The organism is Bradyrhizobium septentrionale (genome assembly GCF_011516645.4).
Classification (GTDB): Bacteria; Pseudomonadota; Alphaproteobacteria; order Rhizobiales; family Xanthobacteraceae; genus Bradyrhizobium; species Bradyrhizobium septentrionale.
In genome coordinates this window covers 686,979-744,649 of sequence record NZ_CP088285.1, presented here as the reverse complement: position 1 = coordinate 744,649, position 57,671 = coordinate 686,979, and the positions used below count along the sequence as shown (strand labels likewise).

At 60.1% G+C, this 57,671-nt stretch carries 37 protein-coding genes and 15 pseudogenes (1 of these 52 only partly in view); 35 read left to right on the top strand and 17 right to left on the bottom strand.

Features of this window, described 5'->3' with window-relative positions; all coding sequences use genetic code 11:
• On the bottom strand, positions 1 to 369 hold the start of the coding sequence (locus HAP48_RS05470) for a transporter substrate-binding domain-containing protein (RefSeq protein ID WP_224496920.1). It extends 426 nt beyond the left edge of the window; the window shows 369 of its 795 coding nt (coding positions 1-369); the start codon lies at positions 367 to 369; its stop codon lies beyond the left edge, outside the window.
• A 348-nt stretch (positions 370 to 717) separates the two neighbouring features.
• Between HAP48_RS05470 and HAP48_RS05465 the strand changes: the two are divergent.
• Positions 718 to 1,122: pseudogene (locus HAP48_RS05465) on the top strand (LysR family transcriptional regulator); the annotation flags it as partial.
• A 47-nt stretch (positions 1,123 to 1,169) separates the two neighbouring features.
• Here HAP48_RS05465 and HAP48_RS05460 read toward each other — a convergent pair.
• Entirely contained in the window at positions 1,170 to 2,504 is a 1,335-nt protein-coding gene (locus tag HAP48_RS05460) for an IS1182 family transposase (protein WP_166202952.1), read from the bottom strand.
• Positions 2,505 to 2,510: 6 nt separating this feature from the next.
• On the opposite strand from HAP48_RS05460, the gene HAP48_RS05455 reads away from it, so the two are divergent.
• Positions 2,511 to 3,116: a LysR substrate-binding domain-containing protein gene (locus HAP48_RS05455; RefSeq protein WP_224496919.1), complete on the top strand. Its 606-nt coding sequence runs from the start codon at positions 2,511 to 2,513 to the stop codon at positions 3,114 to 3,116.
• A gap of 165 nt (positions 3,117 to 3,281) precedes the next feature.
• Complete coding sequence (locus tag HAP48_RS05450) at positions 3,282 to 3,404, top strand: transposase (protein WP_051346802.1); 123 nt, start codon at positions 3,282 to 3,284, stop codon at positions 3,402 to 3,404.
• 596 nt (positions 3,405 to 4,000) lie between these two features.
• On the opposite strand, the pseudogene HAP48_RS05440 reads toward HAP48_RS05450, so the two are convergent.
• A pseudogene (locus HAP48_RS05440) lies at positions 4,001 to 4,387 on the bottom strand (transposase); the annotation flags it as partial.
• A 124-nt stretch (positions 4,388 to 4,511) separates the two neighbouring features.
• Positions 4,512 to 6,014, bottom strand: a complete 1,503-nt coding sequence (locus HAP48_RS05435; protein WP_224496918.1) for a putative bifunctional diguanylate cyclase/phosphodiesterase — start codon at positions 6,012 to 6,014, stop codon at positions 4,512 to 4,514.
• Between the two features lie 34 nt (positions 6,015 to 6,048).
• Between HAP48_RS05435 and HAP48_RS05430 the strand changes: the two genes are divergently transcribed.
• A complete protein-coding gene (locus tag HAP48_RS05430) occupies positions 6,049 to 6,312 on the top strand; it encodes a hypothetical protein (protein WP_166202924.1) in 264 nt (87 codons plus the stop codon).
• 94 nt (positions 6,313 to 6,406) lie between these two features.
• Here the strand turns inward: HAP48_RS05430 and HAP48_RS49925 are convergent, their stop codons facing one another.
• Entirely contained in the window at positions 6,407 to 7,801 is a 1,395-nt protein-coding gene (locus HAP48_RS49925; protein WP_165129144.1) for a GGDEF domain-containing protein, read from the bottom strand.
• Between the two features lie 1,025 nt (positions 7,802 to 8,826).
• On the opposite strand from HAP48_RS49925, the gene HAP48_RS05420 reads away from it, so the two are divergent.
• From HAP48_RS05420 to HAP48_RS05410, 3 genes and pseudogenes are all read left to right on the top strand, one after another.
• Positions 8,827 to 10,083, top strand: coding sequence for an IS256 family transposase (locus tag HAP48_RS05420; protein ID WP_166214503.1), 1,257 nt, complete (start codon positions 8,827 to 8,829; stop codon positions 10,081 to 10,083).
• 238 nt (positions 10,084 to 10,321) lie between these two features.
• A pseudogene (locus HAP48_RS05415) lies at positions 10,322 to 11,097 on the top strand (IS5 family transposase).
• Positions 11,098 to 11,235: 138 nt separating this feature from the next.
• A pseudogene (locus HAP48_RS05410) lies at positions 11,236 to 12,581 on the top strand (IS1380 family transposase).
• A 198-nt stretch (positions 12,582 to 12,779) separates the two neighbouring features.
• Here the strand turns inward: HAP48_RS05410 and HAP48_RS05405 are convergent.
• Positions 12,780 to 12,977, bottom strand: coding sequence for a hypothetical protein (locus tag HAP48_RS05405; RefSeq protein WP_166214504.1), 198 nt, complete (start codon positions 12,975 to 12,977; stop codon positions 12,780 to 12,782).
• 327 nt (positions 12,978 to 13,304) lie between these two features.
• Here HAP48_RS05405 and HAP48_RS05400 point away from each other — a divergent pair, with 327 nt between their 5' ends.
• From HAP48_RS05400 to HAP48_RS05360, 8 genes are all read left to right on the top strand, one after another.
• On the top strand, positions 13,305 to 13,742 hold the full coding sequence (locus HAP48_RS05400; protein ID WP_166214505.1) for a hypothetical protein: 438 nt from the start codon (positions 13,305 to 13,307) through the stop codon (positions 13,740 to 13,742).
• A 215-nt stretch (positions 13,743 to 13,957) separates the two neighbouring features.
• Positions 13,958 to 14,968: a hypothetical protein gene (locus tag HAP48_RS05395; RefSeq protein WP_029084990.1), complete on the top strand. Its 1,011-nt coding sequence runs from the start codon at positions 13,958 to 13,960 to the stop codon at positions 14,966 to 14,968.
• A 39-nt stretch (positions 14,969 to 15,007) separates the two neighbouring features.
• On the top strand, positions 15,008 to 15,310 hold the full coding sequence (locus HAP48_RS05390) for a hypothetical protein (RefSeq protein ID WP_166214506.1): 303 nt from the start codon (positions 15,008 to 15,010) through the stop codon (positions 15,308 to 15,310).
• A 181-nt stretch (positions 15,311 to 15,491) separates the two neighbouring features.
• Positions 15,492 to 15,914 carry a site-specific integrase gene (locus HAP48_RS05385; RefSeq protein ID WP_029084988.1) on the top strand — a complete coding sequence of 141 codons (423 nt, stop codon included), beginning with the start codon at positions 15,492 to 15,494 and terminating at the stop codon, positions 15,912 to 15,914.
• Positions 15,915 to 16,276: 362 nt separating this feature from the next.
• The gene (locus HAP48_RS05375) at positions 16,277 to 16,462 is read left to right on the top strand and encodes a hypothetical protein (protein WP_029084986.1); all 186 of its coding nucleotides are present in this window, start codon (positions 16,277 to 16,279) and stop codon (positions 16,460 to 16,462) included.
• Between the two features lie 187 nt (positions 16,463 to 16,649).
• Positions 16,650 to 16,928, top strand: coding sequence for a hypothetical protein (locus HAP48_RS05370; protein ID WP_029084985.1), 279 nt, complete (start codon positions 16,650 to 16,652; stop codon positions 16,926 to 16,928).
• 151 nt (positions 16,929 to 17,079) lie between these two features.
• Positions 17,080 to 18,234: a DUF927 domain-containing protein gene (locus tag HAP48_RS05365; protein WP_166202926.1), complete on the top strand. Its 1,155-nt coding sequence runs from the start codon at positions 17,080 to 17,082 to the stop codon at positions 18,232 to 18,234.
• A 95-nt stretch (positions 18,235 to 18,329) separates the two neighbouring features.
• On the top strand, positions 18,330 to 18,836 hold the full coding sequence (locus tag HAP48_RS05360) for a hypothetical protein (protein ID WP_224496917.1): 507 nt from the start codon (positions 18,330 to 18,332) through the stop codon (positions 18,834 to 18,836).
• Between the two features lie 827 nt (positions 18,837 to 19,663).
• On the opposite strand, the pseudogene HAP48_RS05355 reads toward HAP48_RS05360, so the two are convergent.
• A pseudogene (locus HAP48_RS05355) lies at positions 19,664 to 20,206 on the bottom strand (IS66 family transposase); the annotation flags it as partial.
• Between the two features lie 682 nt (positions 20,207 to 20,888).
• On the opposite strand from HAP48_RS05355, the gene ltrA reads away from it, so the two are divergent.
• The gene (ltrA, locus tag HAP48_RS05350; protein ID WP_224496549.1) at positions 20,889 to 22,133 is read left to right on the top strand and encodes a group II intron reverse transcriptase/maturase; all 1,245 of its coding nucleotides are present in this window, start codon (positions 20,889 to 20,891) and stop codon (positions 22,131 to 22,133) included.
• Between the two features lie 88 nt (positions 22,134 to 22,221).
• On the opposite strand, the pseudogene tnpC (HAP48_RS05345) reads toward ltrA, so the two are convergent.
• From tnpC (HAP48_RS05345) to HAP48_RS49920, 3 genes and pseudogenes are all read right to left on the bottom strand, one after another.
• Positions 22,222 to 23,270: pseudogene (tnpC, locus tag HAP48_RS05345) on the bottom strand (IS66 family transposase); the annotation flags it as partial.
• Positions 23,271 to 23,343: 73 nt separating this feature from the next.
• Positions 23,344 to 23,688 carry an IS66 family insertion sequence element accessory protein TnpB gene (gene tnpB, locus HAP48_RS05340; protein WP_165125830.1) on the bottom strand — a complete coding sequence of 115 codons (345 nt, stop codon included), beginning with the start codon at positions 23,686 to 23,688 and terminating at the stop codon, positions 23,344 to 23,346.
• Positions 23,685 to 24,032 (bottom strand): transposase, encoded by a 348-nt coding sequence (locus HAP48_RS49920; RefSeq protein WP_029085231.1) that lies wholly within the window; start codon positions 24,030 to 24,032, stop codon positions 23,685 to 23,687. Before HAP48_RS49920 ends, tnpB (HAP48_RS05340) begins: the two co-directional genes overlap by 4 nt.
• A gap of 304 nt (positions 24,033 to 24,336) precedes the next feature.
• Between HAP48_RS49920 and HAP48_RS05330 the strand changes: the two genes are divergently transcribed.
• Entirely contained in the window at positions 24,337 to 24,564 is a 228-nt protein-coding gene (locus tag HAP48_RS05330; protein ID WP_029084570.1) for a hypothetical protein, read from the top strand.
• A 444-nt stretch (positions 24,565 to 25,008) separates the two neighbouring features.
• Here the strand turns inward: HAP48_RS05330 and HAP48_RS05325 are convergent, their stop codons facing one another.
• The gene (locus HAP48_RS05325) at positions 25,009 to 25,155 is read right to left on the bottom strand and encodes a hypothetical protein (protein WP_165123002.1); all 147 of its coding nucleotides are present in this window, start codon (positions 25,153 to 25,155) and stop codon (positions 25,009 to 25,011) included.
• An 860-nt stretch (positions 25,156 to 26,015) separates the two neighbouring features.
• On the opposite strand from HAP48_RS05325, the pseudogene HAP48_RS05320 reads away from it, so the two are divergent.
• Positions 26,016 to 27,113 (top strand): annotated as a pseudogene (locus HAP48_RS05320) (IS256 family transposase); the annotation flags it as partial.
• Between the two features lie 273 nt (positions 27,114 to 27,386).
• Here HAP48_RS05320 and HAP48_RS05315 read toward each other — a convergent pair.
• Positions 27,387 to 28,604, bottom strand: a complete 1,218-nt coding sequence (locus tag HAP48_RS05315) for an IS110 family RNA-guided transposase (protein ID WP_224497085.1) — start codon at positions 28,602 to 28,604, stop codon at positions 27,387 to 27,389.
• A gap of 267 nt (positions 28,605 to 28,871) precedes the next feature.
• On the opposite strand from HAP48_RS05315, the pseudogene HAP48_RS05310 reads away from it, so the two are divergent.
• Positions 28,872 to 29,114: pseudogene (locus tag HAP48_RS05310) on the top strand (IS256 family transposase); the annotation flags it as partial.
• 652 nt (positions 29,115 to 29,766) lie between these two features.
• Here HAP48_RS05310 and HAP48_RS05305 read toward each other — a convergent pair.
• The 3 genes and pseudogenes from HAP48_RS05305 to HAP48_RS05295 all read right to left on the bottom strand — a co-directional run bounded on the left by HAP48_RS05305 (position 29,767) and on the right by HAP48_RS05295 (position 31,570).
• A complete protein-coding gene (locus tag HAP48_RS05305) occupies positions 29,767 to 30,093 on the bottom strand; it encodes a hypothetical protein (protein WP_156928992.1) in 327 nt (108 codons plus the stop codon).
• A complete protein-coding gene (locus HAP48_RS05300; protein ID WP_165125850.1) occupies positions 30,090 to 30,371 on the bottom strand; it encodes a helix-turn-helix domain-containing protein in 282 nt (93 codons plus the stop codon). Before HAP48_RS05300 ends, HAP48_RS05305 begins: the two co-directional genes overlap by 4 nt.
• Positions 30,372 to 30,463: 92 nt before the next feature.
• Positions 30,464 to 31,570, bottom strand: a pseudogene (locus HAP48_RS05295) (IS630 family transposase).
• A 467-nt stretch (positions 31,571 to 32,037) separates the two neighbouring features.
• On the opposite strand from HAP48_RS05295, the gene HAP48_RS05290 reads away from it, so the two are divergent.
• The 13 genes and pseudogenes from HAP48_RS05290 to glmS all read left to right on the top strand — a co-directional run.
• Positions 32,038 to 36,696, top strand: a complete 4,659-nt coding sequence (locus HAP48_RS05290; RefSeq protein WP_166214507.1) for a hypothetical protein — start codon at positions 32,038 to 32,040, stop codon at positions 36,694 to 36,696.
• Between the two features lie 101 nt (positions 36,697 to 36,797).
• Positions 36,798 to 37,907, top strand: coding sequence for an ABC transporter transmembrane domain-containing protein (locus tag HAP48_RS05285; RefSeq protein WP_224496916.1), 1,110 nt, complete (start codon positions 36,798 to 36,800; stop codon positions 37,905 to 37,907).
• A gap of 39 nt (positions 37,908 to 37,946) precedes the next feature.
• On the top strand, positions 37,947 to 38,522 hold the full coding sequence (locus HAP48_RS05280; protein ID WP_338028995.1) for an ATP-binding cassette domain-containing protein: 576 nt from the start codon (positions 37,947 to 37,949) through the stop codon (positions 38,520 to 38,522).
• Between the two features lie 25 nt (positions 38,523 to 38,547).
• Positions 38,548 to 39,903 carry an HlyD family type I secretion periplasmic adaptor subunit gene (locus HAP48_RS05275; RefSeq protein ID WP_166214508.1) on the top strand — a complete coding sequence of 452 codons (1,356 nt, stop codon included), beginning with the start codon at positions 38,548 to 38,550 and terminating at the stop codon, positions 39,901 to 39,903.
• A gap of 739 nt (positions 39,904 to 40,642) precedes the next feature.
• Entirely contained in the window at positions 40,643 to 41,626 is a 984-nt protein-coding gene (locus HAP48_RS05270) for a glycoside hydrolase family 191 protein (protein ID WP_166214509.1), read from the top strand.
• Positions 41,623 to 42,609, top strand: coding sequence for a tetratricopeptide repeat protein (locus HAP48_RS05265; RefSeq protein ID WP_029084575.1), 987 nt, complete (start codon positions 41,623 to 41,625; stop codon positions 42,607 to 42,609). Before HAP48_RS05270 ends, HAP48_RS05265 begins: the two co-directional genes overlap by 4 nt.
• 297 nt (positions 42,610 to 42,906) lie before the next feature.
• Positions 42,907 to 43,092 carry a hypothetical protein gene (locus HAP48_RS05260; RefSeq protein WP_210292793.1) on the top strand — a complete coding sequence of 62 codons (186 nt, stop codon included), beginning with the start codon at positions 42,907 to 42,909 and terminating at the stop codon, positions 43,090 to 43,092.
• 83 nt (positions 43,093 to 43,175) lie between these two features.
• Positions 43,176 to 44,666: pseudogene (gene istA, locus HAP48_RS05255) on the top strand (IS21 family transposase); the annotation flags it as partial.
• 8 nt (positions 44,667 to 44,674) lie between these two features.
• Positions 44,675 to 45,397 (top strand): annotated as a pseudogene (gene istB, locus HAP48_RS05250) (IS21-like element helper ATPase IstB); the annotation flags it as partial.
• Positions 45,398 to 45,846: 449 nt separating this feature from the next.
• The gene (locus HAP48_RS05245) at positions 45,847 to 47,256 is read left to right on the top strand and encodes an integrase catalytic domain-containing protein (RefSeq protein ID WP_166209478.1); all 1,410 of its coding nucleotides are present in this window, start codon (positions 45,847 to 45,849) and stop codon (positions 47,254 to 47,256) included.
• A gap of 110 nt (positions 47,257 to 47,366) precedes the next feature.
• Positions 47,367 to 47,771: pseudogene (locus tag HAP48_RS05240) on the top strand (transposase); the annotation flags it as partial.
• 902 nt (positions 47,772 to 48,673) lie between these two features.
• The gene (locus HAP48_RS05230) at positions 48,674 to 49,438 is read left to right on the top strand and encodes a Crp/Fnr family transcriptional regulator (RefSeq protein ID WP_051346837.1); all 765 of its coding nucleotides are present in this window, start codon (positions 48,674 to 48,676) and stop codon (positions 49,436 to 49,438) included.
• A gap of 78 nt (positions 49,439 to 49,516) precedes the next feature.
• Positions 49,517 to 50,656: pseudogene (glmS, locus tag HAP48_RS05225) on the top strand (glutamine--fructose-6-phosphate transaminase (isomerizing)); the annotation flags it as partial.
• A 55-nt stretch (positions 50,657 to 50,711) separates the two neighbouring features.
• Here the strand turns inward: glmS and HAP48_RS05220 are convergent.
• A pseudogene (locus HAP48_RS05220) lies at positions 50,712 to 51,281 on the bottom strand (transposase); the annotation flags it as partial.
• A gap of 126 nt (positions 51,282 to 51,407) precedes the next feature.
• On the opposite strand from HAP48_RS05220, the gene HAP48_RS49915 reads away from it, so the two are divergent.
• The 3 genes and pseudogenes from HAP48_RS49915 to tnpC (HAP48_RS05205) all read left to right on the top strand — a co-directional run bounded on the left by HAP48_RS49915 (position 51,408) and on the right by tnpC (HAP48_RS05205) (position 53,761).
• Entirely contained in the window at positions 51,408 to 51,755 is a 348-nt protein-coding gene (locus HAP48_RS49915) for a transposase (protein ID WP_275949198.1), read from the top strand.
• Positions 51,752 to 52,096, top strand: coding sequence for an IS66 family insertion sequence element accessory protein TnpB (gene tnpB, locus HAP48_RS05210; protein ID WP_029085230.1), 345 nt, complete (start codon positions 51,752 to 51,754; stop codon positions 52,094 to 52,096). The genes HAP48_RS49915 and tnpB (HAP48_RS05210) overlap by 4 nt, the downstream gene beginning before the upstream one ends.
• A 73-nt stretch (positions 52,097 to 52,169) precedes the next feature.
• Positions 52,170 to 53,761, top strand: a pseudogene (gene tnpC, locus HAP48_RS05205) (IS66 family transposase).
• Positions 53,762 to 56,922: 3,161 nt separating this feature from the next.
• On the opposite strand, the gene HAP48_RS05200 reads toward tnpC (HAP48_RS05205), so the two are convergent.
• Positions 56,923 to 57,096, bottom strand: a complete 174-nt coding sequence (locus HAP48_RS05200) for a DUF3892 domain-containing protein (RefSeq protein ID WP_175619680.1) — start codon at positions 57,094 to 57,096, stop codon at positions 56,923 to 56,925.
• Positions 57,097 to 57,671 lie beyond the last annotated feature (575 nt).

Below are 57,671 nucleotides of genomic sequence, written 5' to 3'. Positions count from 1 at the left end.
ACTGATCGGCAGGAAATCGATACCGATGGCTGACTCGCGCACCGGCTTGACCGTGGTGTGTGCGAAGACGACGTCGACCTGGCCGGTCTGTAGAGCGTTGAACCGACTCTTGTCGGTCACGACTACGAAGTTGACCTTCGCGGCGTCGCCGAGCACAGCGGCCGCCATCGCCCGACAAAAATCCACGTCGAGGCCTTCCATCTTGCCAGTCTTCGTATTGAGGTAGCCGAAGCCCGGCGCGGTGTTGTCCGTACCGCAGTTCAGGATGCCGCGTTGCTTGACTGTGTCCAGCACGGCGGCCGAAGCAGCGCTCACCCAAAGGCTTGCAGCCGCGGTTAGCCCAGCGGCAAGAAGTTTCCCGTATTTCATGACGCAATTCCCCTGCTATTCGTTAGGTCATCGATCGAACCCGGCAACGAAATCGCGCCCTATCTCCTGCCGGATGGGTTTGTTCCCGCATGGAACCATGCGAAAATTTTCTTCCACGAAAGTTGCGAATTCGAGATCGCCGTGGTTCCTCGAGCTCGGTCCGCTACCGTCGCCTCACGGAAGCTTCAGCCTGATAGCCAAATTCCGTCGTGATCAAGGGGAAAGGGGCGCCCCTCTCACAATGAGCAGGCTAGGCGCAACTATGAATACAGGTCTACTTAATTAACATTGACATATACGTTAGAGAAATTGCATGATTAAGGACTGAGCAAAACCCGAGTTCACCGCATGGACTTTGCCCGCCTGCGCACACTTCGCGAGCTGTCACTGCGAAAAACAATGGCATCGGTGGCCGACGCCTTGTTTATCTCGCCCTCCGCTGTCTCTCAGCAGATTGCTTTGCTCGAGGACGAAGTTGGGATTGAGCTTGTCGAGCGCCGCGGGCGAGGCGTCCGCCTGACTCCCGCAGGCGAGCGCCTCACCGAACATGCAGGAAGGGTGATCGGCATCCTGGAGGAAGCCAAGACCGACCTGGCGGAACTCAAGCGCACCGTTGCGGGAGAGCTGCGCGTTTCGGCTTTTCCATCGGTGGCAGCGTCATTGATTCCTCGGACGATGCGGGCCATGGCCAATCGCTTTCCAGACCTTGCGACGACCTTCGACGAACTTGAGCCAATGGACGGCCTAGGAGCCCGTCCAGATATGTTTTCGTGACGGGCATTTGTTGTAGAGTAGCAGGCTCAGGCTGCGTTTGCGAGGTTGAACAGCTTGAGGAGGTTATGGACGGTGCAGATCATTGTCCACTCGGCGCGCACTTTCTCGATGCCCCGCAACAGGAACTGGCGGAAGCCTCTTGCCTGTTTGATCTGCCCGAACACCGGCTCCACCACTTGCTTTCGCAATCGGTAGGGTGTTTCGAAGCCGCCATCGTCGATCTTCTTTCGCATGGCCTGTGTCAGCGGGCCGCCGACTTTTCCGTTCGCTACTGTCGGGTGTTTGGCGCGTCCGGGCGCGACATAGCCATCGATGCTGCGTGTGTCGAGCGCTTCGAGATTGGCTTCGCTGCAGTAGCCGGAATCCGCTGAGGCCTGCCGCGGCTTGCGGCCAAGATTGCTCTCGATGGCCTCGATCAGGGGCACCAACTGGCCCTGATCGCTGCCGTGCTGGGTCAGTTCTTGCGCGACAATGATCTGGGCATGTGCATCGACGGCCGCCTGGGCATTATAGGCCTGAACGAAGCCATCCTTCGACTTCATGATGCGGCTTTCCGGATCGGTGAAGTTGCGTTGCGCCTTGGGATTGGGTTCCTCCGATGGCAGCGCCGCCGGTTTGCCCGGCTTCTTGCGGCCTTCGGCCTGGCGCTGCTGTTCCTTTTCGGCCTCGATGCGGCGCTCTTCCTCCGCCGCCAGTTTGGCGTCCGCTTCCAGCGCCGCCATCGCTTGCTGGATCTTCGCCAGCCGTTTCTGCTTGTCGACGGTCCAGTCCGGCAGTTCGTCGCTGTTGCCGAAAGTCTCATCCTCCGAGGCATCCGCCGCCTCGGCGGCCGCCAGCATGCGAGCGACCTCGGCCTTCAATTCCGCCTCGCGCTTCTTCATGCGCTCATAACTCATCGCCTTGTGTTTCGACGCGTTCGCCTTGATCTTCGTACCATCCAGCGCGACATGACCGAGCTTGACCAGCCCGGCCGTCTCGCACAACTTCAGAACCTGCACGAATAGCGCGCCGAGCGCCTTCAAATGTCGCTTGCGAAAGTCGCTGATCGTCCGAAAATCCGGCGCATCCAGCGCCACGATCATCACAAAATCGTTCCGCTCCCGGCAGGCCTTGGCAATCCGACGCGACGAATACAGCCCACTCGCATAGCTATGCAGCAGCAGCGCCACCATCATCCGCGGATCAAACGGCGGCTGCCCAAGCCCGCTCACATAGCTGCCCATGATCTCCCTGAGATCGAGGCTCTCCCGCACCAGATCAACCATAAACCGCGAGACATGGCCTTTCGGCACGAAGTCCTGCACATTCGGCGGCAGAAGCAGCGTCTGATCGATGTTCCAAGGCCGAAAATACTTGCTCATCGCCCAATGTTGAATCAGACCCGACCAGATTTGAACAGCGACTATCCAGACAAGCTCCTAGCCGCTCTCCGCGCCTGGCAGACGGACGTCGCCATCGTGGATGATTTGACGACCGCGCCAGGAATTCCCGAGGCGACGGTTGAAATGCTTCATCTGCTCGATGACAGCCTCCACGTCCTACTTCCCGAAGGCCACCCGCTCGCGGATCGCCCGTATGCCACCTTGCGTGAACTGAGCGAAGAGAAATGGGCGCTCGACACGGCCTCGATCACCTATTCCAATGTCATTGTCAAAGCCTGTAGGGACACTGGCTTCGATCCCGTCATTAATGGGCACTGTCACGGCTTCGAAGTGGTGCGCGCCTTGATCGAGGCCGGATGCTCGATTTCGATCATTCCAGGCCTTCGGGGCCGCGACTACGTTGGAAAGCTCTGTCTGAAGGAGATCAGGCCGACCATCGCGCGAAAAATTTTCGTGGCGTACCGGCGTGGCGAGAAGCGCAACCCCGCAATAGCCGCCTGCATTTCAGAGCTTCAGACGGTTGTCAGCTCGCTTCCGTCAGCGAGTTGGCTCGTTTCCGCAGATCGAGTCGTTCAGACACTCGCAGACTAGGCAGGCTGCGTAAATTGTCGGCCGATCTCGCGTCGAGATAGATCCGCTCTTGGCGCATGAAAACCTCCTTTAAGGACGGAAGATAGCTCCGGCGGACGGAATCGGACGCCTATTGGCGTCCTGATCATCCGCGAATGTGAGATTCGTGTTCGCCAAAGCCGACTCTTGAAACTCGCTGCCCGTGTCGTCGAGACCACGAGCCGCATTCGCCTTGCGTTTGCCGCGGCCTGTCCCGAAGCCGACCTGATCCGCGGCTTGCCAGGCGCGCTGCTGCCGCTCGGTCCTTGACCGGCGGGGCGTGCGCCCCCCGTTCGCCCAACCTACACCTCAAGCGCGTTGCGAAGTACCGGTCGTCGGGCGGTGAAAAGCCGAAGGCAATCCCGCGCGCCTCGTCAGAGCCGATGTGCGGCCACATCAAGCGGACTAAAAAAGCACTCTCACGAATAGGACGGGCTAGCGAGACTGACCACCTTGCCCCCCGAGAGGCTCAATTCTCAAGGGTGCGAGCAAAGAGTATCGCGGAGAAGGACTGCACCGCACCTACCTGGATTGGTGGCAGCCGAATCCCACCATTGGTCTATGCTGGTCCTTCAGGACTTGCAGATTTAGGAGAGATTAGGAGAGACGAGAATGGCTAAACGCGCACGCATTCGCTACGTCAGAGCGGCGAGGATTCTTGCCGCGAATCAGGAGCGAAGATGACGAAGAGGAGTCGCCGGACGCATTCTCCGGCACCGCTTATTGGCTGATGCTGACCGTGCGCGACGCGATTCCCAAAGTCCGGGAATTGGCCACTGCCGAGTTCGCGACGCTGCGTCTTCGGCTTCATTCACGGCAAGGTGGCTTTGGCGGCCGTGAAGGGGGAGAAGACGTTGGCCGAGCTGGCGCAACTGTTTGATGTCCATCCGAACCAGTCTGTCGCCGAGCCGCTTGCGCCAATGGCTCAGGTCCGAGCGCTCGTGCGGGAATGCGTGCTGGAAGAACTCTTCGCCAGTGAAGTACTGGAAATACGGGTCGTAGACCCAGCGTTCGCATACCCCCTCATCGGACAGCCCGTAAATGCGCTTGAGCAACAACAGCCCGATCACGAAGCGGGTCTCAATCCCCGGCCGGCCGTTCTCGCTGTAGAGCGGCGCGATCTCGCCGTCGATCCAGTCCCAATCGATCTTGCCGGTGAGCCGGACCAGCTCGTGCTTCAGATTGATGATCTGGTCGAGCCGCGCCCGGAAAAGATCGTTCGCTCCCGTCGTTTTGTGCTTCTTCGGCCGCATCGTGCCCTCCGATGCGGACAGGGAATCATGCTTCGCCCGTCGAGGAATCTCGAAAACGAAATTGCAAGCTTCCGATGCACAAAACACCAAAACCTTGCAATCTCAGAACGTCATTCCAGCCAAATTACGATTCCAGATCAGTCGCCTGGAAGCTTCTTAACGGGCGACTAAGCAGCGCGGGGATACCGGCGGCCGGGACGGCATCACTGAACAGATAACCTTGTCCTTCTGCGCAACCATTGGCCACCAGATAGGCCAGCTGGCCTGCGTCTTCGACACCCTCGGCCGTGGCCGTCAAACCAAATCCATTTGCAAGGCCAAGGATAGCACGAACGATCACCTGGCTGTCGGTACTGTCGTCGAGATGCGACACGAAGCTGCGGTCTATCTTGATCTTGTCGAGACGAAACGAAAGCAGCTGGCTAAGCGTAGCATAACCCGTACCGAAATCATCGAGCGCGATGCGGACGCCGGCTTGACGGAGTTCATCCATCACGGTCTTCGCAACCCCGGTCTTTTCCACGAACGCGCTCTCCGTAATTTCAATCTCCAGGCGGCTCGGACTGACCCCGGTTTGCCCAAGGATCGATAGAATGCGCTGTCCAAGCGCGGGGTCACGCAACTGAATCGGCGAAATATTGAAGGCAAGCGTAAACATCTCCGGCCACACATTGGCATCAAAACAGGCGCGGCGAAAAAGCTGATCGCCAAGCGCGTTGATGAGGCCAGTTTCTTCTGCAATCGGAATAAACACGTCGGGCGGAATATGCCCAAAAGTCCGGTTTTCCCAACGCGCCAGGGCCTCGAACCCGATGATGCAATTACTTTTGAGCGAAACGAACGGCTGGTAGTGCGGCTCGATAATATCGGCCGTTATCGCGCTGCGAAGCTCTCGCTCGATCTGGATGCGCCGCTCGACATGCATGTCCATCTCTGGTTCGAAAAAGCGAACACACGACCTGCCATCGCCTTGTGCGCGATAAAGTGCACGTTCTGCGCGCCTGACCAATTCGTGGAGATTGACGCCGTCAATCGGAGCGATGGCGATGCCAATTCCAACACCAAGCTCGGCTGACCCCGTCTCGATCGCGAAAGTGTCGCCGGCGGACGCCACAATACGGCGCGCCAGATTGGTGGGATCCTCAAAGGAGCTAATGTCTGGCATGACAATCCCGAATTCGTCGCCTCCAATCCTCGCCAGGACGCCATCCGTGCGCAAGACGTCGGCGAGCCTGTTGGCAAATTCGCAAAGCGCCTTGTCCCCCGCTGCGTGGCCATGCGCGTCCTTGATTCTCTTGAAGCCCCTAAGGCCAAGCATCAGAACGGCCACCTGGTGGGTGTCGCCGGCGAGGCCAAGGCACGCATCAAGTTTTTCATCAAACAGGCGACGGTTAGGCAGGCCGGTCAATGGATCATGTCGCGCCAGATCGCGCGCTTCTGCTTCTGCAATGGTTCGTGCTTTGGTTTCTCGGGCGAGATCTCGATAGCGGCGAACACTAAAGATTGTCAGCGCAACGCTCAGAAAGAATGCGACAAACATCATGAATACGATGGCGTCGAGTGCCGAATCCGCATAGCCCCGTCCCAGCTGAAACAAACGAGGGCCAAGCTCATAAACATGCGCCAAGATCGAAGCAAGAACGACGCCCCCAAAGAGAGCGATGAAATCCCTTGTGGCAGAACTACGCCAATCGAACCAATCGGCGCGCAATACGCGCGATCGTGGATTTGACAAACTCATCACAGTCGAACCTTCGCTGACGCCGGTTATTCCAGCAAGCTCTTACAAGTGGCATAAATGCACACTTAACACCAGGTTTTGTGCGGCGCGCCTGCTCAACCAGCTTCAGCGCGAACCTTGCGACCGCGAAGCCATTGTCCGGCTCGCGGCGTTGATGGATAAAGAGACTCGCTCGACCGCGTAAAGCAAGATGCGATCTACGTGGTTCGCCGCCGCGATTCCCGGTCACGACCATGTTGCTCGTGCAGCCTTAGGCTAAGCGCGCGAATGAACGAAGCCTACGCGGCAATCACACGATTGCGACCTTCATGTTTTGCGCGATAGAGCCGCTGATCTGCGACGTTCAGCAATCCGTCAAGCGTGTCTCCATCGCGCCCGAGCTCCGACACCCCAACACTGATGGTGACGCAGACCGACGGTCGGGCTTCGACGTCGAATGCAGTGCCTTCAATCGTCGATCGTAGGCGCTCGGCTACCGCGCAAGCCGTGTCGAGCGTCGCTCCCGGCAGCAAGACCATGAATTCTTCACCGCCCACGCGCGCGACAGAGTCATAAGGGCGAATTGCCTCCAGACACTTTCGCACAAATGCGCGGAGCACCTCATCGCCGACGCTGTGACCACGTGAGTCATTGATATCCTTGAAATGGTCGAGATCGAGCGACAGCAGAGATAATGGAGCACCGGTTCGTTTGGCCCGCGCGATCTCGGCGCCGATATGCTCGAGGAAGTGTCGCCGATTTCCGGCGCCGGTCAGTGGGTCGGTGGCGGCAAGACGCTCTAACATTTGATTGCTCACTTGAACTTGTTGTAGTGCCCTTTGAGTGTCGGCCATCGACTCGGCCAGGCGGGCCATCATTTCTTCCTGGCTATAGATTGTCGAGAAGGATTGCGTCGTTCGGAGCGCCTGGACAACGCCATAGCTGAGCAGGAAGAACCCGCCCGCAAAGATCGCGTGGGCGAGCCACCACATATGATTCCACGGCGCCGCCAGAATGAATGCGAGCGACGATAGCGCAAACCACCCGACCGAAATGCCGAAAACGAGCATGAGCGGCGAGTGAATCCGTCGCATGAACATGACCGCGACGTTCAGCGCGCTGAACACCATTGCGCCGCCCTCCATGGACAAGCGTACCGCGGGGTGTCCCGCATAGGGGGAGTAGGCGATCAAGGCGACGGCTATATCCATCGTCAGGAATAAGCCGATCCAGATCAGCCATGCGCGCGGATCCGAACGCTTGTCTGACGGCTGGTTGTAGCAGAGCAGCCCAACGAAGAGCAGAATCGACATCGCGAGACGCGACGCTGGCCCATAGAGCAGAAACAGCCAAATATTGCGGTGTGCCATCTCGGTGAAGGCGCCGTGCGGCGAATAGACCAGCACGAAGCCGAGAAAACCCAGCGTCAACCAACGCAACAGAGGTTCGCCTGAAGACCGGTAGCAACGCCACGTCACATAGGTGACGAACAGCCCTTCGAGGGTGGCGACGGCAATCGCGAATTCATGAAACAGGTGATTCTCGAATTTTAGCGTGGGATCCTGCTGGAAATACAGATAGGCAATGAACTGGGCGGGCATAAGGGCAAAGGCGATGAGGAGAAGGCTCATATACGCCTGTGTCACCAGCCGGAGCGCGTTGCTCGGTTCGTGTACCGCAAGATTGGTGCTCATATGCATATACCGCCTCCCATGATGACGTGCGGTCGTTTCATAGCCTCTTGGGGTCCCGAGGGATACTCTGTCCCAGAGCACCTTCGGTCCTTGTGTACTACCCAGATGAAGGAACCAGGATGCGTCGCGGCCGGAAGGCCATTTAACAATTCGGCGCCCGCGATCACCGCTGCACGGGAGTGGACGGAGGCATGAGCTTGAGCTTTCCGTCCATCTGGGGCACCCCGTCGAGCAGGCGGCGGCGCCGACAGGGTCGGCCTTGTCGTTCAGCAGATTATTCCGGCTCCTGCCGCGAGTTGTCACGGTCTGCGAGGCGCTCGAAAACGCCCATCGAAAGACAAGGAAATCACGATCCCGTTGAGGAAAGGAGTCTGCGTATTACCGTACTCAACCGTCTGCCTGCCGCCCGCCGGTAGTGCCGCCGCCACAATCGGTCCGTTACTGGTTCGGCTCCGAGTCAACACGCGTAATGAGCAAAATCGTAAGCGTCAGCCCGCTTTGATTGACGAGGTTCTCGTAGGCCATCTGCGATCTCCTTCGTATGGGATGTCCCCGTACTGCGCGACCGGGGCCGTTAGGTTACCTAAGCTTGTTGAGTTAGCCGCCTGCCAAACCTTGTAGGTTCCCTAACGCAACCTGTGAGATTGGCTTGCGGCAAGGAGGAATTACTCGATCCGTCCCGGATGACGGACGAAGAGATGTCCGACGGACAAAGTAATCGCTGGTCCAGCTCTATCGGGCGCGCGGCCAGCAGCGTCGCCCATGTCCGGAGCCTCTCCTGACGCGGCGTGTCCGCCCCAAGTGTAAATAAGCCCCAGAATGCGCCCCCGGGGCGACGTGAGGCCACCTATTGATCTGGTTCGTGACTTTGGAAGATAGCGGGAGGCCGATCGGCGCCGATCCGGACCCCATCGTGAACGAATTTCGGGGATGTCCCGGGTTCTGTTGAATTTCTGAAGAGGTCGGCGTTGCCCACCTTAAGCCGGTAGGCTCGGGGTGCTGATTCCACAAAGGAGAGCAACGCCATGACGAGAGATATCACACCGGCTGGTTGGCCGGCGACCGGGGCGGTGGACGAAGCGTTTGCGGAAGTGCGGGCGAGCTTCGATCGGTTCTGCCTTGCAGCAGGGATCGAGGCGCTCGGCACGATGATGGAGGCGGATGTGACGGCGGCCTGCGGGCCGCGCCACGGTCGCGATGCGGCGCGGCGGGCGCACCGTTGGGGCCGAACGCAGGGACGGATCGGTTTCCACGGCGGCAAGATCGAGGTCGAGCGCCCGCGGGTCCGGGGCGTGGATGGCGGCGAGGTCACGATCCCGAGCTGGGAAACGGCGGCGCAGGAGGACTGGCTCGGTCGCTGGGCGATGAACCTGATGCTGATCAATGTATCGACGCGCCGGTTCGGCCGCGCTGTCCGGCTGCCCGAAGGTCACGTGCCGGCACCGCCCGGACCGGGGGTTTCGAAGTCGGCGGCCTCGCGGAGGTTCGTAGCGCTGTCGGCGGCGCGGCTGGCTGACTTCATGGCTGCCGATCTGTCCGCGCTCGACCTTCTGGTGGTCCAAATCGACGGGCTGCATCTCGGCGACGATCTCGTGCTGGTCGCCGCGATCGGGGTTGACGGCGAAGGCAACAAGCATCCGCTGGCGCTGGTGGAAGGGGCGACCCAGAATGCCGCAACGGTTCAGGCCCTGCTGGACAACCTGGTCTCGCGCGGGCTCGACCCGACGGTGCCAACACTGTTCATCGCCGACGGCGCGAAAGCGTTGTCGAAGGCGATCCGCCGCACCTTCGGTTCGGCCGCTGCGATCCAGCGCTGCCAGATCCACAAGGCGCGCAACATCATGGAACGCCTGCCGAAAGATCGGGTGCTGCGCCAGGCCTGGGAGCTCGATGACGCCGACAAGGCTGAAAAATTGATCCGCAATCTCGCGCGTCGACTCGACCAGCAATGCCCCGGCGTAGCGGCCAGCATCCTCGAAGGCCTCGACGAAATCCTGACTGTCGTCCGGTTGAAGCTGCCGAAGGAGCTTCGTCGATCGCTCGCTTGTACCAACATCGCCGAGAACATGATGGGCACCATTCGCCGCGTCACGCGCAACGCCGAACGCTGGCGGGATGCCGGTATGGCGTTGCGATGGGGCGCGGCCGGCATGATCGAGGCCAACAAGGGCTTCCGACGATTGAAGGCGCATAAGCAATTGTCGGTTCTGCGTGCGGCCCTTCAAGCTCACCACGATCGCATGACGATCAAGCTCGTTGCCCACGTCTCGAGGGCCGCGTAACATTCATTCCGGCAACGTCGGCCCGACGTAGTTCAACACCAATCGGGACATCCCCGACCTATCCCGCTTGCTCTCGCAATTCCGGGTGCTACACCTGCAGCCAAGCTGTTACATTGGGTGTGTCAAGATTGTCTGGATCCACGCTACCTCACGTCCACAGGTCAACTAGGTGGTGTGGACTCTAAGGATTCCCTTTTAGGAGCAAATCAGATTCAAGGCTGCTTTTGGGGAGGCCGCCTTGGGTGTGATGGACCGTTTGGTATTGAGCGACGCGGCGTGGGAGCGGATAGCGCCGCTGATCATAGGGCGCCCCGATCAGAAGGGCTCCACCGGGCGCGACAACCGGATGTTCGTGGAAGGTGTGCTGTGGATCGTGCGTACGGGGTCTCCCTGGCGCGATCTTCCGGAGGTGTTTGGGGACTGGAACAGCGTGTTCCGGCGCTTCAGTCGATGGAGCATCAAGGGTGTTTGGTGGCGGATCTTCGAGGCGATGTCCGATGATCCGGACTTCGAATATCTGATCGTCGATTCCACCATTGTTCGGGCGCATCAGCACGCCGCCGGCGCCAAAAAGGGGGGTCTGAAGATCAAGCGGAAGATCAAGCGATCGGCCGCTCGCGCGGCGGCCTGAGCACCAAGATACATATGGCCGTTCGAGGCTTGGGATGTCCGGTGCGGTTCACGCTTACCGCAGGTCAGAAGGGCGATGCACCGCAAGCCGCCGCATTGATCGAAGGCTTATCCGCCGAGGTCGTCATGGCCGATACGGCCTATGACGCCGATCACTTGCGCCAAGCCATCGCCGCCAAAGGCGCGCTCGCCGTGATCCCCAACAACCCGTCACGGGCGCTCAAATATCCACTCGACAAGCATTTCTATGCCCAGCGTCATCTCGTCGAATGCTGCTTCTCAAAGCTCAAGCAGTTCCGCCGCGTTGCAACCCGCTTCGAAAAGACCGCCCGAAATTACCTGGCCGTCGTCACTCTCGCAGCCATCGTCTTATGGATGCGATAAGTGTCCACACCACCTAGCCCGTCTTATTCGTCAGAGGGCGCCTGAGAGGCTGGCGAGCGTGGTGTAAAGCGCTGATGCGGCGTAGGATTCGGTTGCAAAGCCACCCCATCACCTTCAGCCGCGAACACCACGCCCGCCATGACCGATGATACGATTCTGCCCTTCTCGTTTCCAGCCGTTCACGCCAGGAAAGTCACAGCTGCCTTCGATGGCGGTCGGCTGACCTCGAACGGGGGCGTGATGCTTCTGGCGATGGCCGAGCGGCGTCTCGGCTTGGCCGACAATTTGGCCCGGGTGTTCCCGGATCGGCGCGATCCGACGCGGGTCGTGCACAGCCTTGTCGATATGTTCCGCGCGCGCATGTTCGCGATCTGCTGCGGCTACGAGGACGCCGACGACCTCGATCATCTGCGGTCCGATCCCGCATTCAAGCTGGCCTGCGGACGGCTGCCGGACACGGGTCGCGATCTGTGTTCCCAACCGACGCTGTCGCGGCTGGAGAATGCTCCGCGCCTGCGCGACGTGATCCGACTGACCTACACTTTGGTCGACGCATGGATGGATAGCTACCCGCGCGAGCCGGCATCCGTCACGCTCGACATCGATGATACCTGCGATGTCGTCCACGGCCATCAGCAGCTCTCGCTGTTCAACGCTCATTATGACGAACGCTGCTTCCTGCCGATCCACGTCTACGACACGGAGAAGAGCCGGCCCGTGGCGGTCGTGCTGCGGCCCGGCAAGACGCCGGGCGGCGTCGAGGTGCGTGCCCATCTGCGCCGCCTGATCCGGCATATCCGGACGCGGTGGCACAACACGCGAATTACGTTCCGTGGCGACGGGCGCACTATGCTCGGCCGGAGGCCATGACGTGGTGCGAGACCAACGGCATCGACTACATCTTCGGTCTGTCCGGCACCAAGCCGCTCGCCAGAAAACTCGACGAGGCCGCCGACGACATCCGCACGCGACGCGCCATCGAGAACCTGCCGGTTCTGCGTGGCTATACCGAGACGCGCCACAAGGCAAAGTCCTGGGATCGCGAACGACGCACCGTCGCCCGTATTGAGGCGACAATGCTCGGCCTCGACATCCGCTTCGTCGTCACCAGCCTCGATGTCGGCTCGGCCGAGTGGATCTACGACAGCCTGTATTGCGCGCGCGGCCAAGCCGAGAATCTGATCAAGCTGCATAAGACACAGCTCGCCTCCGATCGCACCAGCTGCCGTTCGGCGCTCGCCAATCAAGTCCGCCTCGTTCTCCACACCGCCGCTTATTGGCTGATGCTGACCGTGCGCGACGCGATTCCCAAAGCCCGGGAATTGGCCACAGCCGAGTTCGCGACGCTGCGTCTTCGGCTCTTGAAACTCGCTGCCCGTGTCGTCGAGACCACGAGCCGCATTCGCCTTGCGTTTGCCGCGGCATGTCCCGAAGCCGACCTGATCCGCGGCTTGCCAGGCGCGCTGCTGCCGCTCGGTCCTTGACCGGCGGGGCGTCCGCCCCCCGTTCGCCCAACCTACACCTCAAGCGCGTTGCAAAGTACGGGTCGTCAGGCGGTGAAAAGCCGAAGGCAATCCCGCGCGCCTCGTCAGAGCAGATGTGCGGCCACATCAAGCGGACTAAAAAAAGCACTCTCACGAATAGGACGGGCTAGCTTGCCCGCGCTTAAATCCCACCAGAAATTACCGGTGCTCCGCAGGCATTTTTCCCGCCACCTCGGCAACCAGATGTTCCCGCGCCTTAAGCAGGTCCTCCAAGGCAACCGGCTCGGCGGGCAACCCTCCACTGACTGGCTCGCTTTTCGAAACCGCTATTGCTGCCGCGCGGCGGAAGATGATTTCGCGGTTATCCAACTCGCCGAATGGTCCCACCGCAATCACGGCCGACTCGTACCAAGAGGCTCTCGCTTTCTTGGCCCAACTCTTTAAGAGCGAGGATGCGGACTTCGGCGGACACCGAGATCGTGTGCTTGTCTTCGATAGACCCGGCGTGCTTCCAAAGCTTTCGCAGGGCGCGCAGAACCTTATACCTGTGGCGTTTGACAGGGAGGTTGAGCGATACGACATTCGGCGAGCCTTCGCCCTTGTCGACCAGAATCTGGAATTTCGCTCGAAGATAAGGCCAGTCTTGAGTTAGCGTATATCGAAGCCTTGTCTCCTGGTTTGGGCTCTCGCGAGAAATCCTGCATTCCGAACCTGGAAAAGTATATGGAGGCCCATCCGGAGCTTTTCATTCAGGGCATCGTTTGGACCTATAAGCGGAAAGACGATGGCGAAGATCCACCGGAGTGGAAAGTTGCGCCGGAAAATGCCAAACATCTCGCCGAACGTGGATACAAGTTGCTGGATGCGCTTCAGGTTACGCCGGGACATAATGATCTCGGCGAGCTGAAAACAGATTTTCTCGCTAAGTGGGTCAAGACTGTCCGAGAGACCTGTTCGCAACTAGCTCGCGCGGAAATTGCCCACATCTGTCTTGGCAAGTTGCTAGCCCATGCTCCTGCTGACGACGAAGGCATCTGGCCATGTGAACCGGTGCGAGACGTTATGGAGGATATCCAATCCGAGAAAATCTCGCAGGGCGTGTGCACTGGTCTTTATAACTTACGGGAAGGGCGAGGGAGGACAAGAGCGGCAGCTGGCTGAACAAAATCGGAGATGGGGTCAGGCGCTGCAGTTCTCACATCCGTTTGTTTCTGGCTCGCTGCTTATGAATATGGTGAAGACCTGTGAGTACGAGGCCAATCAAGAGGATACCGAAGCTCAAATCAGGCGACGGCTGCGGTAGTTGAAGGGAATCGTCCGGCAGAACGGGAGTTCCAGTCCGTGATATTTTAGGAAATGCGACTCGGAGGGCATTAATGTTTGAGGACCTTATTAAGACCCTGAAGGGATTAGATGGGACGAAGATTTCCGTTCCGGTCTCTTCCGAGGGCGATGTTGACGGCTATTGGGACCGGCAATGCCCGGCCACAGAGTGCGAATTTCTTTTCAAGGTACATGAGAACGATTGGCGCGACATCGTTCGAGATGAAGCTGTATGGTGCCCATTCTGCGGTCGCGAGGCTGCGTCCGACTCGTGGTGGACACATGAGCAGATCGAAAAGGCGAAGGAAGCCGCTTTCGCGGAAGTCAAGCACCGCGTCAATTCCGCGATGGTTCGGGACGCTAAGCGGTTCAATCGAAAGCAGCCGCGCCGCTCTTTCATATCCATGTCGTTGCAAGTCGACGCGAAGCCAAAAGAAATTGTGCTTCCTGCTGCCGCGACAGACCCTATGCAGCTGAAGATCAAGTGTCCCCAGTATTCCTGCCGATATGCAGTGATTGGGTCCGCGTACTTCTGCCCCGCTTGCGGACACAATGCCGCCGACCTCGTCTTTACTCAATCTCTCGGCACGATACGTGCCACCCTCGACAATCTTTCTGCCATTGCCGCTAGTTTACCCGATCGTGATAGTGCAGAAAATACCCTCCGCATGCTTACCGAGGATTCACTGCAGCGCCTGGTGACCGCATTTCAGAGATTTGCGGAAGCCCTGTACGATAAGAAGCCAGGACAGCCCAAGTTGCGGCGCAATGTTTTCCAGAATTTGGAAGAAGGCAGCCGCCATTGGCAGAGCACGTTCGGAAACGGATATGACGTTTACTTGAGTCCAGAAGAGCTGGCGAAGCTGAACCGAGGGTTCCAGCAGCGTCACTTGCTTGCGCATCGCGAAGGCCTCGTGGATGCCGACTATGTCGCCAAGACGCGCGATACAAATTATCGAGAAGGCCAACGACTTGTGATCCGTGAAGCTGCCGTGCGTGAATGCTTGGCTTTGGTTGAAAAGCTCGGCGCGGGTCTCACGAGCGACGTCGCCACGGCCCCATAACTTTTGGGAGCTCGAGTGCCGGGACGAATAGGTGAAACCATGAAGCTGCTCTGGCAAAATGACCAGCCTTTGACCAAGAGCGCTGTCGCTCTTCCGCGTATGTCCGATCCAGGACCACGCAGACGAAGGGAACAGCCCGATGTGCTCGGCAAGCTCGACGGACGCTCGGCCCTGCGGACGATGCAACGGCTCAGGGAGATCAAGATTGACGTGCTGGTGGATTGCGCGCGGTGTGCCCCTCTGCACCAGCACTTTGTCTATGACTGCCGCAACGCTGCGTGCGTGAAAGAGTCAATCCACCGTGAATGCTACCACTGCAACGGGAACGGCATCGTCAACTGACAACAGTCCCGCCGGACAGCGGAACACACAGCCGATTATGGATCGTCCCTTTTGAGGCGGTGGCCTCGTGATTGTTTCTGCTTCTGGCTCGCACTCAACTTCGTCTGCCGGGCCTGCGCCTTCTCCGCGAGGGTTAGGCCGAGCGATTGTAAAGGGCGGGAAGGGGACAGCTGCCCGCACCATGGGATTGCTTGGTGGAATATTCAGCTATGGCGTCAAGGAAGGCTACCGCCCCGACAATCCCATCAACGGCGTTGTTCGACCCAAGGATGGAAACCGCAAATGGCGTCTCGACGAAGCAGGGTATCGTCGGTTGGGCAAGTGCCTGGCCGTCGCGGAGACGAACGGTCATCACTGGCAGCGTGTCATGGCGAGCAGTGTTGCAGCTCTGACCGGCTGCCGGCTAGATGAAATCGAAGGACTGCTAAAGACCGAGGTGGATAGCACCGGCATGGCCTTGCGTCTCGGGAACTCCAAGGAAGGCGAGAGCATCCGGCCGGTTGGCGCGGCGGTCATCAAAATTCTGACTGCCGCAGCTGCCAAATCGAGATCGAGATACGTCTTTCCGCCATCACGAACCACAAGAAGCATCACACGGGTCTGACGCGCTGGTTGCAGAAGGTATCAGCGGCGGAAGTGCATGGGATTACGTGCCACGGCCTCCGGCACTCCTTCAGTTCTACAGCAGAGGATCTAGGCTTCACCATCCCGACGATCAAGGGAATGGTGGGACACGCGGGGACAAGCGTAACCGAGGGCTACATTCACAAGATTGATTCGGCGATGTTGGCAGCCGCAGACAAGATTGCGCGCCATATCGACGGTACCATGACTGGGAGCAAACCGAAGGCCGTTCAGCAAAGAAGGGCCTGATCAGGAATCGGCGCGGCTAGGGTCGCTCCCAAAAAGCTGGTCCGCACCAGCCTGCCGCGTCGTCCATATGCGGAAGCACGAGCGGAAGTGCAGATGGCGGACTTTGTCCCGAAGGGGTTCTACGCGCTCGAAAGGGCCGTGTTGCTGATAGCGCGGGAATTGGACGAGCGCCTGTGGGATCACGCCAAGATGACCCTCGCAGAGATAAACGCCTATGAGAGGCTGGGGAAAGCACACACTACAAGGATCTTCGGGAAGCCCTCGAGGGGATCGAGCTAACTCTTCGCGACGGCAATACCGGCGAACTGCCCGACGACTCGATTGAACAGCGCTTCAATGCTTATCAGGAAAGCCAAAAATTAATTCGAGCGGCGCTGAATGCCGGTGAATTGCGGTCGTTCTGCAATTTGCCGAGACCGGACGGCGATACGACCAACCTGCCGAGGCTTGGGCGCAGGAAAACGCCATGAGCTGGTTCGACGATGGACTGGTTTTTGTGCCAACAGGAAAGACGCGCCGCATTCCGTTTGGTCCGTACATCCCCGGCCTGGCTGATGATGTCAATTTTCTTGAGGAGCCGGATGGCTTTTGGGCCGCCCTGTTGATCGACGCCGGCTCGTTCTCTGACTGGTATTACTCTGGCGCCGGACCGATGCCAATATTGAAGCTAGGGAGCGCGACAAGGGCGGTCGCCCACTCGAGTATGATTGGGATGCGGTCAAGGAATATGCCCTTGGCTTGGTGAGGCAACACGGTCTACCGGGTCGCACGAATAAGCGTTTGCCGAGCAAGAGTCAGCTCGGCGAGGCCGTTATGAACGAGTGGGCCAGGAAGGGCGTCGATTCGGCTGAGCCAACCGTTCGCCGCTACATCACGGCTTGGCTAACCATGACGAAATGGATAAGCCGGTGGTCCTGGTGGCCGGTCACTTCGATGTGCTGGCCGAAACGCGCGATCCGGATGGCACCAGTTGGGGCGTGTTGTTGCACTGGAAAGACCATGACGGACGCGACCATAAATTCGCACTGCCCCGTGCCACCTTGGCCGGAGACGGCTCAGAAGCCCGCCGCATCCTCATGGAGGGAGGCTTTTTCATCTCGCCAAGCCAGACGGCACGTAACCTGTTCAACTCTTTCCTCCTGCAGGTAAAGTCGCCTGACCGAGCTCGTGCTACCCAGCGCGTCGGCTGGCACGGCAATTCGTTCGTCATGCCGGACGATTGCTTCGGGGCCGATCAGCGTGACCTCTTGCTTTTGCAGAGTGCATCGGCGCACGAGAATGCTTTTCGGCAGACGGGGACCTTGGAGAGCTGGCAGCAGAGCGTGGCGCGCTATGCCGTTGGTAACAGCCGTCTGGTTTTAACTCTGTCAGCGGCATTCGCCGGTCCCCTGGTTGGCCCCTGCGCGGTTGAAGGAGGTGGCATCCACTTCAAGGGCGCATCGTCTACCGGCAAGAGCACGGCGCTGCACGTTGCTGGCAGCGTCTGGGGCGGCGGCGGTACGAACGGCTATATCAGATCTTGGCGCTCGACGGCGAACGGGCTCGAGGGCGTCTCAATGGCGCATTGCGACACGTTGCTTTGCTTGGACGAGCTTTCCCAGCTGGCGCCAAAAGACGCTGGCGAGGCGGCCTACATGCTCGCCAATGGCTCGGGCAAGTCGCGCAGCACGCGCGACGGCTCGGCCCGGAGAGCAGCTAAGTGGCGTGTCCTGTTCCTATCGTCGGGGGAGATCGGGCTCTCCGATAAGGTCGCTGAGGATGGACGCGGTAAGCGGTTAGCAGCCGGTCAGCAGATCAGAATCGTGGATGTGGCGGCCGATGCTGGCGCCGGCATGGGCATGTTCGAACAGCTGCACGAATTCGGTTCGGCTGATGCGCTTGCGGTCCATCTAAAGACTGCAACGCAACAGCATTACGGCGTCGCATCGCGACAGTACCTCGGCGCAATCGTTCCCGAGATCGACGAAATTCGAAGGACCGTCAAGGATGTAGTGAAAAGCTCTGTGACACCTACGTGCCACCCGGAGCTGACGGGCAGGTCGGTCGTGTAGCGCAGCGCTTTGGGCTCATTGCAGCTGGTGGCGAGAGAGCAACCCTATACGAGATACTGCCGTGGGCGCGAGGAGATGCCGTAAAGGCGGCGGCTTTGTGCTTCGAACAGTGGCTGTCGGGTCGTGGCGGACACGAAGCTGCCGAGACGGCCGCGGGCATGGAACAGGTCAGGTCGTTCCTGCTGAAAGACGGCATGTCTCGCTTCATCCCCGCCTGGGAAGAGAATGCACCGAAGGGAATGCCGGCCCGTGACGTTGCGGGCTTTCGCGAACAGATGGGCGATGGCTTGGACTTCTACGTGACCCGCGTCATTCTCCGGCCGTTCGATCGGCGGGAAGCCTTGTCCCTCAGTGCCGCAGCCAAGCTCGCTGGCCGATCGCACTCCACGTTGCGGAACTGGTGCGAAGAGCACGGCATCGGAAGGCGGATAGCGGGGGGCAATTGGGCTGTTTCCCGTGTCGCTCTTCAGATGCTCCTCGACGGAGAGGCCGAAGCGCTGTTCGAGTACCACATGGGGAATCGTGACCATCCGCTGGTTGCTGTATATTTCGAGCGGGCCGGCCTCAAATGTCTAATCTCGCCAAATCGGGTACTGTCCTAGGCCCTCGCACAGGCGAATTAAGATTGTGACGCCTCAACCGTTGGGCGCCGCCTACTCAGCCCGGGGCTCGGGCGAGGTAATTAATTTCGCCAAGGGCGTGTCTGGCTGATTTAGGATGGCAAAAAAAGTGAGCGGACATGATTAAGACCGCAATGGGATGGCTGGAATTACCGCACTGGCTCATCATCGCGGGAGCCGCGCTGATGGTGGCGGCCTGTTTGGCCTTGTGTGATCAGCCGCCGACAACGGACAAAGGCCTAGGACGTCGGCATCGAATGTCACCAAAGCAAATACGAAGAGACCGCTGACGTTGGACAGCGGTCTCCCGGCCCGGATTGAAGATTCCTTGGAGGCAAAATCCTACCCCGGGGTCTGCGCTTATCAAGCGCCAGCGCGGGGCCGTTATGGAGTCGAAATGCTGGTTGCACTCAAGGGAACAAGTGTGACGTTGCGAGAGCGACACACACCCAGTGCGTTCGTCACGGCTTCCGGCCCTGCATAAGCCTCACCACGGCCGACGCCACCAACGCAAAAACGACGACAATGGCAAGCGCTTCAACGGACCATGTGCTCAAAACCTCCAACATCGGGCTGAGTCTCTCATCTGGCCAGGCCGCCCTTCCGTCAATTTAACCCATCAAAACGACCTGCCCTCTGCGACAAATCGCATCGAGTCGAGCGCCTAACTTTCAGAAATCGGGCTTAGTGCGGCAAGCGGCGTGGCCGGCGCAGTGCACGTTACGCCTAACTGGCACGACATTGGGGGCCGCGCGCCATTTTCAGAAAACTGGAGATCGTGAGCAGCGTAAGCGGCAAGCTGAGGCCGTTCACGCGGCGTGGTTCCATGGCATAAGCGCCTCGATCTGGCTGCTCGGCCAGCCGTTGGCGATGCGCTGAAGCGTGAGGGTGAGCCAGGCGAACGGATCGACGTTGTTCATCTTCGCTGTCTGCAGCAGTGTCGCGATGGTCGCCCAGGTTCGTCCGCCGCCGTCGCTGCCAGCGAAGAGGCTATTCTTTCTCGTAATTGTTTGTGGCCTGATGGCGCGTTCGACGATGTTGGAGTCGAGCTCAATGCGGCCGTCGGTCAGGAAGCGCTCGAAGATGGCACGGCGCGAGACGGCATAGCGGATTGCCTCGGCCAGTTTTGATTTGCCGGAGATCCGCCGCAAGGTCTGCTGCCAGAGATCAAAGAGATCTGCGACGACCGCCGCGGAGGCTTGCTGACGCGCGGCAACGCGTGCGTGGGGACTTTGACCGCGCACGGTCTTCTCGACCTGCCAGAGCTTTGCCATCCGCTCGACCGTCGTCGTTGCCACTTTCGAGCTTCCTGCAACATGCAGCTCGTAGAACTTGCGTCTGCTGTGTGACCAGCTTGCGTCAGGATAAGTCCTGGAAAGGAGGAAGAATGTGACCTGAAACCTTTCAACGTGACCCAGAGGGTTCGACGCCCTCGCGGCAAAGGCGGAGCCCGCCAGCCGGAAGCGAGTCTTGCATGGGTGACGGCAACGTCATTCGTGAAGCGTAGACAGCGGGTACTGAAGCCCTGTGGCAGCCTCGAAATCATGGTCGTGCTGAAGCCTTCGCCGTGTTGGATCCGGGGGCAGCACTGGGAAAGCCGCTATGGTCAGGCTTACCGGTTCGGCCGGGGTCTCAGAGCAGGGCAAAGGTACGGGATGGGCCACCAGGAAACCTGAGAGGTCCCGTTTGTGTCCACATGAATCGGCCGGACAGGAGCACCGGCCTGAACAATGCTCCGGGCCCGATGACCGACTTGGCGAACATCGGGAGCGCAGACGCGAACACGAAACACCAAGGCATGTGGAATCCCGAGGCGAAGACATAAGCTGACGGACATGCGCGGCGGGAAGTCGTAGCGGCTTCGTAGTACCGAGGAAGGCGGGGAACTGGGCTCACCGGGACCCGCTGGAGGGAAGGGAGCCGTCACGCGTTAAGACCCATTGACGAGAAACACGGGAGGGAACCCTGAGTCCCGCAAACCTGTCCACGAAACGACAATGGATAGCCGATCTGGCGAGGCAACATCCCGAGCGGGTGCTGACCGCGCTGCATCACCTGATCGACCGTGAATGGATGCTCGAGGCTTATCGTCTGACGCGCAAGGATGGCGCGCCCGGCGTCGACGGCATGATGGCGACGGACTATGAGGCGAACTTGGAGGTCAATCTTGATGATCTCCTGGCGCGCATCAAATCCGGCCGTTACATCGCGCCGCCGGTGCGACGGCACTACATCCCCAAGGCGGATGGCACGGAACGGCCGCTGGGCATCCCGACACTGGAAGACAAGGTGGCGCAGCGGGCGATTCTCCTGCTGCTAGAGCCGATCTACGAGACGGACTTCTTGCCGTGCTCGTACGGGTTCCGATCGGGACGATCGGCCCATGACGCCCTGCACGCTCTACGTACCGGGTTCATGGAACAAGGGCTGCGCTGGGTGGTGGACGTCGATATCTCGAAATACTTCGACACCATCGACCACGCACACTTGCGCCGATTCCTCGACCAGCGAGTCACGGACGGTGTCGTCCGGAGGATGATTGATAAATGGCTGAAGGCGGGGGTGCTCGAAAAGGGCATCCTGCGCCGCACGACTGTTGGAACGCCCCAAGGCGGCGTGATCTCGCCACTGCTTGCAAACATCTACCTGCATTATGTGCTGGACGAATGGTTCGAGCAGGTGGCGCGACCGCGGCTCAAGGGGCGGTGCCAACTGGTTCGATACGCTGATGATGCGGTGATTGCCTTTGAGGACCACCTGTCCGGCAAGCGATTGCTGAACGTGTTGGCCAAGCGGCTTGATCGGTATGGGCTTCAACTCCATCCGACCAAGACTCGCTTCGTAGACTTCCGGTTCAAACGCCCAGGCGGGCGTCATCCTGCGACGGCGGGGACCACGTTCAACTTCCTTGGCTTCACCCACGTGTGGGGTCTGTCGAGGCAAGGCAAGAATGTCGTCCGTCAGATAACGGCAAAAGACCGTTACGCACGCGCGCTGGCTTCTGTGATGGAATGGTGTCGGCAAAACCTGCACTGTTCGTTCAGGGAGCAGCACGCCCATCTGTCACGGGTAATCCGGGGGCACTGCGCCTACTACGGCATCTCCGGAAACGGCCGACGCATCAGATGGTACCACCACCAAGTCACGCGGATATGGAGGAAATGGCTCGCACGGCGTGGCCGCCACAGCAATCTGCCGTGGACGCGCTTCCGGGCCATGCTCGCGCGATACCCACTGCCAACAGCCAAGATCGTCCACCAATATGCTGCCGTCTCGTGAGCGAAGCTTGCGCGTGAAGAACCGGATGCGGGTAATCCGCTCGTCCGGGTCTGTGAGGGGCGGGGATGGCAACACCCCCGCCTACTCGGCAGCCAGCCAATGTGATGCCATCATTGCCGCGATCGGCGCGCGCCAACTTGTTATAGGCGGCATAGCCATCCACTTGCAGGATGCCCCGATAACCATTGAGATGGCGGACCGCGCATTCGCCGGAGCGGCTGTCTTCGAAGCGATAAGCCACCATCGGGGGACCGCTGCGGCCAAAGGTGCGGTCATCTCTGGCATAGGCCCATAAGTAGGCCGTTTTCGTCGATCCGGAGCCGGGAGCGAGCGTCGGCAGGGTGGTTTCGTCGGCAAAGACCCGTTCGGCCTTCTTGACCTCGCTGAAGATGTAGTCGGCCATGATCTCGAGCTCGAAGCCGAGCTTGCCCATCCATTGCGCCATCAGCTGGCGGTCGAGCTCGACATGATCGCGCGCGTAGATCGCCTCCTGCCGGTAGAGCGGCTGCCATCGGCGTATTTGGCGACCGCGATCTGGGCCAGAAGCGCTTCCGTCGGAATGCCTCCTTCAATGATATGGGCCGGAGCCGGCGCCTGGATTACGCCGTCCGCGTTCTTGAAGGCATACTTGGGACGGCGCGTGACGATCACACGGAACTTCGCTGGCTCCACATCCAGACGCTCCGACACGTCCTCGCCGATCACCACCTTCTGCTTGCCGGCATGCTCAGCAAGGTCTTCCGGCTCAATGACGGTTTCGATCCGTTCCAGATGGGGCGCAAAGCCCTTGCGCCGACGCGGTGCACGCTTGCCATCCGCTTGCTCACGGCCCTTGCTGACCTGGGCCTTGATTGCAGCGATGCCGGTCTCAATTTCCTCGAAGACAAAGGCCTGCTGTTCATCGTCGCCGTTCGCAGAGCCGAGCTTTTCCGATCGTCGGCCGAACCGGGCGCGGTCGAAGGCCTTCAGGATCTGCGTCAGCCGCTCGATACGCGCATCGGCATCGGCGTTGCGCACCCTGAGATCGGCGACTTCGCTCTCCAGAGCATCGGCGCGGGCCGCCCTCTCGGCCAGGGCAAGCACCATGGCTCTCAGCGTCTCTACGTCATTCGGGAGGTTGAGATCGGGCGGCGTCATTGGCCCGACCAAGCACATTTTGCCCCGGTTCTCTTGCCTTTTCAGCTCACTGATTCACTTCGCCGCAGCGCTTTTACCCAACAATCTCCGGCGGCTTGACCGCCACGGTCCGGACCCGCTTCCAGTCCATTCCATCCACCAGTGCCATCAACTGCGCAGGATTCATCTGCACCCGATGATGCCCGATCCGCGGCCAGCAGAACTTCGCCTTTTCGAGACGTTTTAAATAGAGGCACACGCCGGAGCCATCCCACCATACGATCTTTATTCTGTCGGCTCTTTTGGCCCGGAAGACATAAAGCGCACCGTCGAACGGATCTGAGCCCGCATCGCGCACAAGCGCAACCAGGCCATCGATACCCTTGCGGAAGTCGACTGGATGGCTGGCGAGGAACACCTTCACGCCCGAGGGAATCATGCCGAACGCACCGCCCGGATCACTCGCTGCAAGTGCGCCTCGTCGACGTCCACGCCGGCACGCACGACGACCTCGCCAATGGCAATCTCAATCACTGTGCCTGCCACAGACGCCACCACGCCCTCGCAACTCGAGTGCCGCGAGCGATAATGCCGCTCGGCCCGAGCATCACGGCGCCAAGCGAACAGCTGCGACGGGTGAATGCCGATCCGGCGGGCGATCGCCGAGACGCTCGCGCCAGGCTCCAGCGCCTCTGTCACAATTTGCGCCTTGAACTCGTCCGACCAGCGTCGGCGAAGCTGCCGCGGCGCTCCCTCAAGACGGTCGGCGACCGCTTCGATCATATGGAAGGTTCTAGTTCCAGAACTAGGCGCAGACATAGAAGCTCACATCGGCTCACAAACTCAGCAGCCGATAGCCGATCGCTTACCACTCCGCCAGACGGGGTTTCTTTGCCGCTTACTGAGCAGCCTGCTCCCAGCGCGTCTCAAAAGCCCAAGCGTGAAAGAAGGACGCCACCGCTTCAGGTTGGAAGAAGACCATCCAGATAACCACCATGGTTACAAGGCCGAGGTTCCTCCGCAGGAACGGAACCAAATAAGGTATTGCCGCTTTTGCTATTTGGATTGTTTTCTGGAGAGGATGCGAATGAGCTACTTCGATAAGCTTCGTAAGGGATCGAGGCTGCACCGCACTACAATCGTCGATGATCGTACATTCTCAATCCAGCCCGCCGGTAATGGTTCGAACGACCTAGGTGCTTTCCAGCGCGTGGCTCAAGACACTGTCCACCACGAAGGCGAAGACGGATATCGGATACCGCTTAAAAATCTTACAGGCTCAATCTACGATCTCCTGGTCATTAAGCGAGATTGACGACTGATGTTCCGAATTCGCTTCGACAGCTAACCAGCGCCCCCAGCGCCGGACGTTAGTCACAGCGCCAGGGATCGCTACTCCCAGGGGCTGAGGAGCGACTGCGAGCTGGAACGCCGACTCTTGCCGTATCGATTCGTTCCTACGAACAACGATCAGCGAGCTACCCCCTCCGAGGTACGAAACGATTGCGCGCCTGCGCAGTATTCTACTCGTCAGGATTTTGCACTTTACATCCTGGGGCTAGAGCCAACGCTGCCCGTGTGTATTTTAAACGGGCAGCGTTGAGCCCGAATTCTGGGATTTGTATGACATCTCGGCGCACCTCAAATGCACCGCCTGCAGCAAGGTCGGCTGGGTCGACACGCGTCTCGATGGGGTGAAGTGATCAATTTCGCCAAAGGCTTCTCTGGCTAGACAAGGCCCACTCCAAAGAAAGAAGTCTCAGATCATGGCGCCGTACCAAATCACGAGCGCGAAGATCACCAGCAAGACGATGGTGATGATCTGTTCACCGACGGGTATCGGTTGTTTGTCCATGACCCGCGCCGAATCGAAACGGCCTTTAAAGCAAAGCTTGATCGATTGCATCCACGATTACTGAACCAACTCAGCTGTCATTTGAATACGGCGACGACGTCGATGATGACGAAGAGGCCGCCAACTGAGGCGCCCTTACTAATGGGCGGCTTTTGGTGCCGGGCCTTCTCCGTTTGACTTGCTCAATCAGAGGCCGGATTAGATGTTTAAAAGCAAGGCCGAGACATGTGATCAGCACCAAGATCGGCCAGTATGCCAAAATCGCAAGAGCGGCCAACCATGCCGGGCTGCGCTGCTCCCGCCAAAAATACACCGACGCTGCGGTGATGTGGGCCGCGACTGTTGCGGCCCAGATGGCTAGCGCGACGTTGGCCGCCTCACCGAGTGTCACCGCTTCCCACGCGGCTTCAATCGGCCTTGAAGGCGCGTTTTCGCTTGTCATAGTTTGCGCGGCCTTCCCACATTGCCCGCTGGTAAGCCCCACGGAGTCAGCTCGAAAAGGCTAACGAGGGCTGACGGTACTGCATCAGCAGTGGATCGGGACCCTACCCACTCTGGGGGGCCGTACTTTTTGATGGCGACAGAAATCCCTGTATGGCTTAAGCCCGCAAAGCCACCCTTTGATCTCGTCCGATTCCATCGGGTCTTCAAGCGCGCCCACTGAATGATGAGGCAACGCGGCGGCATTCGGGCATCCGGCGCACTTCGGAAACTGAAGGGCACACCAATTGTCTCCGGGGCATTTCGATAGATGCCTAAAGCAATTGGCCCAAGCGGGCTCGGATATGCGCATACGTCACCGCATTTAACGCCGAGCTATCGCTGAAAGTTGGTGACGGCGGGAATCGGGAAGGCGGCATATCGTGGGGGTGCTTGACGCCTCCACTTCTCCACCGAAGGAGCGATATGCCGTGGCCAAAGATAACATCATCAAGTTGATTCAGCCAGGAAACGTCGACGATCAACTCACCGAAATCTTGCGCAATGGGGCGCGTGCTCTGTTGGCCCAGGCGGTCGAGGCCGAGGTCGCGGACTTTCTCGGCAAGCATGCCGATTTGAAGACTGCGGACGGCCACCAGCGCGTCGTGCGCCACGGTCACCTGCCGGAACGCGAGGTTATGACCGGTATCGGTCCGGTCGGCGTCCGCCAGCCGCGTGTACGCGATCGCGAGGCGGAGGCTACCGATCCCGACCGCATCCGGTTCTCTCCGTCGATCCTGCCGCCCTACATGCGCCGCTCGAAATCGATCGAGACGCTGCTGCCGATCCTTTACCTGAAGGGTATCTCCACCGGCGACTTCTCCGAGGCTCTGGCGGCGCTGCTCGGCAAGGATGCTGCCGGGTTGTCGGCATCCGCCATCGGCCGTCTGAAGGACGGTTGGCTTGACGAACACACCGCGTGGCAGAGGCGCGATCTGTCGGCGAAGCGCTACGTCTACATCTGGGCCGATGGCATCCATCTCCAAGCACGCCTCGAAGACGAAAAGCAGTGCATCCTGGTGCTGATCGGCGCGACGCCGGAAGGCCGCAAGGAACTGGTCGGCTTCACCGATGGCGCCCGCGAGAGCGCGCAGGACTGGCGCGATCTGCTGCTCGACCTGAAGCGGCGCGGGCTCGGCGTGCCACCGCGGCTCACCATCGCCGACGGCGCGCTCGGGTTCTGGAAGGCCGCCGGCGAGGTCTGGCCGAAAACGCGCGAGCAGCGCTGCTGGGTACACAAGACCGCCAACGTGATCGCCAAGTTGCCGAAGAGCCAGCAGCCTAAAGCCAAACGCGCGTTGCAGGAGATCTGGATGGCCGAAACCAAGGCCGCCGCCGAGCTGGCGTTCGACGCCTTCATCGAGAGCTACACGCCCAAATACGAGAAGGCGGCCGACTGCCTGAGCAAGGATCGGGACACGCTACTGGCGTTCTACGACTTCCCGGCCGAACACTGGAAACACCTGCGGACCACGGATGAGATGGACAAGCGATTTTTTCATGACCGAGATGACGATTGCAGAAATCGCGTACGTCCATTCTTTTGTTCGGCTGCGCCGCGGGCCATTCTTCCGTCCCGGCCACCGATCTCGCAGCCGCCGCGCGCAGGGGCGGTCAAGGCTGGCCGCGTTTGCGGCCACCGCAAGGCTTGGCCTTGACCGGCCCGAGCACGGCGGCATGCTGGCGTGGAACGGGACTGCATTCCTGGCTGGCCCTTGCCGTCAGGCGGGATTATCCTTGGTGGGCGCGGGCGACCTCGTGGCGAAGCGTGGCGCATCGGCTGCAAGCGTCACCGGGCTGCCCTATTTTGTCCTGCCGAGCTGAGGCGCCCGCGCGCCGGTTTTTGGCCGCCGTGGTTTCCATTGCGTCACCAAGCGCTCGTAGCTTTGCTCTGCCTGGGCGGCAATCAACATCTCGCGGTCGCGCAATGCCTTGATGTTGTAGGCATACGCTGGCCCACGCCGGCTGCCTTTCTGTTGCGGATGTCCGGCTTGAAGCTGCATCGCGCGGGTCTTGATGGCGACCAGTGCCGGGCGCGCCCACAGGTAATCCTCGCCCTTCGTCAACAAATGCCAGCAAAGCACGGTGAGCTTCCGGGCCACGGCCACCGCGGCGATCTGATGGCCGCGCCGGGCGCGGATGCGCAGGAAAAACGCATGCAGTGGACCGGGCGCCTTGGCCGCTGCCCAGGCCGCCTCGACCAGCATGGCGCGCGCGTGACTGCGGCCGATCTTGCTGATGCGGCCGTGATGGGCGGCGCCCAGTCCGGACTGCCGCACCCGCGGGTTCAGCCCGAAATAGCTCACCAGCTTCTGCGGGCTGTTGAACCGGCTGATGTCGCCGATCGCCGCCACGATGCCGGCGGCGACCGCCAAGTTGACGCCGGTGATCGTCATCAATCTGTTGACCGCGGAATCGTCGATGGCGTCCTGCGCGATCTCGCGGTCGAGCAGGGCCAGATCTTCCGCCAGCCGGTCAAGCTCGCGGACGTGCCGATCGATCGCCGCGCGCTCATCGTCTGGCAACGGTTGAGCGGCCAACCACGCCCGGCCGCGGCCGTTGAAAAGATCGGCATGCGGGCACTTCGGGATCAGGTGCGCGTGCAGGATCGAATGCACCTCGTTCTTGAGCCGCGTGCGATGCCGCACGAGCTGGTAGCGCCGCGCCACCAGCCGACGCTTGCGTTCGGTCTCCGCGTCAGGCGTCCAGATCTGCGGCAGGTACCCGGCCGCCTGCAGACTGGCGAGCGTGCCGGCATCGATCTTGTCGGTCTTGACGTGAGCCTGGGCGATCGCCTTCACCTGCAGCGGATTGGCGATAATCACCCGTGCCACGAACGGCGCCAGAACCCGCGACACCGCCATGCTGTTGGCGGTCGCTTCGACCACCACCTCATCACTGGCCAGCAGGGTCTTGCCAAATCCCTCCAACGCAGTCCGCGTCATATCAATGCGGCCCGCATGTCTGAGCCTGCCGTCCTCCCAAACCACCACCTCCCCGAAAGTTCGGTGGACGTCGATGCCAATCACCCGTCGCATTCGCACCTCCTGCCAATCAGAATACATGACGGGAGCTACGGGCGACACGACAACTACGGATTCGCGCTCTCAGCGCAACCGGGCGAGTCGCAGAGGCGGCCAGCTACTAACTCGAGCTCGCGGCTCATCGTATGCATCGGCCTGCCCGCACCTTCGTGCTCCCGGTGCCTCTGTCCCGATGGTCGCACCATACGCTACGATCTTGAATATCGCAGCGGAACATCGGCACCGAGAAATCTCATACCGGTTACCAATCCCATTGAAAGCACCTTCGCTACCGTGCGCCACCGCACGATCCGATCGAAGGGCTGCCTGTCCAACACGACCGCCCTAGCAATGGTCTTCAAATTGCTTGAGGGCGCACAGAAAAGCTGGCGACGGCTCGACGGACACAACCAGTTGCCAAAACTCGTTCTCGGTGTGACATTCAACGATGGGATCGAGGTCATCGCCAAACCGACTGACCGTCAGCCCATAACCGCCGCCGCCTGACCGGCCGCGCCGTCACCAAAATTTGGCGATAGCTCTTTAACGGCGGGAGCACAACACTCTCAGTCACCGGCGACGGCCGAACCGGAGCCCGGTGATAGAAAACATCATTAACTAGTTTTGGGTGAGAACCTTTGCGGTGGATCAAACCCAGACCACTGAGGGTTAAAATAGGCTGGCACCCACCAATTTCCCCGAGCGGGAAGACCTCCTATGCATGGTTAAACGTCCGTTCACCCGAGCCGGCATGGGGTGGCTCGCAAAATCAACAGAATGAACAATCTTCGGATGATGATCTTTGACCGCAAAAGCCGCGGACCTCGCATAGACCAGTAAAGCGGCAGTCTCTTAGGCTCGCAGCACGTTAGATGCATGCGAGGATAAGAATGCGCAGCAAGTTTCTTCGTATGATCGGCTTAGCGACGGTCACTGCTTCGCCGTTACTTCTGTTGGCGTCCTTGGCTTTGGCCGCCGGCACCGTCCCTGGCTTCAGTCTCACCCCGCAATTCGACCTGACCGGCAAGGCTGCGCCTGGCTGTCGGCTCTTCGTGATCCAGGCCGGCACAGTCGCGACGCCTCAGAACGCCTATTCAGACTCGGGTCTGACGCAACTCCTACCGAACCCGTTGACGTGCCACGCAGCGGCTCGCTTGCCTCAGTGGTTATTGCTGATGGCGCCATAAAACTCAGATTGACGGATCGCGGCTGCTCGCGGTGCTTGGAAACCAGCCCTTCCAGTCCCATCAGGTAGACGTAGCGGAACAGGTCGGGGCCGATCTCGCCCTGCTCGAAGTCGCTGGAAGATCCCGTCGACGCGACGCGCTAACAGCCGCACCAGGTTGATCTTGGGCATCGATAGCGACAGTTTGCGATGATCCTCGCCGCCTTTCGCCAGGATATCGAAGGCGTAGAACTGCATCTCGTCATGTACTTGCGGGACTGATATGCCGTCGACGCCGAGCACGGCCTCGCCGTCAATCACGAAGGACGTGTTCCGGTTTCGCAGCGCGGCGTCCCCGATCGCGGCTCCCAAAGCCCTCCCAGCCGATGCTCGGCAAAGCGCCGACGCCACTTGCCGACCGTGTCCGGATCAATGCCCAGGCGGGTCGCCACGACCTTGCTCTGCTCGCCTACGGCACAGGCCAGGATGATCCGAGCCCGCAGCGCCAACGCCTGAGCCGTGCTTCGGCGCGACGCCAGCGACGTCAACTCAGCGCGTTCCACCTCATCGAGCCCCAGCGAGGCAAACCGTCGACCCATGACCAATCCTTCCCCAAATCAGGAGAGTCCGCCATGATCGAGCCGATTTGGAGTCTGCCGAACTTATGATTCAGGACACTAGTCACGTGAATCTAAAGTTCGCCACATAATGTCTGTTGGGCTTTGTGGCAGAAGCGTTTGACGGAAGCCAAAATCTGGTCTGCGGACTTGGTCCATTTGAAGGGCTTCGGGTTTTGGTTGTGCAGGTCGATGAAGGTCCGGATGTCGGCCTCGAGCTGCCTGACGGAGGTGTGAACACCTCGCTGGATTTGCTTTCTGGTGAGTTCAGCGAACCAGCGCTACTGATTGATCCACGACGCGGAAGTCGGCGTAAAATGGACATGATAGTGAGGCCGGCGGGTGAGCCACGCTTTGATCTTGGGTGTCTTGTGGGTGGCGTAGTTATCCATAACGATATGGACATCGAGGCCTTCAGGAACTTGAGCATCGATCTCTTTTAAAAACTTCAAGAACTCGACTGCTCGGTGGCGCTTGTAGCATTTGCCGATGACGAACCCTGAGGCGACATCGAGCGCGGCAAACAGCGAGGTCGTACCATGCCGCACATAGCTGTGCGTACGACGTTCCGGCACGCCAGGCATCATCGGCAAGACCGGTTGCTCGCGATCAAGCGCCTGGATCTGGCTTTTCTCATCGATGCTGAGGACAAGGGCTCGGTTCGGTGGGGACAGGTAAAGGCCGACGATATCGCGCACCTTGTCGACGAACAGTGGATCGCTCGACAACTTGAATGTCTGGCTACGGTGCGGCTGCAAGCCGAACGCCGACCACATTCGGCGGATCGTGGTGTGGGAAAAGCCAGTCTCCGCAGCCATCGAGCGGATCGACCAGTGCGTCGCGTCGGCTGGCGTAGTCCGCAGCGTTCGCTCGATCACGGCTGCAACCTGATCGTCGTTGATGGTGCGAGGGCGGCCAGGGCGGGCCTCGTCGAGCAGGCCATCACAGCGATCCGTCAAAAACCGGCGGCGCCACTTGCCAACGGTGTGCTCGTGGATGCCGAGTTCGGCAGCCACGGACTTGCTTGGCAACCCGTCCGCACGCCGCAGGATCGCGCGGCATCGCTCAGATAGCGACCGGGCAATACGATGACGACGAACTTGTCTCTCCAAGTACGTCCGCTCCTGCGCACTCAGCACCAACGGCTCGATCGGCCGGCCTCTCACACCCGCATTCGCCACAAGCGCTCTCCTCTATCGAGAGAGATTCGAGCTATCATATAATGTGACGAACTTGCGTTCCAGATGACTAGGAAGAGAGCCGCTTAAGTGAGTTTCCGGATGTCAGTCGGGCCCATTTGTCCAAGAAGCGAGCCCACTCGATTGACTGGGGCGCGGAATTCGTCTGTGGCGGCGCATGGCCTCTTTGGCGATGGCTGAGACCCAGCGCTCTCAAGGAATGTGAGACGAAGTCTGACACGCAACAGGGATTCCCGTTGGACAGGCTTGCTCCTTTTGCATTTTAGTATGCCGTCAACAAGAGGCAGGTCACCCGCCTTGTCGAAGTCAGATCAATCGCAGCATTTCGAATCCCGCGATAATTCGGCGCGACGTCGGAAGGATATTGTCTCCGTGCATCAGGTCATGCGGCCTCGCAACGTCATAGCCATGGCGAAGGAAGACGCAAAACGGTTTGAGGGATCACACAAATGGCGGCAACAATTGGAAACTTGACGCTCGATGGGCGATTCGCCGATTGGTCGCTGAATGACATTGTCGAGAGACCGGGAAACACTGTCGCCAATTATCAGGTCTATGGCGCGCTCGTTGACGATGCGACCGGCAAGAACTATGTGGTCGGCATCAACGCGGCTGTCGCGACCGATCCGGTCATCGCCGCTAATACCTCGATCTATCTCAATACGGATCAAAATGCTGCAACCGGATATTTGGTTTTCGGCAGTGCAATAGGGGCTGAATATGAGGTGAAGTTCCTGCTCGACGCGAATACCGTGCTTCAACCCTACCTGTACTCGCGCACATCTGCCGGCACAGAAACCCTGCTCAACAAGGGCGCGCCGCTCAATTTCGGCGTTTCCAGCGATGGCGAAAGCGTCGAAGTCGCGATCCCGCAGGCGCTGCTGACGCCGACCGGCGGTCCCGCACCCACCTCGATCAACTTTGCCGCGTTGATCAATAACGGAGAGGTGGCTCTGCCCGGCGATTTCACCAACCCGCAATACGTCATCACCGATCCATCGACGCTGGTCCCGGTGGATCACACCATCAAGAAGGTCGGCATCGTTTTTTCCGCGACCACCGCCGCGCTGTATTTCGGCGGCTCGGCGGCTGGTCAAACCGCTTATGCCGATCTGTTCATGGCGGCGCAGCATCAGGCGGCGGCTGCCGGGGTCTCCTATGACCTCCTGACCGAGGCCGACCTCACCAATGTTGCCAAGCTCTCGCAATACAGTGCGCTGATCTTCCCGGACATGGAGAATGTCCAGTCGAGCCAGGTCGCCTCGATCGTGAGTGCCTTGAGCCATGTGGTGTACGGCTATCACGTGCCGATCATTACGGCGGGCAATTTCCTGACCAACGATGAGATCGGGGCGCCGCTGCCGGGCAATTCCTACGCCAACATGCAGGCGCTGCTGGACGTGACGCTGGGCGGGTTCGGTACGGCAACCTATTCGGTAACGGCAGATCCCGCGGCGCTTGCCAATCACAATCCGATCATGGCCGGCTACGCGGCCGGCGAACTCATCGGCGGCGCCAGCGGTCAGTTCGCTGGGACGCCGGCGGGCTACTACACCAACACGGGATACCAGACCTTCTCCGGCGTCACGCAGCCGGCCACGACGCTCGCGGATATCAACGTTCAGGGCGGAGCCTCTGTCGCCGGCGTAGTGCAGACGACCACCGGCGGCACCAACACCTTGTTCGCGACCACCGGCCTGCTCGGCGACAGCAACCTGCTGCAGCACGCCATCCAGAATGCGGTGTTCGGCACCACGCCGAGCCTGTCGCTAGATACCTCCCGCATGGCCGGCATCGTCGCCTCGCGCACTGATCTGGACCAGTCGCAATTCCGGTCCGACGTCTCGCCGGAAGGCGGCCAAGCCGGTATCTACGACCTTCTGATCCCGATCCTGCAGCAGAGGAAACAGCAATATAGTTTTGTCGGCACCTACTACGCCAACATCGGCGACAACGCCAATCCGAACAACGAGAACTTCACCAACTGGGCGGTTTCCGCACCCTACTATCGGTCGATCGTCGCGATGGGCAGCGAGATCGGCAATCACTCCTATACCCACCTCATCAATCCACCGGTCTCCACCTGGAACGAGAACACCAACACGCTCTACGTCACGCCGCCAGCCAACGGTTCGGCGCCCAACTGGACCTTCAATTACGAGTTCGGACAATCGAAGACGATCTTGCAGCAGCAGATCGGCGTCGCGATCGCCGGTGCGGCCGTGCCCGGCGCCGCCGAGACCGTGAGTACGTCCCAGCAGATCATGCAGTACTACCAGAGCGTGGCGGGCGGGCTCACCGGCTACGTCACCGGCGGCTGGACCGGGGCAGGGGCCGGCTATCCCAACGCCTTTGGCTATATTGATCCGACCAATACCGGTTCGGTCTATATCGCGCCCAACATCACCTTCGACTTCACTGAAATCCAGTTTCAGAACAAGACACCCGAGCAGGCGCTGGCCGACTGGCAGGCGCTGTTTAATCAGCTATCGGCCAATTCCCAGGCGCCGATCATCGTATGGCCGTGGCACGACTATGGCGCTACCAATTGGGATACCAACGGCGCCGGCGGTGATCCGGGTTATACGACCCAGATGTTCACGGACTTCATCGCCTACGCCTACAATGCGGGCTATGAGTTCGTGACCATGGAGACGCTCGCCGCCCGCATCGCCGCGCAGCAGAAGGCGACGATTTCCGAAACCACCAATGGCAACGTCATCACCGCGACGATTACGCCGGATCCGACGGCGCCGGACCTTGGCGGGATGGCCTTGAACGTCACCAACGCCGCCGGTCAGGTCATTCAGAACGCCGGCAACTGGTACGGCTACGACAGCGACAGCATCTTTCTGCCGTACGGCGGCGGGACTTTCAAAGTCACCCTCGGCGCGACGCAGGACGATGTCACGCATATCGAGGCGCTGCCGATGCGCGCCGACCTCCTGTCTGTGACCGGCGACGGAGCGAACCTGGCCTTCTCGATGACAGGCGACGGCGTGGTCGACATTCACGTCAAGACGCCGGGCGCGAATATCGTCTCGATCCAGGGCGCACCGCTCGCCACGCTCAACGGAGCCGATCTGTCGCTGGTATTCAATGACGGGCTACTGGCGGTCTCTACGAGTTCACCACAGGGTGTGCAGGTTCAGCATAATGTCACGGTCTCGGACGGTGCGGCCGCTGTCGCGTCGAGCGGCAACGACATCTTCTTTGGTGGCTCGGCCAACGACATCATCAACGGTGGAGGTGGCAACGACGTCCTCAACGGCGGTGGCGCTACAAATACCGCAGTCTATTCCGGCATCGTGAACAATTACAGTTATACGCAGAATGCAGACGGCAGCGTTACCGTGGCCGACCTGCGTGCAGGTGCGCCCGACGGCACGGATACCGATATCAACATCCAGAACTTCCAGTTTGGCGACGGCCTTGTGCTGACTCAGGCCCAGTTGGCGTTTTCCGTTGTCATGGGAACACCGGGCAACGACGTCTTGACCGGCTCCGCCATTGCTAACTCAGGCCAGATCATCCTCGGGCTGGCAGGCAACGACACGCTGACGGCGGGCATCGGCGGCAACACCATCCTGGACGGCGCCGATGGCAATGACACGCTTCGCGACGCAGGTACAGCCGCTGCGGCAAGCCTCGTCGATACCATGAGCGGCGGAGCCGGCGACGACACCTACGTCGTGACAAGGGCGAATGATGTTATTGTCGAGCAAACCAATGCCGGTACGGACACGGTTCGCACCAACCTTAGAAACTATGTGTTGCCCAACAATGCGGAGAACCTCGTCTACACGGCCAGCGCCGGCATCACCGCCACCGGTAACGCGCTGGGCAACACGTTCAGTGGCTTTGACGGCACAAGCATTCTCAACGGCGGCGACGGCACCGATACCGCCTTGTTCACCGGCCAGTTCGCGCAGTACAGGGTCGCCGCAAATCCGGACGGCAGCCTCAGCCTGACCGATACGAGGGCAGGTTCGCCGGACGGCACCACGACCTTCAGCAATTTCGAGTTGTTCCAATTCAACGGCGGGCTCGTCCTGACGGCCGCGCAACTCGGTGGCAGCACGGGGATTCCACCGACGGCGGTCAACGGAACCACCGGCAATGACGCGCTGACGAGCTCGATGACGGGCGCGATCATTTCGGGGCTTGGAGGTGCTGACACCCTGACAGCCGGCGCGGCTAACCAGACGCTGGACGGCGGCGCTGGGGCGGACATTCTGAATGACAACGGCCAGAGCGGGATCAAGCTGCTCGGCGCCGCGGGTAACGATACCTTCATCGTGAGCAACCCTGGCACCATCATCGCAGAGTCCGCCAACAACGGCACGGACACCGTGCAGACGACGCTATCGACCTACCAGTTGCCAGCCAACGTCGAGAGGCTGGTCTATACCGGCAGCGAAAGTTTCACCGCGACGGCAACAGTGGCCGGCGAACAGATCACCGGCGGAGCGGGCGCCGATTCATTGGGCGATGCCGGTCTCGCCAATGTGGTCCTCAGGGGCGGCGGCGGCGCAGACACCTTCACCGTCACCAGTTCTTCGACCACCGTGAACGAGACGGCGGGCAGCACGAACGCGACCGTGATGACCACGCTCGCCAGCTACACATTGCCGGGCAACGTGCAGAATCTGACTCACTTCGGAACCGGTAACTTCACCGGCAATGGCAACGGTCTGGCGAACACCATCACAGGCGGCATCGGCAATGACACGCTCTTCGGCAATGGAGGCAAAGACCACCTGGAGGGCGGAGTGGGGAACGACAGGCTCTCCGGCGGCGACGGCGCCGATACGTTCGTGTTCAATCATGCCGGCTTCGGCAAGGACGTGATCACCGATTTCACGGCCAATATGACCAACGCCAACCACGATTTTCTGGAGCTATCGTCGTCCATGTTCGCCGCCGGTACGACCGAGACCGCCCTTGTCAATGGGGCGGCCCTCAACGCCGCGGGTGGGCCGGTTACTGTGGTGCAACAAGGCAGCAATGTGCTGATCACGCTGGATCCAACAGACACGATTACGCTGAATAATGTGACGTTGTCGATGCTCAAGGCCAGCGCCACCGCTGACATCCATTTCGTTTGATAGCTGACCAGCGGGAGAGAGGAGCAGCCGAGTAATTGCCGGACGCCGATCTATCAGTGCTCCGGCACGTGTCGTTTCTCTATTGCAATAGGTACAGGACATTGCCGAAGAAGCCGGGCGATCAGCCCAAGAACCAAACTTCCGATCTTGCCGGGGCCTTTGCGGGCTTTCGCGGTGCGATTCTGGCTGTTTCAGTGATATCGGGGATCATCAACCTGCTGACGTTGACCGGTTCCCTCTACATGCTTCAGGTCTATGATCGCGTATTGGCGAGCCACAGCGTGCCGACGCTGGTATCTTTGTCTGTCCTGATGTTCGTCCTGTACGCTTTCTATGGCGTCTTCGACCTGCTGCGCAACCAGGCATCGGGCCGCGCTGCGGTTCTGTTCGATCGCCGCGTCGCTGGCTCGGTGCAAGCCATGGCCGTCAACCTGCCCCTCAAAGGTGCGTCAAGATCGACGGCGCAGCAGCCGGTGCGCGATGTTGACACGATCCGTACCTTTCTCGCCAGCGGCGGTCCGGTCGCCTTCCTGGATTTGCCCTGGATGCCGCTCTATCTCGCTGTTGTGTTCTTGCTGCATCCTTTGCTCGGGGTGATGTGCCTTGCGGGGGTGCTGCTCCTCGTCCTACTCACGTTCCTGTCCGAATTGCTGTCGCGCCACGAGGTGCGGGCGAGCGCGCGCGCTGACGCCGCTCGTAAGGCGATAGCCGACGCCAACGCGAGAAATGCGGAGACGCTGCAGGCGATGGGATTCGTCGGCCGCGCCGTCCATCGGTTCGAAAGGGCCAACCAAAGTTATCTGACGCTGCAGGTCAAGGCGGGCGACGTGACCTCGAAGCTGGCTGCCGTCTCCAAGTTCCTGCGCTTGACGCTGCAATCGGCCATCCTGGGGTTGGGTGCGTACCTGACCATTCGCGGCGAAGTCACCGGCGGGGCAATCATCGCTGCCTCGATCACCACTTCCCGGGCAATGGCCCCGGTCGAGCAGGTAATTGCGCACTGGCGCAACTTTCTGGCCGCACGGCATAGTTTTGATCGGCTGTCGAAGATGCTCGACAGGTTTACGGTCGCTGCGTCGTCGTTGGCTCTTCCGCCTCCAGTCGAGCGGCTGACGCTGGCGAATGCAACGGTGTGTGTGTGCCCGGTACCCAACGTCCTGTTCTGTGCGACGTGGGTTTTGAGCTGCGGTCCGGCCAGGCGCTGGCGATAATCGGTCCCAGCGCGGCAGGCAAATCGTCGCTGGCGTGCAATTACCGGCGTGTGGCCGCTGCTGCATGGGTCCGTTCGCCTTGACGGCGCCGAGCTCGATGGCTGGACGTCCGACGAATTGGGCAAGCATATCGGCTATCTACCGCAGGACGTTACGCTGTTCGAAGGGACCATTGCAGAGAACATCTGCCGCCTCGAGGAGGAGCCGGACAGCCGGGCCATCATCGCGGCGGCCAAGGCCGCCGACGTCCACGATATGATCCTCCACCTTCCCGTTGGCTACGAGACCAATGTCGGCCCCGATGGCTCGGCGCTTTCCGCGGGCCAGCGCCAGCGCGTCGCGCTCGCCCGCGCGCTGTTCGGTGACCCCTTCCTGGTCGTTCTCGACGAGCCCAACTCGAACCTCGATGCCGAAGGTGAATGCGCGTTGTCAGCGGCAATCCAGGGCGTTCGGGACCGTGGCGGCATCGTGCTTGTCATTGCGCATCGGCCCAGCGCGCTCAACTCCGTCGATCACGTCGCCATGATCAATGCGGGGCGATTGAGCGCATTCGGCCCGAAAGACGAGGTGCTGAAGAAGGTCTTGGTCCATCCGGTTCGGACCGCTGTCAGTTGATGAGTTGAAACGGAGTGATTTCGGCATGACGGCTTCGGTTGTAGCCCTGAACAAAAACTTGCGGCGCTCGACAGGAGCCCGCCCGGCGGCTTCGCCGGTGGATGTCGCCGAGCTGCGGCGTCCACTTGCTACCGGCCTGGCTCTTTCCGGCCTGGTTGCACTTGCCGTTTTCGGTTGGGGCAGCGTGGCGACCCTGTCGGGAGCCGTAATCGCGCATGGGATCGTTGTGGTCGACGGCAGCAGCAAAAAGATTCAGCATCAGCAGGGCGGGGTGATTGGAGAGATTCTCGTAAGAGACGGCAGTCGCGTCTCCGCCGGTGATCTGCTGGTCAAGCTGGACGGGACGCAGGCGCGCGCCTTGCTGGGCATCGTCACATCGCAATTGACCGAGTTGGTTGGCCGGAAGACGCGCTTGGCCGCCGAGCGTGACGATCGGGACGACCTGGAGTTCCCACCCGGCTTCACAGCATCCGGCCAGGAAGCGGAGCGGGTCGCCAGCGGAGAGCGGCGGTTATTTCATGCGCGACTGGGATCGTTGAACGGACAGAAGGCGCAACTCGGCGAGCGGATCAAGCAGAACGAAGACGAGGTCAAGGGGCTGACGCTGCAGAACTCCGCCAAGGCCCGCGAAGTAGCGTTGATTCGTGAGGAGTTATCGCGAGTCAATGATCTCTATAAGCGAAATCTGCTGCCGGTAACACGCGTGCTAAGCCTGCAGCGCGACGAGACCCGGATTGAGGGCGAGATCGGAACACTGGTGGCGCAAATCGCCAAAATCGGTGGCGAGATCGCGGAAACGCGGCTCAAGATTCTCGCCGTTGACCAGAACCGCTTCTCCGACGCGCAAAAAGAGCTGCGTGAGGTCGAGGGCCGCATCGCAGAGCTGCAGGAAAGAAAAATCGCGGCTGAGGATCAGCTGCGGCGGGTCGAACTCAGGGCTCCGATCGACGGGATCATTCACGAACTCAGCGTCCATACCGTCGGCGGCGTGGTTAACCCGGCCGAACAGTTGATGCTGGTCGTTCCCAGCAGCGATTTATTGTCTGTCGAGGTTCATATCCCAAGTACAGATATCGACCAGCTGAAGATCGGACGGAAAAGCATGTTGCGATTCACCGCTTTCAACCAGCGCACGACGCCGGAGGTGGAGGGAGTGGTGACCCGGTTGTCTCCGGATGCCACCCAGGACAAGGAAACAGGACAGTTCTACTATACCGCTCGTATTACTCCCGACAGCGGCGAACTCGCTCGGCTTGCCGATCACAAGCTGCTTCCCGGGATGCCGGTCGACGCCTTCATCGAGACGTCAGCACGAACCGCGCTGTCATATCTGACGAAACCGCTCACAGATCAGTTCGAACGCGCTTTTCGCGAGCGCTGAAGGCTTAGCTGAAGAGTCGCCTCGATCTACAACGTCAGCTCTGCTTCGGTCGTTCTGGACCCGGTTCGTTGCGATCTTGCCTTGTCGAATGCCAATGGCTTGTCCACCGCGTTAGAACCGCCGAGTATGCGCTGGGTCTGATACAAATCAGATTTTTTCGTTGGTTCGCAGAAAGCGTACCAATTACAATTGCGTCGGAGAAGCTGCGTCTTGTCCCTAACACACCCTTCCGGGAGCAAGGGTCTAAGGAATCAACTGCATTTCAGGAAACGAGTTGGTTAGGCGGGATACTATCATTATGGCATTTAGCTCCAGCGGCGTTGACGAATGAATGAACTCATTTCGCCGGATCACCGGTCTTCGGGCAATGGATGGGCCGACCAACTTACAGCCTATCGCCAGCGGACGAGGGGCCGCAGCCGTAGTCTTGAGCGAGACGCGTCTGAGATCTGCGTGTTTGAACGGCCTGTTGCCGTCGACACGAGCAGTGGGGCGGCATTGTGTCCTCAACCACGACCAATGCCATGATGACCGTAAACGGGCAGTATGGAGCAATGGTTGGCGTGGTCGAAAACGAGCCGGCCACCGGATGTCACGTTGTTCGCGTGCCAACTTCCGAAGCTGACTCCGATTCGCTAGTCGCGATGATCTGTATTTTGTTTCGTCGCTGTACCGAAGAGTCGAGCCGCGCCTTTGCGTCAATTCTGTCGTCACGCCTTCGGCTCTTGGAGATACGTCGATGAAGTTCTGCAAACGGGTGCGACCGCGCAACCGCTCGCTGGCCAAAGGCGAGATTGCTTCGCTCTTGCGGAGGGGCAGAGAAGTCTGGCGATTACCCATGGCCCGTGAGGAGAGGGCACATTTGATCAGCCGCCGACAACTTGGGATCCTGCTAGGCATCATATCGTGTGCTCCGTCTCTCTTGGGAGCAGCCCAGCTGAGCGAAAAACGGAAGAAAGGCCAAATCCCTTTCCTCGTCTATTATGGCGCGAGCACAGATCCAGCCATTGGCGCCTTTGCCCTTGCGGCGCTCGACAGCGATTTAAATCTCGCGCCTCTCGACCGATTCCGTCGCGACGCGACTTACTTGGGCTATCTCAGCTTGAGTGAGGTCCACTCTGGACGCCCTTATTTTGTCGAGCTCGCTGCTGAGGGCTTGCTTTTCGGAGCGAACGCAAACTGGCCAGACGCACGGTTCATCGACTTGCGACATGAAAACTGGCGCCGGCGCGTGGTAAAAGACCTCGTTCCCGGAATTCTTCAAAAAGGCTTTGATGGAGTGTTTCTTGATACACTTGACTCGGCCGAATTCCTTGAGAGGCAGGACCCGAGCCGTTATGGAGGAATGGTTGAGGGCGCTGCCGATCTCGTCCGCGCAATTCGGACGGCCTTTCCGGGCATTCTGATCATGATAAACCGGGGCTTTGCGGTACTCCCGCTGATCGCAGGTCATTTTGACATGGTTCTCGGCGAGTCAGTCCGCACTACGTTCGATGCCGGAACGGGTCGTTACAGCTTCGTCTCAGAGTCGGATTACGAGTGGCAGCGCCAGCAGTTGTGGGCGGCTGGCGGCCGCGACCCCAATCTGCAGCTCTTCTCGCTCGACTACTGGGATCCTAATGACAAAGAAAACATTGCGAAGATCTACACTGAGGAGCGTGCAAACGGGTTTGTTCCCTATGTTGCCACGCCAGATCTCACCCGGATTGTACCTCCTCCATGAAGCCCTTCTTTCCGCGCCTCAATCACGGTCCAAAGCTTGGCGACTTGCTGCCCGCGGCTCCGTCGATTCCGGTGTTCCTGATTGTTCTCGTGCTCATGGCAGTTTCGCTCAGCGCGCTTTTGGTCCCTCGCGGAAGCGAACTGGCGCTCCTCGAGTTGGAGGCCGGCAATACGCAAGTCGCGCTCAATCTGCTTGAGCAAATGTTCGAGGCTGGCGACCGATCACCGCCGACTGTTGCAGCGTTAGCGAAGGTCCGAGCTCGTTCCGGTGACGTCGCCGGTTCAATCCGATTGCTGATAGGCCAACTGGACGAGCACCCGCGCGACATTGGGCTAATGCGGCTTTTGGCTGGCCAATACCGGCAGTTAGGCCGTACGGATGACTGCGCGGACATCCTGGTACGGGTTAAGGCCCAGCACCCGACTGCCGAGGTGAGACGTGAACTCGTGCGGACGTATTTGCAGATCGTTGAGGTCGAGCTGCGGCGCGGCCGTGGGCACAAAGCGGTTGCTGCCTTGCGTCAGACGCTGCCGTTTCGATTCGCCCAGGGGCGCCCGCCCGAACTTTCCCATGAACCGGAGCTTCTCCATCCGTCGGTCCTCGTCGACGTCGCCCGGGCTTACATCCGTTTAGGTCTCGTACATGAGAACTGGGCGGTCATGGACGCACTGCTGCGCCAGCAGCCCTCTGCAGAAGCAGAAATGGCATGGGCCCTTGCTGCGGCGGGGGCGGGGCGGGCAAGTGAACTCTTTCATTGGCTTCAAGCCCGCAAGGTGGGCTCGATTAAGCCAGAGTTTCTAAAGGAGATTACCTTCCTGGCCTATCATGCGAAAGCGCACAGCGTCGCGGCGGATGCTGCGAGGCGTCTCGTCGCCGCTCGGGGCAATGATAGCGATCGCATGTTGATGGCTGAGGTCTTCACCGCAGCCGGTTTATCTTGGCTCGGAGCTTCTTCCCGGCGCTCTCTCACTGTCTCCCCATAGGAGCCGACCTAACGAACCGGGATATGCTTTAAACGTAGCATGCAGACCGTGGGCTACAAAGGCGACTGGTTTGTCGGGAATAAGGTTTCGGAGAGTTCACTCAAGTCAGCTTGAGACTATTGGAAATATTGTATTTGAGCCCGGTGCATCATCCTTCACGAAGCCCTCGCCGAACATGATGGCGGATGCGTCTTCGCCCTGGCTAGTGTCCCGAGTCACAAGTTCGCAATCGCAGATTCGCAGCAGGTTCGCGTCGCTGTGCCAAGGCTGGAGGCAGCAGCAGTGACGGAGGATCTGATGGCGGTCCAGCAACTTGCCTCCCTGACATTGAGTGATGAAGAGCGCACCGAACTGAAGGCGCTGACGACGCGGCGGAAGACGGCGCAGGCGCTGGCTCTGAGAGCCCGGATCGTGCTGACCTGCGCGGAAGGCGGTCAAAACAAGGAAGTGGCTGTCATTCGGCCTGCAATATTGACCCCCTAAGCCGGGGGATCGGCGTCCAAAATTGACCCCCTGTAGGTTGGTCTGTTGCGCTGCCTGCTTTGGAATGAAGCAGGTGGTCGGGGATGCTGGTCGTGGAGACGATTGCGCGGATTCGGCGCGAGCACTTCATCAAGGGCAAGACGATCAAGGAGATCGCCCGCGACCTGAAGGTGTCGCGGAACACGGTCCGGAAGGTGCTGAGGTCCGGAGGGACCTCCTTCGAGTACGAGCGGCAGGTGCAGCCACGACCAAAGCTGGGGCGGTGGGCATCGGAGCTCGATAGGCTGCTGGCGGCGAACGCGACCAAACCGGCTCGTGAACAGCTGACGCTGATCCGGATCTTCGAAGAGCTGCGCGGGAGCGGCTACGACGGCGGTTACGATGCCGTGCGGCGTTACGCCAGGCGGTGGAGCAAAGAACGCGGGCAATCGACCGCGGCCGCTTATGTCCCGCTGAGCTTTGCCCCCGGCGAAGCCTACCAGTTCGACTGGAGCCACGAGGTGGTCTTGCTGAGCGGCACCACGGTGATGGTGAAGGCCGCCCATGTCCGGCTCTGTCACAGCCGCATGCTGTTCGTGCGGGCCTATCCGCGGGAGACGCAGGAGATGGTGTTCGACGCCCACGACCGGGCGTTCGCCCTGTTCAAAGGCACCTGCACCCGCGGCATCTACGACAACATGAAGACCGCCGTAGAGACGATCTTCGTCGGTAAAGGGCGTCTCTACAATCGCCGCTTCCTGCAGATGTGCAGCCACTATCTGGTCGATCCGGTCGCCTGCACGCCAGCGTCGGGCTGGGAGAAGGGGCAGGTCGAGAACCAGGTCGGGCTGGTCAGGGAACGCTTCTTCACGCCGCGGCTGCGGTTCAAAAACCTCGACGAGTTAAACGTCTGGCTGCTCGACAAATGCATCGCCTACGCCAAGGCTCATCGCCATCCGGAGCTGGTCGATCAGACGATCTGGGAAGTGTTCGAAGCCGAACGCCCCAAACTCGTTCCCTATGCCGGCCGCTTCGACGGCTTCCATGCGGTGACGGCATCGGTCTCGAAGACCTGCCTGGTGCGCTTCGACAATAACAAATACTCGGTCGCAGCCAGCGCAGTCGGACGACCGGTCGAGGTTCAAGCCTATGCCGATCGCATTGTGATCCGTCAGGATGGACGCATCGTTGCCGAGCACCCGCGATCCTTTGGCCGCGGCGATACCGTCTACGACCCCTGGCATTATGTGCCGGTGCTCGCCCGCAAACCCGGCGCCTTGCGCAACGGTGCTCCCTTCAAAGACTGGGTGCTGCCGGCCGCGATCGAGCGGATCCGGCGCAAGCTTGCCAGCACCGACGATGGCAATCGGCAGATGGTCGACATCCTCAACGCGGTGCTGACTGACGGTCTGCCCGCGGTGGAAGCAGCCTGTGCTGAAGCGCTCAGTCACAGCGTCCATTCCGCCGATGTCGTGCTCAATATCCTGGCCCGTCAACGTGAACCCGCCCCACCGGCCAACATCATGACGCCGGCCGCACTGACGCTCCGTCATGCGCCGATCGCCGATTGTGCCCGCTACGACAACCTCCGGAGGACCATCTGATGGAACGAACCCAAATCTTCGACCTCATGGGCGAACTCAAGCTCTACGGCATGAAGGCTGCCTTCGACGAGATCATGGCAACTGCCGTCAAACGCCAGCACGAACCTCAGCGCATTGTCGGCGACCTGCTCAACGCCGAGATCAACGAGAAGCAAGCCAGGTCGATCAAATACCAGCTCACCATTGCCAAGCTGCCGCTTGCCAAGGACATTGCCGACTTCCAGTTCGACGGCACGCCGATCAATCAGACTCTCGTCAATGATCTCGCTGGCGGCGGCTTCATCGCCCAACAACGCAACGTCGTGCTGGTTGGCGGCACCGGCACAGGCAAGACCCACCTGGCCATTGCCATGGCCAGAAGCTGCATCCGATCCGGGGCTCGCGGCCGCTTCTTCAACGTAGTCGACCTCGTCAATCGCCTCGAGACCGAGACCCGCAACGGACGGCAAGGACGGCTCGCCGAGCATCTGACCCGGATGGACTTCATCGTGCTGGATGAACTCGGCTATTTGCCCTTCGCCCAGTCCGGTGGCCAGCTTCTCTTCCACCTCGTCAGCCGGCTCTATGAGCGCGCCTCTGTCATCGTGACCACCAATCTCGCCTTCGGCGAATGGCCGAGCGTGTTCGGCGACGCCAAAATGACCACCGCGCTGCTCGACCGGTTGACCCATCACTGCGACATTGTCGAGACCGGCAACGATAGCTGGCGGTTCAAGAGCCGAGACGACGATCACGCCACCCGCGCTCGTCTCGCCTCCGCTATCCCGGCCAGCTCCGACGAGACGAGCGCTACCAGCAAAGCCCGCCGCGCAAAGGGGTCAAAATTGGACGCCGATGAGGGGCGCATTGCCTCATCGAAAATGTTACCGAACAATTCCGCTGATGACTGGGGCGGCGTTACCGAATCAGGTCGGTGGCGCCAATGGCGAGCGGGATCAGCATGGGCGCAAGGCGCGAGGTGTTGGCCGTGGTGGCGAGGCGCTACCGTGCGGCTGGACGAGTTGAGAAGGGACGGATCCTTGACGAGTTGACAGCGACGACGGGTTGGCACCGCAAGCACGCGGTGCGAGCACTGTCGGTTGCCGGAAGGGACAGGCCCAGGCCACCACTGGACGAAGGGGCAACGAGCCCAACCGAACCAGCGACAAGTCGGCGACGCAAATACGCCAGCGTGCGCGACGCGCTGATCGCGCTGTGGGAAGCCTCCGATCGCGTCTGCGGTAAGCGCCTCGTATCGATGATCCCAGTGCTGTTGCCCGCACTCGAGCGGCATGGCCGGCTGAAGCCAACGAGCGCAGAGCGTGCGCTGCTGACAACTCTGAGCGCGGCGACGATCGATCGGATGTTGATCGACGTTAAAATTGCGGCTGCTGGGGGGCGCCGGCGGCGAGTCGGATTCTACTCGGCGATTCGACGCGAGGTGCCGATCCGCACTTTCAATGACTGGGCAAACCCGCCGCCAGGCTTTTGCGAGATCGACATGGTCGCGCACGGTGGGACCAGCGTCGCCGGCTCGTTTATCCAGACTTTGACCATGGTGGACATCGCAACAGGATGGACGGAATGCCTGCCCCTGGTGACACGCGATGGCAGCCTCGTCGTGGAAGCGATGAAGCGAGCGCAGGGCCTGTTCCCGTGGGTGATCTGTGGCGCCGACTTCGATAACGACAGCGCGTTCATGAACGACGTCGTCGTTCCATGGTGCCGAGCACAGAAGATCGAGGTAACGCGGTCACGTGCCTACAAAAAGAACGATCAGGCTTTCGTGGAGCAGAAGAACGGTGCGGTGGTCCGGCGGCTCGTCGGATACGGGCGCTTCGACGGGGTCGAGACGGCCCGCGTGATGGCACGTCTCTACGCGGCGGCGCGCCTGCTGGTGAACTTCTTCCAGCCGTCATTCAAGCTCAAAGAGAAGCGCCGCGAGGGTGCCAAGATCATCAAACGCTATCATCCGCCTGCCACACCATACGAACGTGCACTGGGGCACCCGAAACTCCCATCAGCGGTCAAGCGCCGTCTGCGCCACACGTATCGGACTCTCGATCCCATACAATTGCTTGCCACGATCCGCACGGCGCAGGAAGAGCTCGGCGAACGGATCGGCAAGCGCGGTCTTGCGAAGGTTCCCACCGTATCGCCGGCTGATCCGCTCTCGTTTGCCCGATCGCTCGGCACGGCGGCAAAAACCGCCGAAGTGCGGGCCACGCACCGCCGGCCGAAACAGCGATACAAAACGCGTATTCGCATGCCCTCGAAGCTCGATCCCCATCTCGCGATCATCGAGAACTGGCTCGCCGTCGAGCCACAGCTCACTGCACTGGCCATCGTGGGCAGGCTCGCCACGATCGATCCCTCGATGTTCAGCGACAAGCAGCATTCGATCGTTCAGCGCCTGCTTCGGTCCCTCCGGCGGAAGGTGGCGGAGACAGCCATCGTATCCATGCCCGTGGATGAAATACGGCCCGAGGCTGTGGACGGCGCTGCGTGTGATGAGCACTCCGCCCCGCCCACAGCCTCTCCACCGAGCTGGCCGCGGCTCGAGACCGGTCTGGGGCAGTTCGTAGACCTTCATCCCGGGTAACATTACTTCCTGAGGCAATACGAGGGGTCAAATTTGAACGCCGATTGACAGCGGTGGAAGCTGAGCGGGATGTGCTGCTTGCCGCGCAACAAGTCGCAGCGCCGGCGCCGGCGGCGATGTTGCTCGATATCAAGGGCATCGGGCCAGAGTTCGCCGCCATCCTCTGGTCGGAAGGGCTCTTCCGACACTTCGGCAATCGACGCCAAGTCGCTTCTTATGCGGGCCTAACGCCAACACCCTGGCAAAGCGGTTCGGTTGATCGCGAACAGGGCGTGTCTAAAGCAGGCAATCCGCGATTGCGAACAACGCTCGTCCAACTCGCGTGGCTATGGCTGCGCCATCAGCCGCACTCGGCGCTGGCCCTGTGGTTTGAAGATCGGGGCAGGCGCAATGGCGGCCGTCTTAAGAAGACGACAATCGTGGCGCTGGCGCGCAAGTTGCTGGTAGCGCTCTGGAAATATGTGACCGCAAGCGTTGTCATCGACGGAGCCGTGATGAAACGTACCTGGCGATAAACGCTGACCGAATCCTTAAATCTTCCAGGACTTGATCAGTCCTGGCGGATCCAGGTGGACGAACCGCACCCGAACATGGCCTAAAAAGCCCGTCTTCAAGAATGGTCTCGTCTTCCTGAGCCCCGACCGCCGCAAGCGGGATATTGGTGCAGCCGTTTCGCGCGGCGACCGAATGTGAGGTTGATCGTGCTCGGAACCGAGCCGCGTCCAGGCAATCGGGCTCAGCCTCGGATACCGAACAGATACTGGAGATCTGCGGATGTCACCCTAATACGCCCCCCTTGACTTGAACCTCCCCATGTGAGGTTCGGATGAAGCGCTCTGCGACGCCGTTGCCTCTGGCTCTCGCACGAAGGAGGGCGAAGCTTCGATCCCCAGGCATTCGATTTCGTCATGGAAATCGTCGGATATGTAGTTGGAGCCATGATCATGACGCAGCTTCAATCCGCGCGCCCCCCCGGGCGCCATGGCTCCGAAGCCCCGATGCACCCCCTGACGCACCGGCTCCGGGGCCTCGAAGCGATTGGCCGACCGCGATGCATGAATGCCGACGACTTCCGAATTGGAGTGTTCCACGGCAACGAAGACATTGGCCGTGAGATGGTGATCGTCTGCGTCATGTCCGTTCCCCACATTTCATTGACCTTGCCAGTGATGATCGTCCCATCGTGCGGCTTGCTAACTTTCGCCGGGGCCCTTTCGGCTTACTCCTTCTTAACGAGTAGATAACCGGGACGTTGCTGCTAAGGCTGCCCTCCAATATTTGATCTGTCTATTTCCGAACGCTCGATATTTTACTTCGACGCGGGACTTTCCAAGAGGTCTTCCAAATGACTTTCCGTCAAATGACGATTGTCGAGGGCTCCTGGTCAACGCCAACGCTTCAATCAACGATGAGTCCAATGCTGGATGAAACGGAGGTTTCCCGTTTTGTCAAAGTGATCGGTGCAAAAGGTGACTGCTTGCACCTCCGGTCGCAACAACGCGTTCCGCTTCCTCCGGCCGGAAGAGTGCTCATCCTGCGGGAAGGCATGCTCGCAATCGATGCGATGCCCGCAAAGGGAAAGCTCCAGGTACTGGATTTCCTGGTTGCGGGAGACGTTGTATCGGCGTCGAGCGTCCTTCCCGCGCCCGGATATTCGTTGCGAGCAATCACCCGGGCGTCGTTGGTCTCTCTGGATCCTCCTGCAGTCGACCGGTCGATTCCAGCTCAAGATTATTGGGCATTTCTGGTCGCCCGATCCTTGAATCAGCTGGCTCGCGCGAGCATTCATCAGTTGTTGATTGGTCGTCTCGAGACCGAGCAGCGCGTCGCCTCATTCATTCTGAGTTTAGCGCTGCGGAATCTCCGCAAGGGGATGCGCCAAGTGTCCGTCGATCTCCCCATGTCGCGCACTGACATTGCCAACTATCTCGTCATCAACTGCGACACGTTGAGCAGGACGATGATGAGATTATGCGATAGCGGCTTGATCGAAAGACATAGCCGCCATGTGCTTCGAGTTATCGACCTTGAGGCGCTGAGGAGGAGATCCCCCCTCGCGTCGTTGCTGTCAGCAGTATTCGAGAGGAGGGACGGCCAGGAGAGCGGTTCCGCGAGTTGCGTGGAAGAAAGCGCATCCGTGCCTTCGATGCTGAAGATCACGGTCTCAGTTCTCTTGTGGTAACAGGCGCCCGATTGTCGCGTTCCAGCGCAAAGTATCCTTATGCCTCGCGGCGAATTGTAGATACATCGGAGTAGGAAGATGTGTGGAATCGTCGGTTTCGTGGGGCGAGGACCGGCCGCCGCCGCGATTCTGGATGCATTGAAACGACTTGAATATCGAGGATACGATTCAGCGGGTATCGCCACGATAGAGCGCGGTATCCTGACGCGGCGGCGCGCAGTCGGAAAGCTCAAGAACCTCGAGAAAAGGCTGAGTTCTGAGCCGCTTGCCGGCCGCATAGGCATCGGCCACACCCGCTGGGCAACCCATGGCCGTCCAAATGAGGAGAACGCGCATCCGCACGCGGTTGATGGCGTTGCGGTCGTTCATAACGGCATCATCGAAAATCATCGCGAGTTGCGTGACGAGCTTGAGCGGGCAGGGGCGCGCTTTGTCACCGAAACAGACTCCGAGGTGGACGCCCATCTTGTAGACCAGCAGCTGAAGAGGGGTTGCAAGCCGGTAGAGGCGGTACGCGCCGCGCTGCCGTGACTGGAGGGAGCGTTTGCGCTGGCGTTTCTGTTTCAAGGCTACGAAAACCTGATCATTGGGGCGCGCAAGGGATCTCCGCTTGCGGTCGGGTATGGACGGGGCGAAATGTACCTCGGATCCGATGCGATTGCTCTTGCGCCGATGACCGACATGATCAGTTACGGCGACCTCGCAGTGGTTCACGCGGCAGGGAATCGACTTTCTCAATATGAAAGGCGAATACCTTCAACGTCCGCCAGCCAGGATCGCCGCCTCGACCATCGCCGCCTGCAAAGGCGAGCATCGGCACTTTATGCTCAAGGAGATTCACGAACAGTCGAGGGTGGTTGGCCAGACGCTCGCACAGTACATTGATATCGCGAGCAGCATGATCAAAATGCCCGCTCTTGCGGAATTGAATTTCCGCGACATCAACAGGGTGTCCATCACAGCCTGTGGCACCGCCTTTCACGCCGGGCTCATTGCCGGTATTGGTTCGAACGTTACGCAGGCCTCCTGGTCGAAATCGATATCGCCTCCGAATTTGGTTATCGCAAGGTGCCGTTCGATCCCGGCAATCTGGCGGTCTTTGTATCGCAATCCGGAGAAACCGCCGATACACTCGCCTCGCTGCAGTTCGCAAAAGCTCACGGGCGGCGGCTGCTTTCGGTTGTCAACGTGCCAAGCTCGACGATGGCGCGCGCGAGCTAGATTGTCTTGCCCACGCTTGCCGGCCCGGAAGTCGGAGTGGCCTCCACCACCGGGCCAGCAACAAGCCGCTCTTCTTCATTAGCCGGTAGACGCGCTTGGCGTTGACCGGGTCGTGGCCGGCGGATCGCCGCTCGCGCTTGAGGAGCGCGGCGATCCGCCGATATCCATAGCTCGGCCGGCTATCCACCAGGCGCCGGATATCGGGAGTGAGCTCGGCATCCCCGGCGCGGATCTGGGGACCTCGCTTTGGACGCTTCCCGTTCGCTCGCTCCACCAGGTTGGAACGGGCCACCCCGAGGGTCTCTGCGATCAGCTTCACGGGGTATCCTCCGGCGCCTGCGATCGCGACAGCAAGGTCGGTTTTTTACCCGTGCAAGGTCAAGAGCCTCCTTGAGGATCTCGACCTCCAGGGTCTTGCGGCCGAGCATGCGTTCGAGGTCTCGAACCGTTCCTCCAGCCTCCGGACCTCGGACGCGGCGACCACATCCTCATCCGCGCGCACCGCTTCCTTGCCCCCTTCGCTCATCAGCCGTCTCCATCGGAAGACCATGCTCGGGGAGAGCCCATGGCGACGGGCAACATAGCTGATTGACATGCCCGGTTGCAGCGTCTCGTTGACGACCAAGAGCGTAAGCGGCAAAGAAACCCCGTCTGGCGGAGTGGTAAGCGATCGGCTATCGGCTGCTGAGTTTGTGAGCCGATGTGAGCTTCTATGTCTGCGCCTAGTTCTGGAACTAGAACCTTCCATATGATCGAAGCGGTCGCCGACCGTCTTGAGGGAGCGCCGCGGCAGCTTCGCCGACGCTGGTCGGACGAGTTCAAGGCGCAAATTGTGACAGAGGCGCTGGAGCCTGGCGCGAGCGTCTCGGCGATCGCCCGCCGGATCGGCATTCACCCGTCGCAGCTGTTCGCTTGGCGCCGTGATGCTCGGGCCGAGCGGCATTATCGCTCGCGGCACTCGAGTTGCGAGGGCGTGGTGGCGTCTGTGGCAGGCACAGTGATTGAGATTGCCATTGGCGAGGTCGTCGTGCGTGCCGGCGTGGACGTCGACGAGGCGCACTTGCATCGAGTGATCCGGGCGGTGCGTTCGGCATGATTCCCTCGGGCGTGAAGGTGTTCCTCGCCAGCCATCCAGTCGACTTCCGCAAGGGTATCGATGGCCTGGTTGCGCTTGTGCGCGATGCGGGCTCAGATCCGTTCGACGGTGCGCTTTATGTCTTCCGGGCCAAAAGAGCCGACAGAATAAAGATCGTATGGTGGGATGGCTCCGGCGTGTGCCTCTATTTAAAACGTCTCGAAAAGGCGAAGTTCTGCTGGCCGCGGATCGGGCATCATCGGGTGCAGATGAATCCTGCGCAGTTGATGGCACTGGTGGATGGAATGGACTGGAAGCGGGTCCGGACCGTGGCGGTCCAGCCGCCGGAGATTGTTGGGTAAAAGCGCTGCGGCGAAGTGAATCAGTGAGCTGAAAAGGCAAGAGAACCGGGGCAAAATGTGCTTGGTCGGGCCAATGACGCCGCCCGATCTCAACCTCCCGAATGACGTAGAGACGCTGAGAGCCATGGTGCTTGCCCTGGCCGAGAGGGCGGCCCGCGCCGATGCTCTGGAGAGCGAAGTCGCCGATCTCAGGGTGCGCAACGCCGATGCCGATGCGCGTATCGAGCGGCTGACGCAGATCCTGAAGGCCTTCGACCGCGCCCGGTTCGGCCGACGATCGGAAAAGCTCGGCTCTGCGAACGGCGACGATGAACAGCAGGCCTTTGTCTTCGAGGAAATTGAGACCGGCATCGCTGCAATCAAGGCCCAGGTCAGCAAGGGCCGTGAGCAAGCGGATGGCAAGCGTGCACCGCGTCGGCGCAAGGGCTTTGCGCCCCATCTGGAACGGATCGAAACCGTCATTGAGCCGGAAGACCTTGCTGAGCATGCCGGCAAGCAGAAGGTGGTGATCGGCGAGGACGTGTCGGAGCGTCTGGATGTGGAGCCAGCGAAGTTCCGTGTGATCGTCACGCGCCGTCCCAAGTATGCCTTCAAGAACGCGGACGGCGTAATCCAGGCGCCGGCTCCGGCCCATATCATTGAAGGAGGCATTCCGACGGAAGCGCTTCTGGCCCAGATCGCGGTCGCCAAATACGCCGATGGCAGCCGCTCTACCGGCAGGAGGCGATCTACGCGCGCGATCATGTCGAGCTCGACCGCCAGCTGATGGCGCAATGGATGGGCAAGCTCGGCTTCGAGCTCGAGATCATGGCCGACTACATCTTCAGCGAGGTCAAGAAGGCCGAACGGGTCTTTGCCGACGAAACCACCCTGCCGACGCTCGCTCCCGGCTCCGGATCGACGAAAACGGCCTACTTATGGGCCTATGCCAGAGATGACCGCACCTTTGGCCGCAGCGGTCCCCCGATGGTGGCTTATCGCTTCGAAGACAGCCGCTCCGGCGAATGCGCGGTCCGCCATCTCAATGGTTATCGGGGCATCCTGCAAGTGGATGGCTATGCCGCCTATAACAAGTTGGCGCGCGCCGATCGCGGCAATGATGGCATCACATTGGCTGGCTGCTGGTCACACAGCAGACGCAAGTTCTACGAGCTGCATGTTGCAGGAAGCTCGAAAGTGGCAACGACGACGGTCGAGCGGATGGCAAAGCTCTGGCAGGTCGAGAAGACCGTGCGCGGTCAAAGTCCCCACGCACGCGTTGCCGCGCGTCAGCAAGCCTCCGCGGCGGTCGTCGCAGATCTCTTTGATCTCTGGCAGCAGACCTTGCGGCGGATCTCCGGCAAATCAAAACTGGCCGAGGCAATCCGCTATGCCGTCTCGCGCCGTGCCATCTTCGAGCGCTTCCTGACCGACGGCCGCATTGAGCTCGACTCCAACATCGTCGAACGCGCCATCAGGCCACAAACAATTACGAGAAAGAATAGCCTCTTCGCTGGCAGCGACGGCGGCGGACGAACCTGGGCGACCATCGCGACACTGCTGCAGACAGCGAAGATGAACAACGTCGATCCGTTCGCCTGGCTCACCCTCACGCTTCAGCGCATCGCCAACGGCTGGCCGAGCAGCCAGATCGAGGCGCTTATGCCATGGAACCACGCCGCGTGAACGGCCTCAGCTTGCCGCTTACCCAAGAGCTTCTGTTCCGTCGTGAACCGATGCCGGCGGGCAACGCCGATGATGACTTGAAACTTCGAAAACGTCTCGGACATAGGCGTATGCCTAGGACTAGGCCTAGCTCCTCCGGCTAACGCCGGTGTCCGGTCAAAACGGGGGCAGTTCAGGGGCCACCGCCGAAATCCATCACGGTGCGCACCCCGGTGCGCGGCGGAGGCTTCGTCGAGAGGACCTGGCAATCTCGATGGTCGGTCTGGCTCAGAACGCTGCGCGGCGCGCAGGTACAGGGCAACGCGGCCGGTCTACGGCTAATTTTGACCGGTCGGGCGTGCTGGACGCGCGACAGGAGCTTGGCAAATCGTAGACGCTTGGCGTCCGATCGCCCATGACACTGCGTCTGCGACGAGCCACACACCAACGATGGTGGCGACGACGACTATCGTGACATATGCAAGTTGATGCTGGCGAGGTGGCGCGATCATAGAATGAGCCTAGTCTAGGGTCGGACGCTGTCGAGAGACGTCATGGCAATTGCGGGCCGGTTACTCAAACTCCGTGACATTAATCCAATGTGGGCAACGGCACGATCGAGGCGCAGACGGTAGCCGTCATACATACTTGATCTCCTGGAACCACTCGGGGCCAGCCGGGGCGGCCTTTCCAACCGTCGGAAGGCAAAACTCAAAATTTTGGCACTCGGAAGATAGATATTTGGCGGCAGTCTTACGACCAAGAGGGCCGCTATTTTTTAGGCGATAATCCCATTGATCGAGGCGCCGACGTTAGCGATTATCATAAGACGCTATTAGGTCCTGCTATTCAGCCTAAACCCAAGACGAAAACCTAGCCTCGGCCGCCCTGTATTACTACGAACTTCCGACGCCGATCCGCGGGCGTCTCCGTGGGCAGCGCACGCCACGCCCGGCGCCTTCGCTGGCGTCGTGCGCGGGGCTTCATTGAGCGCGGCAAAAGATTGTAGTAGCAGACGTACACAGCGCGAGTCATGAATCACTCCTATTCTTTCCCGCAGGTTGGCCTTACGCGACAGGTCTTGTCCGAGAATGCTGACCCGTTTGTTCAGCGCTCTTAACTGCGGCGCGCAAGTTAGTAGTAGTCTTTTCAGACATCGATAGATTCCTGATGCTCCACGGGAGTCCGTCCCGAAAGGCTAACGGCGGCTGACGTTACTGCATCAACATTGGATCGGGCTCCTACCTACTCTAGGGGGCAGCCGGCCGACCGGATCGCGGTCGGCACCAGGCGCATGCTCCTCCATCCTTCAAGCCAGAGGTCCGAAACGCCGGGCTTCGCTCGGTCGCGAGCCTGATCCGGCGCGACGGCGGAGGAAGAGGTCCATGGCTTTCGTTTAACTAGCTTTGGCCCTGTTGTTTGGCTAGCGTGAATTCCCGAGTCCGCTGCTGTTGTTCAGGTCTTGACGGAGTTCCGAATGCGATGCGCGCCATTTCTTAGGAAGGCAGTCACTTTTTCGCAGCAAGTTGATCGATGGTGTTGATAGCCAAGGGCTTTCTGCCGCAGAACGGCTGGCTATATGGATCTATACGAGCCATTTTGCTGCGTGGTACCATCAGATAAATTCCGAGCTTTGGTCACGAAGCCATACTGGCATTACGTTCCGAGGGACCGATGCCAAGATTGTGGATATTAGGAAGTACAACCGTCCGGGAGGGATTGTCACTTGGCTGAGGGGAGAGCTATTGCGGAGCGTTTTTTTGCTCGCAAACATAAAGAAAAAGAGAAATTGACGCCCATTCAACGCCGGCAAAATTCGGGTCGCGCTTAACCGCCGAGATGCCGTTGCCAATACGCTATAAAGTCCACCGACTTGCCGCGCTTCAAGGCTAGCCTGGCAATCGGGGCTTACCTAACCTCGTTCGAGGCGGCCGGCCCCTCAAGCCGCAGTTTTTGCCGAAAGGCCGCGTCACGCTTACCTCTCGAAATAGATCGAGTCTTCGGATCACAACGGCTTGGTGATCTTCTCCCGATGCTTTCGTGGCCGTGAGCCAAGAAGATCCGGCAGAGTTGGCAACTGGGGGTTTGGCTCGAGACGCGGCTCCGTGGCCGGTTCGTCCTGGCCCTTCGCCTGGTGTCGGCGGCTGATCACAAGGCCAATGAGGCCGACGACTACCAGCACGGCCCCTACGAGAATGAGCCAGTGCGGCAATTGCAGCCATCCTGTCGCGGTCCTGATCGTATCCAATCTACTTCTTCACCTTGAACGATTTGCTTGGGAGGCAGGCGATTAACTGTGCACGAAAATTCGCGAGATGCCATTGGTGTAACTTCTCCTCTGGAAGTTACACCGCCAAATCAGCGTCTCGCAGGAGATCGTCACGACCGAGCCGCATGCGGAAGCTTGCGAGCGGCTTCTAGCTTCACTGCCATTTCTTCGAGCTCTCGAAGGTCAGTTATCTTCATTTCTTTCACGTATGGTCGTAGGCCTTCCAAGGCGGAAGACCTAAAGCCGACAGCCTGATCTCGACAGGTCGGCCGAACAATGCTGATTACTGCTTCTCTGCGGGGACGGCGGCGTCGCTTGGGGGTGGTGCAGCTGGGGATGACGGCGGCGAAGTCTCCGCCACTATTAGTCTTCATATTTGAAGGCCTTTCTTAGAAAAGGCCTCAGGGACTCTTGACAGGAGAGTCTTGTGGTCGGCAACGTGCCGCTTGTGAACAACTTCCGCAGCGAGTCCCCGAAAGCTGGTTGCGGATCACGGAAGCCGGGGTGTCCAGACCCCGGTATTTCCGTAGGTGCGCGAATCTGCACACCATCGGGAATGTTGGATGATTCGCCTGTTCCGAGTCAACCGGCCCCGACACAACCTTGGCTCTTTCCGCCGTCAATTACCCTGAACTTCCAGCGCCGATCCGGGGCGGTGTCGGTGCGGTGAGCCGCGCAGGCGCCACAGCGAGAGCAACGTCCACAAGCTGCGCAATGTCCACGCCTTTGTCCGCCACGCCCAGCGCCTTCGCTGGCGTCGTGCGCGCGGCTTCATGAGCGCGGCAAAAGATTGCAGTGGCAAACGTATACAGCGCGACCGATGTCGGTTCTGTGACTCACTTCAAGGCTTGCCAACGGTCCGGACCGCCGCCCCCGTGTGACCACGACTTCAAGTCACATTACGACACGCCGGTCACGAGCAATCCTGAAGACTCAGAAGACTGTCGGGAAGAAAACGATCGTTCTCGGTCTTGAGGTACTGGCGACCATCGTGTTCTTCGACGATCACCTTGACCGTCTTGCCCTGCTCAGTGACCTCATAAGCGCTTTTGTCGCGTCTGACGTTTGCAATGGCTGTTTCTTCCAAGTTCTTGCCATCCTGAACCACCGACTGCTTGAATACGCAATGCGGCTAGTCATGGCTCACTCCTATTCGTCTCCAGCGGCAGAACGGCATCCAGCAAATCCCCAATCAACCAAGCGAGGATACCCCAATACTGGGGAGCGGCCTTACGGCGCGACGTAGTGCATTATTATCCCGACCAGCAGGACGGCGCTTAAGACCGCAAGGCCAATACAAATGCGGGCCGAGGTTGAATAAGACCGAAAGTGTGATCGTTCGAACATGCCACGCTCCTCTTGTCCTTGACGCGAGCGGGTACCGCTCCTGTGTTTGTGTGCAAACTTCATGCCGCGAGTTCTTTCTTTAGGCGTACAAGCTTGGCGACCCGGCTTCGGGATCGCGGCCTTCTCACTGCGCTTAGCTCTCCCGCGTCGCGACAAGGTCTCGTCCGAGAATGCTGACCCGTTTGTTCAGCGCGTGGCGAGCATTGCCCTCACATGCCTTCATCCTGCCAGCAGACCGCTCGGACATACAATCCATCATGAACCATTGAATCTGGACTAGCGTCATACTTTCGATCTGGGCAATGCGCTTCTTAA

Excerpts from the sequence above, each read along its gene's own strand:
- tnpB (WP_165125830.1), bottom strand. The coding sequence starts at position 23,688 with ATGATTCCCTCGGGCGTGAAGGTGTTCCTCGCCAGCCATCCAGTCGAC.
- HAP48_RS05290 (WP_166214507.1), top strand. The coding sequence starts at position 32,038 with ATGGCGGCAACAATTGGAAACTTGACGCTCGATGGGCGATTCGCCGAT.
- tnpB (WP_029085230.1), top strand. The coding sequence starts at position 51,752 with ATGATTCCCTCGGGCGTGAAGGTGTTCCTCGCCAGCCATCCAGTCGAC.
- HAP48_RS05460 (WP_166202952.1), bottom strand. The coding sequence starts at position 2,504 with ATGAGCAAGTATTTTCGGCCTTGGAACATCGATCAGACGCTGCTTCTG.
- HAP48_RS05385 (WP_029084988.1), top strand. The coding sequence starts at position 15,492 with ATGGGATTGCTTGGTGGAATATTCAGCTATGGCGTCAAGGAAGGCTAC.
- HAP48_RS05455 (WP_224496919.1), top strand. The coding sequence starts at position 2,511 with ATGTTGAATCAGACCCGACCAGATTTGAACAGCGACTATCCAGACAAG.
- HAP48_RS05370 (WP_029084985.1), top strand. The coding sequence starts at position 16,650 with ATGAGCTGGTTCGACGATGGACTGGTTTTTGTGCCAACAGGAAAGACG.
- HAP48_RS05430 (WP_166202924.1), top strand. The coding sequence starts at position 6,049 with ATGAAATCCCTTGTGGCAGAACTACGCCAATCGAACCAATCGGCGCGC.
- HAP48_RS05270 (WP_166214509.1), top strand. The coding sequence starts at position 40,643 with ATGAAGTTCTGCAAACGGGTGCGACCGCGCAACCGCTCGCTGGCCAAA.
- HAP48_RS05400 (WP_166214505.1), top strand. The coding sequence starts at position 13,305 with ATGGAGGCCCATCCGGAGCTTTTCATTCAGGGCATCGTTTGGACCTAT.
- HAP48_RS05375 (WP_029084986.1), top strand. The coding sequence starts at position 16,277 with ATGGCGGACTTTGTCCCGAAGGGGTTCTACGCGCTCGAAAGGGCCGTG.
- HAP48_RS05275 (WP_166214508.1), top strand. The coding sequence starts at position 38,548 with ATGACGGCTTCGGTTGTAGCCCTGAACAAAAACTTGCGGCGCTCGACA.
- HAP48_RS49915 (WP_275949198.1), top strand. The coding sequence starts at position 51,408 with ATGATCGAAGCGGTCGCCGACCGTCTTGAGGGAGCGCCGCGGCAGCTT.
- HAP48_RS49920 (WP_029085231.1), bottom strand. The coding sequence starts at position 24,032 with ATGATCGAAGCGGTCGCCGACCGTCTTGAGGGAGCGCCGCGGCAGCTT.
- HAP48_RS05265 (WP_029084575.1), top strand. The coding sequence starts at position 41,623 with ATGAAGCCCTTCTTTCCGCGCCTCAATCACGGTCCAAAGCTTGGCGAC.
- HAP48_RS05330 (WP_029084570.1), top strand. The coding sequence starts at position 24,337 with ATGAGCTACTTCGATAAGCTTCGTAAGGGATCGAGGCTGCACCGCACT.
- HAP48_RS05395 (WP_029084990.1), top strand. The coding sequence starts at position 13,958 with ATGTTTGAGGACCTTATTAAGACCCTGAAGGGATTAGATGGGACGAAG.
- HAP48_RS49925 (WP_165129144.1), bottom strand. The coding sequence starts at position 7,801 with ATGAGCACCAATCTTGCGGTACACGAACCGAGCAACGCGCTCCGGCTG.
- HAP48_RS05260 (WP_210292793.1), top strand. The coding sequence starts at position 42,907 with ATGGCGGTCCAGCAACTTGCCTCCCTGACATTGAGTGATGAAGAGCGC.
- HAP48_RS05420 (WP_166214503.1), top strand. The coding sequence starts at position 8,827 with ATGACGAGAGATATCACACCGGCTGGTTGGCCGGCGACCGGGGCGGTG.
- HAP48_RS05390 (WP_166214506.1), top strand. The coding sequence starts at position 15,008 with ATGAAGCTGCTCTGGCAAAATGACCAGCCTTTGACCAAGAGCGCTGTC.
- HAP48_RS05300 (WP_165125850.1), bottom strand. The coding sequence starts at position 30,371 with ATGGGTCGACGGTTTGCCTCGCTGGGGCTCGATGAGGTGGAACGCGCT.
- HAP48_RS05325 (WP_165123002.1), bottom strand. The coding sequence starts at position 25,155 with ATGCAATCGATCAAGCTTTGCTTTAAAGGCCGTTTCGATTCGGCGCGG.
- HAP48_RS05230 (WP_051346837.1), top strand. The coding sequence starts at position 48,674 with ATGCTGGATGAAACGGAGGTTTCCCGTTTTGTCAAAGTGATCGGTGCA.
- HAP48_RS05365 (WP_166202926.1), top strand. The coding sequence starts at position 17,080 with ATGGATAAGCCGGTGGTCCTGGTGGCCGGTCACTTCGATGTGCTGGCC.